This is a genomic window from Saccharothrix sp. NPDC042600, assembly GCF_040647305.1.
GTDB lineage: Bacteria > Actinomycetota > Actinomycetes > Mycobacteriales > Pseudonocardiaceae > Actinosynnema > Actinosynnema mutabilis.
The window spans coordinates 1-41,915 of record NZ_JBEZBW010000075.1 but is presented as its reverse complement, the minus strand read 5'-3'; the positions used below and the strand labels follow the sequence as shown (position 1 = coordinate 41,915).

At 72.2% G+C, this 41,915-nt stretch carries 41 protein-coding genes; 23 read left to right on the top strand and 18 right to left on the bottom strand.

Features of this window, described 5'->3' with window-relative positions; translation table 11 throughout:
- The first annotated feature begins 158 nt into the window (after positions 1-158).
- From AB0A74_RS31640 to AB0A74_RS31630, 3 genes are all read left to right on the top strand, one after another.
- A complete protein-coding gene (locus AB0A74_RS31640) occupies positions 159-932 on the top strand; it encodes a 5-oxoprolinase subunit PxpA (RefSeq protein WP_358255221.1) in 774 nt (257 codons plus the stop codon).
- 98 nt (positions 933-1,030) lie between these two features.
- A complete protein-coding gene (locus tag AB0A74_RS31635; RefSeq protein ID WP_358255214.1) occupies positions 1,031-1,543 on the top strand; it encodes a hypothetical protein in 513 nt (170 codons plus the stop codon).
- On the top strand, positions 1,477-2,016 hold the full coding sequence (locus AB0A74_RS31630) for a septum formation family protein (RefSeq protein ID WP_358255219.1): 540 nt from the start codon (positions 1,477-1,479) through the stop codon (positions 2,014-2,016). Before AB0A74_RS31635 ends, AB0A74_RS31630 begins: the two co-directional genes overlap by 67 nt.
- 41 nt (positions 2,017-2,057) lie before the next feature.
- On the opposite strand, the gene AB0A74_RS31625 is transcribed toward AB0A74_RS31630, so the two are convergent.
- Positions 2,058-2,546 carry a hypothetical protein gene (locus AB0A74_RS31625; RefSeq protein WP_358255212.1) on the bottom strand — a complete coding sequence of 163 codons (489 nt, stop codon included), beginning with the start codon at positions 2,544-2,546 and terminating at the stop codon, positions 2,058-2,060.
- 129 nt (positions 2,547-2,675) lie between these two features.
- Positions 2,676-4,487, bottom strand: a complete 1,812-nt coding sequence (locus tag AB0A74_RS31620) for a phosphoenolpyruvate carboxykinase (GTP) (protein WP_358255210.1) — start codon at positions 4,485-4,487, stop codon at positions 2,676-2,678.
- Between the two features lie 603 nt (positions 4,488-5,090).
- On the opposite strand from AB0A74_RS31620, the gene AB0A74_RS31615 reads away from it, so the two are divergent.
- Positions 5,091-5,498 (top strand): hypothetical protein, encoded by a 408-nt coding sequence (locus tag AB0A74_RS31615; protein ID WP_358255208.1) that lies wholly within the window; start codon positions 5,091-5,093, stop codon positions 5,496-5,498.
- Here the strand turns inward: AB0A74_RS31615 and AB0A74_RS31610 are convergent.
- The 4 genes from AB0A74_RS31610 to AB0A74_RS31595 all read right to left on the bottom strand — a co-directional run bounded on the left by AB0A74_RS31610 (position 5,495) and on the right by AB0A74_RS31595 (position 10,027).
- Positions 5,495-6,202: a hypothetical protein gene (locus AB0A74_RS31610; protein WP_343933890.1), complete on the bottom strand. Its 708-nt coding sequence runs from the start codon at positions 6,200-6,202 to the stop codon at positions 5,495-5,497. The genes AB0A74_RS31615 and AB0A74_RS31610 overlap by 4 nt on opposite strands.
- A 128-nt stretch (positions 6,203-6,330) precedes the next feature.
- Complete coding sequence (locus tag AB0A74_RS31605) at positions 6,331-8,148, bottom strand: dynamin family protein (RefSeq protein WP_358255206.1); 1,818 nt, start codon at positions 8,146-8,148, stop codon at positions 6,331-6,333.
- On the bottom strand, positions 8,145-8,513 hold the full coding sequence (gene grpE, locus AB0A74_RS31600) for a nucleotide exchange factor GrpE (protein ID WP_358255205.1): 369 nt from the start codon (positions 8,511-8,513) through the stop codon (positions 8,145-8,147). Before grpE ends, AB0A74_RS31605 begins: the two co-directional genes overlap by 4 nt.
- Entirely contained in the window at positions 8,510-10,027 is a 1,518-nt protein-coding gene (locus AB0A74_RS31595) for a dynamin family protein (protein WP_358255203.1), read from the bottom strand. The genes grpE and AB0A74_RS31595 overlap by 4 nt, the downstream gene beginning before the upstream one ends.
- A gap of 87 nt (positions 10,028-10,114) precedes the next feature.
- On the opposite strand from AB0A74_RS31595, the gene AB0A74_RS31590 reads away from it, so the two are divergent.
- The 3 genes from AB0A74_RS31590 to AB0A74_RS31580 all read left to right on the top strand — a co-directional run bounded on the left by AB0A74_RS31590 (position 10,115) and on the right by AB0A74_RS31580 (position 12,576).
- On the top strand, positions 10,115-10,621 hold the full coding sequence (locus tag AB0A74_RS31590; RefSeq protein ID WP_358255201.1) for a hypothetical protein: 507 nt from the start codon (positions 10,115-10,117) through the stop codon (positions 10,619-10,621).
- Positions 10,622-10,745: 124 nt separating this feature from the next.
- Positions 10,746-11,909: a sensor histidine kinase gene (locus AB0A74_RS31585; RefSeq protein WP_358255217.1), complete on the top strand. Its 1,164-nt coding sequence runs from the start codon at positions 10,746-10,748 to the stop codon at positions 11,907-11,909.
- Positions 11,910-11,919: 10 nt separating this feature from the next.
- Complete coding sequence (locus tag AB0A74_RS31580) at positions 11,920-12,576, top strand: response regulator transcription factor (RefSeq protein ID WP_343933885.1); 657 nt, start codon at positions 11,920-11,922, stop codon at positions 12,574-12,576.
- Between the two features lie 17 nt (positions 12,577-12,593).
- Here AB0A74_RS31580 and AB0A74_RS31575 read toward each other — a convergent pair whose 3' ends face one another.
- The 3 genes from AB0A74_RS31575 to AB0A74_RS31565 form a co-directional block, all read right to left on the bottom strand.
- A complete protein-coding gene (locus AB0A74_RS31575) occupies positions 12,594-13,238 on the bottom strand; it encodes a hypothetical protein (protein ID WP_358255199.1) in 645 nt (214 codons plus the stop codon).
- A 90-nt stretch (positions 13,239-13,328) separates the two neighbouring features.
- Positions 13,329-14,237, bottom strand: coding sequence for an SDR family oxidoreductase (locus AB0A74_RS31570; protein WP_358255197.1), 909 nt, complete (start codon positions 14,235-14,237; stop codon positions 13,329-13,331).
- Positions 14,238-14,807 carry a TetR/AcrR family transcriptional regulator gene (locus AB0A74_RS31565; RefSeq protein WP_358255195.1) on the bottom strand — a complete coding sequence of 190 codons (570 nt, stop codon included), beginning with the start codon at positions 14,805-14,807 and terminating at the stop codon, positions 14,238-14,240.
- A gap of 50 nt (positions 14,808-14,857) precedes the next feature.
- Between AB0A74_RS31565 and AB0A74_RS31560 the strand changes: the two genes are divergently transcribed.
- Positions 14,858-15,652 carry an HAD-IIB family hydrolase gene (locus AB0A74_RS31560; protein WP_358255194.1) on the top strand — a complete coding sequence of 265 codons (795 nt, stop codon included), beginning with the start codon at positions 14,858-14,860 and terminating at the stop codon, positions 15,650-15,652.
- A gap of 28 nt (positions 15,653-15,680) precedes the next feature.
- Here AB0A74_RS31560 and AB0A74_RS31555 read toward each other — a convergent pair whose 3' ends face one another.
- Entirely contained in the window at positions 15,681-17,132 is a 1,452-nt protein-coding gene (locus tag AB0A74_RS31555; RefSeq protein ID WP_358255192.1) for a multicopper oxidase domain-containing protein, read from the bottom strand.
- An 84-nt stretch (positions 17,133-17,216) separates the two neighbouring features.
- The gene (locus AB0A74_RS31550) at positions 17,217-18,077 is read right to left on the bottom strand and encodes a dihydrodipicolinate synthase family protein (protein ID WP_358255190.1); all 861 of its coding nucleotides are present in this window, start codon (positions 18,075-18,077) and stop codon (positions 17,217-17,219) included.
- 70 nt (positions 18,078-18,147) lie between these two features.
- Between AB0A74_RS31550 and AB0A74_RS31545 the strand changes: the two genes are divergently transcribed.
- The 7 genes from AB0A74_RS31545 (at position 18,148) to AB0A74_RS31515 (ending at position 24,634) form a co-directional block, all read left to right on the top strand.
- The gene (locus tag AB0A74_RS31545) at positions 18,148-19,047 is read left to right on the top strand and encodes a LysR family transcriptional regulator (RefSeq protein WP_358255189.1); all 900 of its coding nucleotides are present in this window, start codon (positions 18,148-18,150) and stop codon (positions 19,045-19,047) included.
- 81 nt (positions 19,048-19,128) lie between these two features.
- Entirely contained in the window at positions 19,129-19,959 is an 831-nt protein-coding gene (locus AB0A74_RS31540) for a hypothetical protein (protein WP_358255187.1), read from the top strand.
- Position 19,960: 1 nt separating this feature from the next.
- Positions 19,961-21,079 carry a histidine kinase gene (locus AB0A74_RS31535; RefSeq protein ID WP_358255185.1) on the top strand — a complete coding sequence of 373 codons (1,119 nt, stop codon included), beginning with the start codon at positions 19,961-19,963 and terminating at the stop codon, positions 21,077-21,079.
- Positions 21,076-21,723 carry a response regulator transcription factor gene (locus tag AB0A74_RS31530; RefSeq protein ID WP_358255183.1) on the top strand — a complete coding sequence of 216 codons (648 nt, stop codon included), beginning with the start codon at positions 21,076-21,078 and terminating at the stop codon, positions 21,721-21,723. Before AB0A74_RS31535 ends, AB0A74_RS31530 begins: the two co-directional genes overlap by 4 nt.
- 190 nt (positions 21,724-21,913) lie before the next feature.
- The gene (locus AB0A74_RS31525) at positions 21,914-22,828 is read left to right on the top strand and encodes an ABC transporter ATP-binding protein (RefSeq protein ID WP_343933875.1); all 915 of its coding nucleotides are present in this window, start codon (positions 21,914-21,916) and stop codon (positions 22,826-22,828) included.
- Between the two features lie 8 nt (positions 22,829-22,836).
- Complete coding sequence (locus AB0A74_RS31520) at positions 22,837-23,598, top strand: hypothetical protein (protein ID WP_343933874.1); 762 nt, start codon at positions 22,837-22,839, stop codon at positions 23,596-23,598.
- Between the two features lie 136 nt (positions 23,599-23,734).
- On the top strand, positions 23,735-24,634 hold the full coding sequence (locus AB0A74_RS31515; RefSeq protein ID WP_358255181.1) for an ABC transporter ATP-binding protein: 900 nt from the start codon (positions 23,735-23,737) through the stop codon (positions 24,632-24,634).
- A gap of 9 nt (positions 24,635-24,643) precedes the next feature.
- Here AB0A74_RS31515 and AB0A74_RS31510 read toward each other — a convergent pair whose 3' ends face one another.
- Positions 24,644-25,849 (bottom strand): S8 family serine peptidase, encoded by a 1,206-nt coding sequence (locus AB0A74_RS31510; protein ID WP_358255179.1) that lies wholly within the window; start codon positions 25,847-25,849, stop codon positions 24,644-24,646.
- Between the two features lie 236 nt (positions 25,850-26,085).
- On the opposite strand from AB0A74_RS31510, the gene AB0A74_RS31505 reads away from it, so the two are divergent.
- From AB0A74_RS31505 to AB0A74_RS31485, 5 genes are all read left to right on the top strand, one after another.
- Positions 26,086-26,667, top strand: coding sequence for a hypothetical protein (locus tag AB0A74_RS31505; protein WP_358255178.1), 582 nt, complete (start codon positions 26,086-26,088; stop codon positions 26,665-26,667).
- Positions 26,668-26,759: 92 nt separating this feature from the next.
- Positions 26,760-27,401 carry a tRNA (guanosine(46)-N7)-methyltransferase TrmB gene (gene trmB, locus AB0A74_RS31500; RefSeq protein ID WP_358255215.1) on the top strand — a complete coding sequence of 214 codons (642 nt, stop codon included), beginning with the start codon at positions 26,760-26,762 and terminating at the stop codon, positions 27,399-27,401.
- 145 nt (positions 27,402-27,546) lie between these two features.
- Positions 27,547-28,668, top strand: coding sequence for a nitric oxide synthase oxygenase (locus tag AB0A74_RS31495; protein ID WP_358255176.1), 1,122 nt, complete (start codon positions 27,547-27,549; stop codon positions 28,666-28,668).
- A gap of 272 nt (positions 28,669-28,940) precedes the next feature.
- Positions 28,941-30,113 (top strand): histidine kinase, encoded by a 1,173-nt coding sequence (locus AB0A74_RS31490; protein ID WP_358255174.1) that lies wholly within the window; start codon positions 28,941-28,943, stop codon positions 30,111-30,113.
- Between the two features lie 55 nt (positions 30,114-30,168).
- A complete protein-coding gene (locus AB0A74_RS31485) occupies positions 30,169-31,470 on the top strand; it encodes an amidohydrolase (protein ID WP_358255173.1) in 1,302 nt (433 codons plus the stop codon).
- Here AB0A74_RS31485 and AB0A74_RS31480 read toward each other — a convergent pair.
- From AB0A74_RS31480 to AB0A74_RS31465, 4 genes are all read right to left on the bottom strand, one after another.
- Positions 31,467-32,138 (bottom strand): SDR family oxidoreductase, encoded by a 672-nt coding sequence (locus AB0A74_RS31480; protein WP_358255172.1) that lies wholly within the window; start codon positions 32,136-32,138, stop codon positions 31,467-31,469. The genes AB0A74_RS31485 and AB0A74_RS31480 overlap by 4 nt on opposite strands.
- Before the next feature lie 152 nt (positions 32,139-32,290).
- On the bottom strand, positions 32,291-34,372 hold the full coding sequence (locus AB0A74_RS31475) for a PhoX family phosphatase (protein WP_358255171.1): 2,082 nt from the start codon (positions 34,370-34,372) through the stop codon (positions 32,291-32,293).
- Positions 34,373-34,509: 137 nt separating this feature from the next.
- The gene (locus AB0A74_RS31470; RefSeq protein ID WP_358255170.1) at positions 34,510-36,513 is read right to left on the bottom strand and encodes a PhoX family phosphatase; all 2,004 of its coding nucleotides are present in this window, start codon (positions 36,511-36,513) and stop codon (positions 34,510-34,512) included.
- A 60-nt stretch (positions 36,514-36,573) separates the two neighbouring features.
- Positions 36,574-37,746 carry an MFS transporter gene (locus AB0A74_RS31465; protein WP_358255169.1) on the bottom strand — a complete coding sequence of 391 codons (1,173 nt, stop codon included), beginning with the start codon at positions 37,744-37,746 and terminating at the stop codon, positions 36,574-36,576.
- Between the two features lie 64 nt (positions 37,747-37,810).
- On the opposite strand from AB0A74_RS31465, the gene AB0A74_RS31460 reads away from it, so the two are divergent.
- Positions 37,811-38,464 (top strand): HAD family phosphatase, encoded by a 654-nt coding sequence (locus tag AB0A74_RS31460; RefSeq protein ID WP_358255168.1) that lies wholly within the window; start codon positions 37,811-37,813, stop codon positions 38,462-38,464.
- 116 nt (positions 38,465-38,580) lie between these two features.
- On the top strand, positions 38,581-39,306 hold the full coding sequence (locus AB0A74_RS31455; RefSeq protein WP_358255167.1) for an SDR family oxidoreductase: 726 nt from the start codon (positions 38,581-38,583) through the stop codon (positions 39,304-39,306).
- 58 nt (positions 39,307-39,364) lie between these two features.
- Here AB0A74_RS31455 and AB0A74_RS31450 read toward each other — a convergent pair whose 3' ends face one another.
- Entirely contained in the window at positions 39,365-40,456 is a 1,092-nt protein-coding gene (locus AB0A74_RS31450) for an inositol-3-phosphate synthase (protein WP_358255165.1), read from the bottom strand.
- A gap of 29 nt (positions 40,457-40,485) precedes the next feature.
- A complete protein-coding gene (locus AB0A74_RS31445; protein ID WP_337723526.1) occupies positions 40,486-41,028 on the bottom strand; it encodes a PadR family transcriptional regulator in 543 nt (180 codons plus the stop codon).
- A gap of 166 nt (positions 41,029-41,194) precedes the next feature.
- Here AB0A74_RS31445 and AB0A74_RS31440 point away from each other — a divergent pair, with 166 nt between their 5' ends.
- Positions 41,195-41,599 carry a DUF5318 domain-containing protein gene (locus AB0A74_RS31440; RefSeq protein WP_343933858.1) on the top strand — a complete coding sequence of 135 codons (405 nt, stop codon included), beginning with the start codon at positions 41,195-41,197 and terminating at the stop codon, positions 41,597-41,599.
- The last annotated feature ends 316 nt before the right edge of the window (positions 41,600-41,915 follow it).

The following is a 41,915-nucleotide window of genomic DNA, read 5'->3' as shown; positions in this document are numbered from 1 at the left end:
CGCGGCGGTCGGGGCGGCAGGTGGCTCGGCGGCTGGGGGCGAGCGGCTCGGCGGCTGGCGGGGCGAGCGGCTCGGCAGGCAGGCGGGCGGGCGGCGGCCAGCCGGGTGGGTGGGTGGATAGGTAGCTGGGCCGCGTTGAGGTGGGAGGAGGGGTGGCGGTGGATTTGAATGCTGATCTTGGGGAGGGGTTCGGGCGGTGGGGGGTGGGGGATGATCTTCGGTTGTTGGGGGTTGTCACCAGTGCCAACGTCGCCTGTGGGTTCCACGCCGGTGATCCCGTGATCATGCGGCGGACCTGTGAGGCTGCTGCCGCTCGCGGGGTCTCGGTCGGGGCGCATGTCGGGTATCGGGATCTTGCCGGGTTCGGGCGGCGGTTCGTGGATGTCGAGCCTGCCGTTCTCACCGCCGAGGTGCTTTACCAACTCGGCGGGTTGGACGCTTGTGCTCGGGCGGCTGGTACGCGCATCTCCTACGTGAAACCGCATGGGGCGCTCTACAACACGCTTGGCACGCACGAAGCGCAGGCCGACGCGGTGGTCGATGCGGTCCGGGCGTTCGACCCCTCGCTTCCCGTGCTCGGACTGCCCGGAGCGGTGTGGTTGAAGCGGGCCGCGGTGGCGGGGCTGCCGGTTCGGTATGAAGCCTTCGCGGATCGGGCCTACACCGCGATGGGCACGCTGGTCGACCGGCGACGACCAGGGGCCGTCCTGCACTCGGCGGTGGAGATCGCTGAGCGGTGTGTGGGGATCGCCGTGGACGGGCACGTGCGGTCGATCGACGGGCACCTTGTCCGGCTGCGGGTCGACTCGATCTGCGTTCATGGCGACACGCCGGGAGCCGTGGGGATCGCTCGGGCGGTTCGGGAGGCGTTGACGGAGGCCGGGGTGGGAGTCGGCGCGATGGGCACCGACGACGCCTGGGTGAGTGCCTGAGAGTCAACGTGCCGACAGTCAACGGTCGGGGGTGGTGATGGACGGCCCGGGTTCGCCAGGATCGGTGGGTGATCAGGCGAATGCGAAGCGTGATGGCGATGGTGGTTGGCCTCGGCGTGCTGGGGCTCCCCGCGGTGGCTTCGGCGGAGGAGGCCGGCGCCTGCTTCGACACCAGTGCGCCGTTGACCGTCGAAGAGCAGCGGTTGGACGACTCGTTGGCCCCCGGCTCCCCCGCGGTCGGACCGGAACTGGTGCGGTTGGGCGGGTTCGAACCGGTCGTGCGGCGGTTCGCCGCTCGGCTGTGCGACGTGCGGACGCGGGCCGGCGCGGAGGCCCTCACCGCCGAAGCCGGGCGTGAACTGTGGCGGAGCGCGGTGGACCGCGCCAAGGGCGAGCACGAGTGGGACGCCTACGACGACCGTCCCCTCTACTGGGCACGCCTCCAGCTCACCTCGTCCGTGCGGCAGTGGCGACCTCGGTTCCCGCTCTCCACCGGCGACCGCGCCCGGCTCGTCGCAGCGCGCTCCCCGCGTGCCGCACCGCCCTGGCCGCCTACCTCGGCAGCACCGACCACGACGCGACCCGCCTCCAACCGCAGGTCCTGTGGGTGAGCCGGGACGGCTGGGCGCGCGGCGACCGCTGGCGGCTGTGCACGGTGGTCGAGATCAGCCCCGACGGGCAGCGCAAGAAGCGCACCGCCCCGCTCAAGAGCCTGCTCAAAGCCGAGGGCTTCGCCCAGGTGCAACTGTGCGCGCAGGGCTCACCGGGGGTGGACGAGCAGCTCAAGATCGTCGGCTGCGACACACAGCACCAGGCCGAGGCCGTGCCGGGCGTCCTCGACATCGGCGCGCACACCGCCCCCACCCCGTCCAAGGAGCAGGTCGACGCCAAGGCGAAGGAGCACTGCGCCGACGCCGTCACCGGGTACGTCGGCGCGCGACGCCCGGACGTCTTCGCCTCCTGGCGCACGTTCGGCAGCCAGGCCTGGTCCGAGGGGTACACCACGGTCGTCTGCTACGCCGAGGCGACGCGACCGTTCACCGGACGCCTCTGGGGCTTGGGCGACAAGCCGCTCCCCAACTGACCCACAGGCTGTGCACAGCTCCATCCACAACCTGTGGACAACTACCGCCGACGCAGCGCCACAACGAGCAGCAGGACCCCCACCGCGACCGGCGCGCCGCTCTCCAGCACCGGCCTGAGCACCGGCAACGGCGGGAAGTAGCCCAGTTCGTAGACCACCGACGCGGCCACCGCGGTCAGTCCACCGACCAGCGGCGCGCTTGGGGACAGCCGCCCCAAGGTCATCAACCCCACCAGGAGTCCCGCCAGTCCCAGGCCCACCAGACCGCGCCAGCGCACCTCGTCGAACTGGTCGATCCCGTACCCCCACGCGAACGCCCCCGCGACCACCAGCGCGGGCCCGAGGACGACCCCGAGGACGTGCCACCACCACCGCGTGCGCGGACGTTCCGGCACCGGGGACGCGCTCTCGGGCGGCGTGGTGCCCGGCGCCACCGGGTAGTAGCGCACGATGCCGGTCTGCGGCCCGACCTGCACGTCGCGAGGCCCGTCGAAGTGGAGGCCGCCGGGCAGGTCCTCCTGCTGGGTCACACTCCATTGGTACCTCCGGACCAGCCGGAAATCACCCGGAGTCACCAAAAAGAGACCCCTTCGAGGGCCTCAAAGAGAAAGACCCGGTGGACGTCGTTGTCCACCGGGTCCCACGCACCCCTGACGACCTCAGCCGAGGCGCTGCTTCAGGGCCTCCAGCTCGTCGCGCAGCGAGGTCGGGACCTTCTCGCCGATCTTCGCGAACCACTCCTCGATCATCGGGATCTCGGCGCGCCACTCGTCGGCGTTGAACTCCAGCGCCGCCTCGACGTCCTCGCGCGGCGCGTCCAGGCCGGTCAGGTCCAGCTCGTCGGCGGTCGGCACGTGGCCGATCGGCGTCTCCTGCGCGGCGGCCTTGCCCTCGATGCGCTCGATGGCCCACTTCAGCACGCGCGAGTTCTCGCCGAACCCGGGCCACAGGAAGCGCTTGTCCTCGCCCCGGCGGAACCAGTTGACGTAGAAGATCTTCGGCAGCTTGTCCGCGTCGGCCGACTTGCCGGTGTCGATCCAGTGCTGGAAGTAGTCACCGGCGTTGTAGCCGATGAACGGCAGCATCGCCATCGGGTCGCGGCGCACGACGCCGACCTGGCCGACCGCCGCCGCGGTGGTCTCGCTGGACAGCGTCGCGCCCATGAACACGCCGTGCTGCCAGTCGCGGGACTGGGTGATCAGCGGGACGGTGGTCGCGCGGCGACCGCCGAAGAAGATCGCCGAGATCGGGACGCCCTTCGGGTCCTCCCACTCGGGGGCCTTGATGTCGCACTGCGCGATCGGCGTGCAGTAGCGCGAGTTCGGGTGCGAGGACAGCTCGTCCGAGTCCGGCGTCCAGTCCTGCTTCTTCCACGAGGTCAGGTGGGCCGGCGGCTCGCCCATGCCCTCCCACCACACGTCGCCGTCGTCGGTCAGCGCCACGTTGGTGAAGAGCGAGTTGCCCTTCTCGATGGTGCGCATCGCGTTGGGGTTGGTGTGGTAGTCGGTGCCGGGCGCGACGCCGAAGAAGCCGTTCTCCGGGTTCACCGCGTACAGGCGGCCGTCCTCGCCGAAGCGCATCCAGGCGATGTCGTCGCCGAGGGTCTCGACCTTCCAGCCCGGGATGGTCGGCTCCAGCATGGCGAGGTTGGTCTTGCCGCAGGCGCTCGGGAACGCGGCGGCGATGTAGTACGCCTTGTTCTCCGGCGAGGTCAGCTTGAGGATCAGCATGTGCTCGGCGAGCCAGCCCTCGTCGCGCGCCATCACCGAGGCGATGCGCAGCGAGTAGCACTTCTTGCCGAGCAGGGCGTTGCCGCCGTAACCCGAGCCGAACGACCAGATCGTCCGCTCCTCGGGGAAGTGGGTGATGTACTTCGTCTCGTTGCACGGCCACGACACGTCGGCCTGGCCGGGCTCCAGCGGCGCGCCGATCGAGTGCAGCGCCTTGACGAACTCGGCGTCCTCGCCGAAGCGGGCCAGCGCCTTGGTGCCCATGCGGGTCATGATGTGCATCGAGACGACGACGTACTCGGAGTCGGTGATCTCGACGCCCAGCATCGGCTTCTCGGCGTCCAGCGGGCCCATGCAGAAGGGGATCACGTACATCGTGCGACCGCGCATCGAGCCGCGGTACAGCTCGGTCATGATCGCCTTCATCTCGGCCGGGTCCATCCAGTTGTTGGTGGCGCCGGCGTCGGCCTCGTCGACCGAACAGATGAAGGTGCGCTCCTCGACCCGAGCGACGTCGGTGGGGTCGGAGGCGGCCCAGAACGAGTTGGGTTTCTTCTTCAGCGGGACGAACGTCCCGGCGTCCACCAGTTTGGCGGTCAGGCGGTTCCATTCGTCCTGGGAACCGTCGGCCCAGACGACCTCGTCGGGGCAGGTCAGCTCGGCGACCTCCCGCACCCAGGACAGCAGGCGCGCGTGGTTGGTAGGTGCGTGGTCGAGACCGGGAATGGTCACTGCCGTCATCTCGTCTCGTCTCCTAGCTGAGCGCCAGCCCACGTGGACGCCGGTGTCCTGGTGGGACGTCCTCGGGAATGGCTCCGCCCGCCCGGTGGAGGGCGTGCCGTTTAAGGGGATAGACGGAGGTTAGCCGGGTTAATCCTCGGTAACGCACGTCTGACCTGTCGGCTCTCTCACAAAACCGATTCTGGAATCGATTCAGCACCCGATCATCACAAACCCCGCTGTGACCTGGGCTTTAGTTCCGGGAATGCAAGGGCACGGCGGTGCGGCGGTGACCACACGGCGGGGTTGCGACTTCGTAACGTTGTGAGAGCGCTCTCACGTTGGGGCGCAAGAATTGCACGAAGAATGTCCGACTTTCGGGCGGTCGGTTCGGCTCGTCGGTCGTGCGGTTCAGCGACGGGGAAAGTGCCGGTGCGCCGCCGGGTGGCCCACCGCGCCGCACACCCACCACACCGCACACCCACCCCGCCGCACACCCACCCCGCCGCACACCCACCCTGCCCAGCACCACGCCGCGCCCGACACCGCCTCTAGCCAGACACCGCCCCGAGCGTTGTGGCGGGCGGGGCGCAACCGGAGCACGGGCGGTGCGTCTCCTCCGGCGTGAAGAACCGCATCGCCGTCGGCGCGTTCGGCGCGCTGGTCGTGCTCGCCGCGTGGCTGCTCCTGTCCCCGCGCACGGTGGACGTGGCCGTCATCGACTCGATCTCCGCCGACGGCACCGTGGTGTGGCGGGACGCCGAGATCCGGCCGGCGGAGTCGAACAACACCGACGTGCACGCGCTCGACGGCGCGGAGCACCGGCACACCGCACGGCTCGCGGCGGACGCCGAGTTCTACCTGCCGCTGGGGTGCGGGTCGTCGCGCGGGGTGCAGGTCGCGCTGTTCAGCGGGGTCGGGACGGTCGAGTGCACGCGTGAGCAGTTCGCCGGGGCGGCCGTCCACGCGCCCCGGCTGACGTTCAACCGCGCCGGCGAGATCACGGAGATCGCCGGCCGCTACCACCCCTAGTTCGGGCTGATCCACTGCCCGGTCACGGAGTCGATGCGCACGACGCCGCTGACGGTGACCTTCCGCTCCTCCGCCGCCGCCCACACCTCGTCGCTGTCCTCGGCGAGGCCGTCGCGGCCGTCGGGCACGTATTTGCCGTTCTGGTCGATGCGGCCGTGCTCGACCTCGGTCCACTCGTCCTCGCCGGTGTGCTTGGACATCGTGACCTCGCCGTCGGCGGTGATCTCGGTGGCCAGGTCGGCCTTGCCGTCGCCGTCGGCGTCGGTGAACAGCCAGGTGTCGCCCTGCTCGTCCTTGACGACCGCGGTGTCGGCGGCGCCGTCGCCGTCGGTGTCCTCGGTGGCCGGGCCGACGTTCTGGTCCGGCCCGTCCTCGACGTCCACGACGATGGACTTGCCCGCGTTGGTGTTGGTCTGCTGGGAGTGGTCGTCGGACGGCTCGACGGCGATCCACTCGCCGGAGCCCTCGTCGAACCGGGCCTGGCCGACCAGCTCGCCGTCCTTGTCGAACGTGCTCATCAGGTCCGCGTCGCCGTCGCCGTCGGTGTCGCTGAACGCGAGGTGCCCGCCGTCGTCGGTCTCGACCACGGCGGACTCGTCGACGCCGTCGTCGTTGAGGTCGTAGGTCGCCTCGGCGGTGTACTCCTCGTCCTCGACGGTGACCTTGAGCTCGCCGTCGGAAGCGCCTGTCTCGTCGACGTACACCGGATCCCACCCTCCTGCTGCCGCACAAGTACCGGTAGGACTCACGTTATGCCTGTTCGGTTCCGGGGCGGAACCCGCGTCACCCTTTGTCGGGATACGGCTACGCAGCGCCTTGACCGGTCCAGGGTTCAGGTGCGGTCGCGCAGGGCGCGGATGCGGGAGAGCAGGTCGTCCACCTTCGCCCGGCCGGCCTTCAGCTCCGTCACCCGGCGGGTCGCCGCGGCGAGCGCCTTCGACCGTTCGCCGGCCTCCATGCGCAGCGCCTTGTCCACCTCGCGCAGCTCCGCCTCGATGGCGTCCACGCGCTTGCCCAACGCGTCGTCCAGGGCCAGCGACAGCGCCTGCTCGGCCTCGATCAGCTGCTCCGCCACCAGTTGGTCCACTGTGGACCGAGCGTCGGCGATGGCGTCGGACAGCCACTGCTTGAGGTGCTGCTTGTCCGCCGAGTGCTTGCGGGTGCGGGCCATCCACCAGCCCGCGCCCAGGCCCAGCACGATCGTGACCGGCAGGACGATCGGGTTCAGCGCGGCCACGCCGAGCCCGGCCAGCGGCAGCGCGGCCAGCCGGCCCGCGCCCAGGCCGCCGGTCACGCCCATGAACACCAGGAGCTTGTCCTCGGCCGTCGGCGCGCGCTTGTCCGGTGGGCGCAGCACGACCGGCGGTGTCGCGCCGCGGGCGAACTGGCCGCGGATCACGGCCAGCTCGTCGGGCGCGAACAGGTCGGCCAGGGCCGCGTCGGCGACCCGCTGCAACCGGTGCGCCAGGCCGGCGCTGATCCGCCCGGACACCACCTGCAGTGCCGCGTCCACCTGGTGCGGCAGCGCCGCCAGCTGCTCGCGCGACGCCGCGTCGATGGCCGACCGGAACCACGTCTGCACGTCGCGCATCTGCCGGCTGACCTCGTGGCTGCCCTCGACGCGCGCCCGCTGCACCTCGCCGCGCAGCTTGACCTGCCAGCTGCGGGTGGACGACCGGCGCTGCGAGTTCAGCTCGTCGCGCCGCTCGCGCAGCGCCTCGGCCTCCTCCTCGCCCGACGACAGCGCCCGGCGGTCCGCGTCCGCGCGCGCCACCAGCTCGTCCAGCACGGTCGCCAAGGCGCGCAACGAGTTCGCCTCGCCGAGCATCGCCGCGCGCCCGACCACCAGCTCCTGCAACGCCGCCTGCAGCTCGCCGACGCCGGACCGCTCGCGCAACATCGCCGCCGCGTCCGGGTTCGGCGCCTTGGCGGCCAGCTCGAACATCCGCGACGACACCGGGTGGAACACCGCGCCCGCGAACCGGGGCGCGTGCTCGGCCAGCAGCGCCTGGTCGGCCTCCAGCACGGTCCGCCAGCCGCGGAACTGGTCGACCTTGGTCAGCGCGAACACCACGGTCTCGACGCGCTCGCCGACCGTGCGCAGGAAGTCCAGCTCGCCGCGGGTGAACGGCGCGGACGCGTCCACCACGAACAGCAGGGCCGTCGCGGACGCCGCCGCCTCGGCCGCCAGCTCGCCGTGCACCGAGTCCAGCCCGCCGACCCCCGGAGTGTCCACAACGGACAGTCGTTCGAGCAGCGGGATCGGGGCCTCGACCTCGACGTAGCGGGGCGGGAGCATGCCCTCCGGCAGCTCGTGCGCCGCCGACACCCAGTTGACCAGCTCGGACCGCTCGAACGGCACCGGCGACATCGACCCCGCGTAACAGGCCCGCGCCGAGAACTCCGGCCCGTGCCGGAACACCAGGTACGCCGCCGTGGCCACCTCGGCGTCCACCGGCGACAGGCCCGGCGTCGCCAGCAACGCGTTGACCAGCGAGGACTTGCCGCGGTTGGTCTCGCCGACGACCACCACCGACGCGGGACCGCCGCGCCGGGTCTCCACGAACGACGCCGCCGACGGGTCGATCGAGCGCACCAGGGCGGTCAGCCGTTCGCGGGTCTGCCGGACGGTCTGCGGGAGCGTGCTCATCGGGCCGTGTAGACCGTGACGATCGGCGCGCGCAGCGTGCGCCCGCGGTCGACGAACCCGACCACCTCGGTCTCGGCGACCACGCCGTCCAGCGACGCGTCGTCGGTGGGCACGGTGCCGCCCGCCTCGTGCCGGGACGGGTCGAACCGCTCGCCGTCGGGCCGCACGGCGGTCACGCCGATGCCCGCCAGGCCCTCCTCGATCCGCTCGACCACGCCCGACGACCGGGCGCGGTCCAACGCGTACAGGCAGAGCTGCACCAGGGCGCGCCGCTCGGCCAGCGCCTGGTCGAGCAGCTCACCGGCGATGGTCGTCTCCACACCCGGGTCGGACGCCGTCGGCGCAGGTTGGGTTCCGTCCGTCATCGCCGCCCCCGGAGTTGTTGCCAGATCAGGAAGTACGCCCGGTGCACCACGTGCGCGACCCGGCTCTGCGCCGGTGTCGCGCCGAACGACGCGAAGGACCGCCACCAGCCGGCGCGTTCCAGCGCGTACGCGATGAGCTCCTGCGGCGGGCGCCCGCGCAGGCCCAACTGCTCGGCCGGGTCCGGTGACGTGCCGAAGCGCAGCACCTCGTCGGCCAGGTCCGCGGGCAGCGCCACGGCGCCGGACGCCACCAGCGTCAACGCCTCCAGCAGCCGCAACTGGTGCGCCTCGGGCTTGGCCAGCAGCACCTCGATGGCGTCGTGCACGCGCTGCCGCTCGCCGGGGTCGCCGGACGCGGCGGCCAGCGCGGTCACCGACGCCAGCGCGGCGGCGGCCTTGATCCCGTCGGCGCGCGACCGGAACACCGCGTTGAGCTTGCCGCGCACCCCTTCCAGGCCGGACGCGTCGAGCAGCTTGCGGCGCAACGCGCCCGCGGTGATCGCCGGCTCCGCGTCCAGGGCGGTCAGCGCGCAGCGGATGCCGTACAGGTCGAGCTTCTCCAGCAGCCGCGTGCGCACGCCCACCGGCACGTCGCACTCCCAGCTCACGAACAGGTCGGCCGAGATCAGCATGGTCTCGCGGGTCGCGTCGTCCAGCTCGGCCAGCTTGCGCAGCGCGTCGGCGTCGGCCGAGGTGAACCCGCCGGTCTCGGCCGACTCCGCGACCAGGCCGATCACCGGCAGCACGTCCGCCACGCGCGGCTTGAGGGTGTGCGCCTGGCGTTCGGCGAGCAGGACCGCCGCCTGCCACGTGTCGCCGTCCGCGCCCTCGACGGTCTCCGCGGCGATGGTGTCGGCCTTGTTCAGCACGGCGATGGCGTTCACCGGGCCGGCCTCGCGGCTCGCCGTGGCGGCGGTGAACGCGGCCAGCGCCTGCTGGTCGTCCTGCCGCACGCCCTGGGTCACCACGTAGAGGACGGCTTCCGCGCCGGCCACCGCGCTGCGCGACACCGGGTCCAGCTCGTTGCCCAGCAACGCCTCCGTGCGCGCGACCGACGCGGCGTCCAGCGAGCCCAGGCCCGGGGTGTCGATCACGGTCAGGTCCCGCAGCACCGCGTTGGTCAGGTACGCCTCGATGTGCGAGACCCGCTCGACGTCCACGCCGAGCTCGGCCGGGATGCCCCCGTTCGCGTCGAACGGCAGCACCTGCTTGCGCCCGTCGGTGAACACCACCTCGATGCGGTCGACCGTCCCGTACTGGAAGCGCGTGACCAGCCGCGTGCACTCGCCCACGTCCGTCGGCGCGACCCGGCGGCCGATCAGCGCGTTGACCAACGTCGACTTGCCGGACTTGATCCGCCCCGCCACCGCGACCTGCAACGGCGCGGACAACCGGCGCAGCACCTCGCGGAACCCGGCCGCGGTGGTCGGCGACACCTGCGGTTGCAGCCGCACGCACAGGTTCGCCACGGCCGCCGAGAGCGGGCCGGCGAGCTGCTGCGCCTGGGCTGTCACGACGGAGATCGTGCCACGCGGGGTCCGGGTCCGGTTTCCGAACGGGCCGCTCGGGGTATTGCCAACGGCGGAGAGGGAGGTCACGTCATGGAACAGGGTTATGCGGTCTTCCTGCTGCTCGGCGTGGTTCTGGTGCTGATCGACGGCCAGCTGATCTACCGCAGCGGCCGGGCCTACATGAACCGGGCGTACGGCGACCCGGAAGCGGCCCGGTCCATGACGGCGCTCGCCACGGTGCTGTTCCACCTCGTGGTGCTGGGTCTGCTGGCGCTGGTGTCGATCATCACCGTGGACACCGGCGACCCGGTCAAGGACGTCGTCGTCAAGCTCGGCGTCGTGCTCCTGCTGCTCGCGCTGGTGCACGCGGTGACGATGATGATCCTGGGTCGCATCCGCGACCGGCAGCTCCAGCAACAGCTGGCCGACGAGATGGCCGAGGAGCACCGGTTGTACGAGCGGGAGCACAACGTGCCGTCGCAGGCGGTGCGGGTCGAGCCGGTCCCGCCGGTGGACACCACGCGGGGCCGCCCGGTCGACACGACCCGGGTGGACCCCACGCAGATCGACCCGAGGCAGATCAAGACGACTCGCTGAGACGATCACCGGACGGCCCGTGCACGTCATCCGTCCAGAGGACTAGACCGAGGTCAGACCGTGGCGCGACGCGCTCGGTCTGACCTCTCTTTAGGCTGGTGACGTGCGGCGGCTGAGCCTGTGGATGCGTGCTCACCCGGTGTTCGGGGACTCCCTGATCGCCGGGCTGCTGTTCTTGTTCGACCTCGGCGCGATGGTGTCCTACGGCGACGTGGTGACGCCGCCCACGCTGTTCTTCGTCTCGCTGCTGCTCATCGTCCCGGTGGCCTTCCGCCGCAAGTACCCGGTCGGGTCGAGCTACACGATCCTGGGTGGCGGCGTCATCCAGCTGCTCACCCACGGCACCCTGGAGACCGGCCTCGCCGTCCGGCCGGCCGACTTCGCGCTGGCCGTCGCGCTCTACACGATGGTCGCGTTCGTCGGCCGCCGCCCGGCCCTGCTCTACGCGGGGTGGCTCGCGCTGGGCACCGTCGTGTGGGCGGTGGCGCGGGTCGGCGGGGTGCCCGAGGCCGTGTTCCTGGTCTTCCTCGTCGTCGTGATCTTCGGGTTCAGCTGGGCGCTCGGCGAGTTCGTCGGCGCGCGGCGCGCCTACCAGCGGGAACTGGAGCAGCGGCTCAAGCTGCTGGAGACCGAGCGGGACCAGCAAGCGCGGATCGCGGTGGGCGAGGAGCGGTCGCGGATCGCGCGCGAGCTGCACGACGTCGTGGCGCACGCGGTGTCGGTGATGGTGGTGCAGGCCGACGGGGCCGGGTACGCGATCAAGTCGCAGCCCGAGCTGGCCGAGGCGGCCGTGCGGACCATCGCCGAGACCGGCCGGCAGGCGTTGACCGAGCTGCGCCGGCTGCTGGGCGTGCTGCGTCAGGAGGACCAGTCGGGCACGCAGTGGGCGCCGCAGCCGGGCGCCGCCGACCTCGGCGACCTGGCGGAGAACCTGCGCGCGGCCGGGCTGCCGGTGCGGCTGGAGACCTCCGGCGACCTCGCCGACCTGCCCGCCGGCCTGGGGCTGGGGCTGTACCGGATCGTGCAGGAGGCGCTGACCAACACGCTCAAGCACGCCGGGACCGGCGCGTCGGCCGTGGTCCGGGTCGCCCGCGCGGGCGAGCACGTGGCGCTGGAGGTCGTGGACGACGGGTTCGGCACGCCGCACGACCTGGTCGCGGTATCCGGCGGCAACGGGTTGATCGGCATGCGCGAGCGGGCCGGCGTGCTGGGTGGCACGTTGGAGGCAGGTCCGAACCCCGGTGGTGGCTGGCGCGTCCGGGCCGTGCTGCCGGTGGTGCCGTCATAGGGTGGAGAGCGTGATCCGAGTACTGCTTGTGGACGACCAGGAACTGATGCGGATGGGCTTCCGCATGGTGCTCGGCGCGCAGGAGGACATCGACGTGGTGGGCGAGGCCGGCGACGGCCTCGACGCCGTGCACATGGCCGCGTCGCTCAAGCCGGACGTGGTGCTGATGGACGTGCGCATGCCGGTGCTGGACGGCGTGGAGGCGACCAAGCGGATCGCCGAGGCCGGCACGGCGAAGGTCCTGGTCATGACCACGTTCGACATGGACGAGTACGCGTTGTCGGCGCTGCGCAACGGCGCATCGGGCTTCCTGCTCAAGGACACCCCGCCCGGTGACCTGGTCTCGGCGCTGCGGGCGGTGGCCTCCGGGGACGCGGTCGTCTCGCCGTCGGTGACCAAGCGGCTGCTGAGCCGGTTCCTCGGCGAGAGCGGCGGGGAGCTGCGGGACGCGGCCGTGCTGGAGGTGCTGACCGAGCGGGAGCGCGAGGTCCTGGTGCTGATCGCCAAGGGGCTGTCCAACACCGAGATCGCGCGCAAGCTGTTCCTGTCCGAGGCGACGGTGAAGACGCACGTGGGGCGCATCCTGGCGAAGCTGGACCTGCGGGACCGGGTGCAGGCCGTGGTGCTGGCCTACGAGACCGGGCTGGTCCGGCCCGGCGACGTCTGACCGGGCCGGACGCGGGCTCACACGCGTTCGATCAGCGCCCGGCGGATGAGGAACTTGCCGGGCTCGCGGACCTGCTCGAAGGCCGCCGTGTTGAGCAGCGCGCAGCTCCCCGACGGGCCGACGACCGGGACCGTGGTGGACTTGCCGTTGTCCAGGTTGGTGATCTTGAGCTGCGTGCCCACCGGGAACTGGTCGCTGGTCGCGCCCGGCGCGCCGCCGTCGCCGGACACGGTGACAGTGTTGCCGTTGCAGACCTGCTGACCGGAAGGTCGGGCCTGGGCGGACGTCGTGGCGGCGGCCGGGGACACCACCTCGACGGTGTTGCGGCGGATCAGGTTCTTGCCGGGCTCGCGGAGCTGCTCCATCGCCGCGCTGTTCAACAGGGCGCAGCTGCCCGAGACGCCCACCACCGGCAGGGTCGCGGACTTCCCGTTGTCCAGGTTGGTGATCCGGAGCCGCGTGCCGGCGGGGAACCGGTTGCTGGTGACCCCGGGCGCGCCGCCCTCGGCGGAGAACGTCAAGGCCTGGCCCTGGCAGGCCGATCGCGCCGATCCGCCGCCCATGGCGAGGGCGGTGCCCGCGCCGGCGGCGACCACCGCGACGAGTCCCGCCGCGATGGTCCACCGCCGAGCGCGGCCCTGGTCTGGCATCCTGCGGCTCATCAGGTTCTCCCTTCGTGACCTGCTGAGCCGTACGGACCGGCGGAACGCGGTGGTTCAGCCAATAGGGGCCACCGGCACCCCCTGACTCGGTCAGCGGTACTTGGACGCGTCCACGGTGGTCGGGTCCAGCTCGGCCTTGACCACGTCCTCGTTCCAGCGGCCCCAGTCCGGCTGGGTGCCGTCGATGTCGGTGAACCCGTACTCGCGCATGAGGGTCCAGGACGCCAGCGCCTGCCCGGTGAACCGGTGCCGGTCGGGGTCGGCGGCCAGCGCGGCGATCGCGCGGCCCACGTAGTGCGGGCTCTCCGCCATGACGAAGTGCGGCGACTGCGGCACCGCGTCCCGCCAGTTCTCCTCGGTGACGCCGAAGTGCGCCAGCATCTCCTCCGACCGCAGGAACCCCGGCGTGACGGCGACCGACGTGGTGCCGTACTTGTCGACGTCCTTGGCGAGCACGCGGCCCATCCGCCGGACCGCGACCTTGACCGAGTCGTAGGCCAGCATGCCCGAGTAGTACTCGTCGTCGTCCCCGTCGGTGACCTCCACGACCAGCCCGCCCGGCTTGCGGATCACCAGCGGCACCAACCGGTGCAGCGCGACCAGGTGCGCGCGGACGCTGTTGTGCCACATGCCGAGCTGCCGCTCCAGGTCCACCTCCCAGAACGGCTTGAACTCGACCGCCTGCTCACCGCCCCAGACGTCGTCCACCAGGACGTCGAGCTGTCCGTCCACTTCGGACTCGATGCGGTCGCGGAACGCGTCCACGTCCTCGACGACGGTGAAGTCGCACCGCACGGGGATGCCGCGCCCGCCCGCCGCGGTCACCAGCTCCGCGGTCTCCTCGATCGTCTCGTCCCGCCCGATGGACGACTTCGCGGCGCGCGTCGACCGCCCGCCGACGAACACCGTCGCCCCCTTCGCCCCCAGTTCCACCGCGATGGCCCGACCCGCGCCGCGAGTGGCCCCCGTGACCGCCGCGACCTTGCCCTCCAACGACATTCATCTCCCCTTCCACGCGTCCAGCACCGCGTCCACGTCCTCCGCGAGCCGATCGGCCAGCGCGCCGCGCGGCCGGACCGACCAGTCCATCGAGACCCCGAAGACCACCACCGTGAGCACCCGCGCCGCGCGTTCCGGGTCGGGCGCGTGCGGGAGGTCCGCCGCGCGCACCAGGGCGAGCACCGTGCGCTCGGTCGCCGCGTAGTGCTCGGCCAGCAGCGCCCGCAGGTCCGGGTCGATCAGGTCCACGCCGAGCTGCGCGAGGTGGTTGCCCGCCTCGACCGGGTCGGTCATGCCCTCGAACCACGTCAGCAACGCCCGCCGCAGCCCCTCGACCGGGTCGAGCCCCTCCGCCGCCGCGCGCATCCGGCGCTCGACGTCGGCGGTGGTCTGCCTGGTCAGCGCGCGGAGGAGGCCCGCCTTCGACCCGAACCGCTGCGCGACCGTGCCCACCGACACCCCGGCCTCGCGCGCCACGTCGGCGATCGTGAAGCCCGGCCCCCTGCGGCCGATCACGGTCGCGGTGGCGGTGAGGAGCCGTTCGTCGCTGATCGACTGCGGTCGTGGCACCCAGTTATTGAACCACTATTCATTAATAGCCGTCCATTAGGGTGACGCCGGTGAGTTGGAGACCTCGCCTCATCGCCCTGGACATCGACGGCACCATCACCCGAGTCGGTCAGGAGGAGGTCGCCCCCGCGGTGCGCGCGGCGATCCACCGGGCGGTCGACCACGGCGCGCACGTGGTCCTGTCCACCGGCCGCAGCCTCATCGGGACCCGGCCGGTCGTGGACGACCTGGAGCTGCGCGGCACCACCGCGATCTGCTCGAACGGCGCGGTGTGGTGGGACACGTCGTCCCGCGAGGTGGTGCGGCAGGTCGCGTTCGACGCGCGGCCGACCGTCGAGCTGCTGCGGGACCTGTTCCCCGGCGCGGTGTTCGCCACCGAGGTGACCGGCGAGGGCAACCGGTCGCTGGGCCGGTTCCCCGAGGGCGACCTGTGGGGCGTGGTGCGCGAGGTGGACCTGGCGGAGCTGACGGCGGAACCCACGTCCCGGCTGGTCATGCGGTGGATCGGCCGCACGCCGGAGGAGGTGTCGCTGCGGCTGGCGGACGTCTCGCTGGGTGACGTGGCCTGGTGGGTGGACCACGGCGAGCCCTGGCTGACCGTCGCGCCGACGGGCGTGAGCAAGGGGTCGGCGCTGGAGCTGCTGCGCGCGGAGCTGGGGGTCGCGGAGTCCGACACCCTGGCCATCGGCGACGGGCACAACGACGTGGAGATGCTGCGCTGGGCGGCGCACGGGGTGGCGATGGGCCAGGCGCCGGCGACCGTTCAGGAGGTGGCGGACGCCGTCACCGGGACCGTGCTGGAGGACGGCGCGGCGGCCGTCCTGGACCGCTGGTTCGCGGCCTGACACCGGCCGGCGCCGGGTCCGGCCCCGATCAGCCTCCGTGGTGGGCGTGGCCCGCGCCGGTCAGGGAGAGCGTGCGCGGGGTGCTGTCCTCGGTGCCCGGTTCGACGATCACGAACTGGCCCATCATGCCCTTGTCCTCGTGTTCCAGGATGTGGCAGTGGTACATGTACGGCATGGTCGGGTCGGTGTGGTGGCCGAATTCCACCGCCAGCCGCACCTTGGTCTTGCCGGGCACGTAGACGGTGTCCTTCGGGCCGCGCAGGTGGGGCGGGGGTTCCGCACCGTCGATGTCGAGGATGCGGAACGCCACCTCGTGCACGTGGAAGTTGTGGTCGTAGGTGATGTTGTCGATCTCCCACACCTCGCGCGCGCCCGCCGGGACGACCTCGTCGATGCGGGCCGGGTCCATGTTCCGGCCGTTGATGTTCGAGCCGCCCAGCTTGAACGTCCTGGTCTTCGCGCCCGGCTCGACCGGCGGGCGGGCGGCGAGGGTCGCGGGCAGGGCCGGGCTCGGGGCGAGGGTCGCGGCGGCGCGCAGTTCGAGCAGGTCGTAGTCGCCGTCCTCGATCACCGAGTCGCCGTCGAAGCCCTTGAGCAGCACCGTCTCGCCGGGCTGGAACTCGACCACGACCTCGAACCGCTCACCCGGGCTGACCTTCACCCGGTCGACGGTCACCGGCTCGGGCAGGAGACCGGCGTCGGAGGCGATCACCTGGAACTCCCGGTTGTCGGCGAACCCGATGGTGAAGACGTGCGCGCCGGCCCCGTTGAGGATGCGGAACCGCGTCCGCGACGCCTTGACCTCGAAGAACGGGCTGTGCGTGCCGTTGACGAGGATCTGGTCGCCGAGCAGGCCCCAGGTGCCGCCGAAGTCCTCCTCCAACTGGCCGTCGGCGTCGAAGACCTTGTCCTGCACGATCAGCGGCACGTCGTCCACGCCGTAGGTGTGCGGCAGCTCGGCGGAGTGCTCGTCGTCGACGATGAACATGCCCGCCAGACCCCGGTAGACGTGCTCGGCCGTCACGCCGTGCGGGTGCGGGTGGTACCAGGTCGTGGCGGCGGGCTGGTCGACCGTCCAGGCCGGGGTCCACGTCCCGCCGGCGGCGATCATCTGGTGCGGGCCGCCGTCCATCGCGGCGGGCAGGCGCATGCCGTGCCAGTGCAGGGTGGACGCCTCGGGCAGGAGGTTCGTGACGGCCATCGCGACGCGGTCGCCGCGCCGGGCGCGCAGGGTCGGGCCGAGGTAGCCGCCGTTGATCCCCCAGGTGCGGGCGGGCTTGCCCGGCAGGAACTCGGTCTCGCCCGGCCGCAGCGCCAGCGGGTAGCGCTTCACGCCGTCCGCGCCCGGCCGCGGGTCCAGCACCGGCGGGATGCGCAGCGGGTTGGTGAACGTGAGGCGGCCGGTGTTGCCCGCCGCGCCGGTGCCGCAGCCCGCCAGGGCGGCGAGGGCCATCAGCCCGAGGAAGCCACGTCGTCTCATGCCCCGGGATGCTGCTGGTCAGCGGCCTCCGGAAGCGTCGGCCCGGGACGGTAATCCCGGGCCTGCGACCACGGCGGTACGGCGTCAGCCCAGGGCGGTAGCCCGGCGCACGGCCTCCTCGACGTGCGCGGCGCTCGCGGGCAGCAACGGCAGGCGGACCTCCGCGGTCGGGATGCGGCCCTCCGCGTGCAGGACGCCCTTGATCACGGTCGGGTTCGGCTCGGCGAACAACGCCCGCGACAACGCGCCGAGCGGGCCGGTGAGCGCGCGGACGGCCGTGAGGTCGCCCTTCTCCCACGCCTCGATCAACTCGACGAACCGGCTGGTCGCGACGTGCGCGGAGGCCAGGATGCCGCCGTGGCCGCCGAGCGCGAGCAGCGGCGAGAGGAACGCGTCCTCGCCGCCGAGCACCGCGAAGCCGGCGGGCGGGTCGGCGAGCAGGTCCACGGTGTCGTCGGTGACGCCGCCGGGCGCGTGCTTGACGCCGACGACGTTCGGCAGCGCGGCGAGCCGGCGCAGCGTCGCGGCCGAGAGGTGCTGGCCGGTGCGGTAGGGGATGTCGTAGACGACCAGGGGCACCGGGCTCTCGGCGGCGACCTTGGTGAAGTAGGCGACCACGCCCTCCTCGCCCGGCCGCAGGAACGGCGGGACCAGGGTCAGCGCGGCGGTCGCGCCCCGGCCGGCGGCGTCGCGCAGCGCCTCGGGCGAGTTCGCGCCGATCAGCAACTGCGCGCCGCGCTCGTGGCAGACCCGGGCGGTCAGGTTGAGCACCGCCCGCTGCTCGGCGGGGGTGAGCGCGCCGGGCTCGCCGGTGGTGCCGAGCGCGACCAGGCCGGTCGCCCCGTCGGCCAGCACCTGGTCGGCCAGGGCTTCCAGCGCGTCGAGGGCCACGCGGTCCTCGCGGTCGAACGGGGTGATCAGCGGGACGAACAGGCCGGTCAGCATGGTGCCAGGATGCGGTCCGGGAACGTGAAGCACCAGTTCGCGTTCCTCAACGAAAACGTAAGCTCGACTGATGCTCGACGTCCGCCGCCTGCGCCTGCTCCGCGACCTCGCCCACCTGGGCACGATCGCGGCGGTCGCTCAAGCCCATGCCTACACACCCTCGGCAGTCTCCCAGCAATTGGCGGCGCTGCAACGCGAAGCGGGCGTGCCGCTGCTGGAGCACACCGGCCGCCGGGTCACCCTCACCCCCGCCGGGACGGAGCTGGTCCGGCACACCGAGTCGATCCTCGCGACGCTGGAGGCGGCGTCGGCGACCCTGGAGGCGGCCCGCGCGGGCGTGTCCGGCACGGTCCGGATCGGCGCGTTCCCGACCGCCGTGCGCACCCTGCTGCCGGCCGCGCTGGTGGCGCTGGCCCGCGACCACCCGGCGCTGGACCTGATGGTGAGCGAGCTGGACCCGGTCGAGATGCCCGACGCGCTGCGCGACGGCCGGCTGGACGTGGCGCTGGTGCACGACTACGACATCGCGCCGGTCGCGCCGGACCCCGGCCTGGACTCCGTGCCGCTGCTGGACGAGACGGTGTTCCTGGCGGTGCCCGCCGGGTTCGAGACCGGGGACGCCCCGGTGGCGTCGGCGCGCGAGGCGGCGTGGGTGGCCGGGACGCCGGGGACGCTGTGCCACACGGTGGCGACCCGGGTGTGCGAGGCGCACGGCTTCACCCCGCGCGTGCGGCACCACGTGGACGACTTCACGGCGGTGTTGGCGCTGGTCGCGGCCGGTCAGGGGGTGGCGCTCGTGCCGGAGCTGGGTGCCGCGCAACCGTTTGCGGGTGTGCGGCTGGTGCCGCTGGACGTGTGCCGCCGGACCGCCATCGCCTACCGCCGGGGCGGGGGCGGGCACCCGGCGATCGCGGCCTGCGTCACCGCGCTGCGCCAGACCCCGCTGGACCGCGTACGACCGGGGCGGTAGGTGTCGGCCCCGGGCGGTACGCGCGTGGTGTCGGCGCCGGGCTGACGCGGCGACCGGGGGTGGCCGAGCAGGGTTCCCGGCATGAAGCGACTCGTTGTGGCGGTGTTGGCGGCGGCCGGTGTGGTGGTGGCGCCCGTGCAGGCCGTGGCCCATGGACAACAGGCCCGGGAAGGGCAGCGCGTGGACATCGCGGTCGGGGTCGGCGGGTTCGACGCCCCGAGCACGATCGGCGCGGGCGCGGTGACGTTCGCCGTGTCGAGCAGCGATCCGGCCGGCGCGTGGCTGGGCCTGGTCCGGCTCCGGGCCGGGGTCTCGCGCGAGCGGTACCTCGCCGACCTGACCCGGGCGATGGGGCCCGACCCCGTCGAGGGCGGCAGGGCCGTCGCGCGGGACGCCGAGATGCTGGGCGGCGTGGCGGTGGCCCGGACCCCGGCCGCCGTGACGATCCGGGTGTCGCCGGGCGACCACCTGCTGGTGGACTTCCGGGACGTCGGGCTGCCCGACCTCGCCGACCGCGTCCGGCCGGTGCGGGTCGTACCCGGTCACGGGGGTGGGCACGGGCCGGCGGACCAGGTCGTGGTGGTGCTGGACGGGCGGTTCGTCGCGCCCGCCGCGATCACCGGGTCGGTGCGCGTGGTCAACCTGTCGCCGCACGTCAACGAGGCGATGCTGATGCCCGTCCGGCCCGGCACGACCGACGCCGACCTCGGGGCGTTCTTCCGCGGCGCCGGCCCCGCGCCGTTCACCGGCGGGCCGACCGGCGTGGTGCCGCTGTCGCCCGGCCGGTCCGCGGTGCTCGACGCCGACCTCCCGGCCGGCCCGTACGCGCTGGTCACGTGGGTGACCGACACCCGGACGGGCAGGATGTTCGCGGCGGACGGGATGCGTGCGCTGGTGACGGTGGGGGGCTGACGTGTCGCGAGTGCCACTGGCCGACGTCGCGCTGGGCGGCGGGCTCGCCGTCCTCGTGCTCGGGACGAGCTTCCTGGAGGTGGGGCCGCCGGGACCGGCGGGTTCCACCGGCTGGGGCGCGATCGGGCTGGCGGTGGCGCTCGCCGCGGCCCTGGCGGTGCGCCGCCGGACGCCCGTGCTGACGTTGGTGGCGGCCAACGCGGTGACCGCCCTGTGGTTCGCGTTCGACTACCACGGCCGGCTGGTCACCGCGTCCGCCCTGATCGCCTGCTACACCCTCGCGGCCTACCGGGGCTGGAAGGCCGGGGTGCTCGGCGGCGTCGCCACGGCGGTGGTCACCGTCCTCACCGTCCGCTTCACCCTGGGCGGCCAGTGGTTCTCCGACCAGGTCCTCAACGCGATCCCGCTGGAGGCGGCGGCGACCGCCCTCGGCGCGGCCGTGTTCTCCCACCGCGCCTTCGCGGCCGGCGCCCGGGAGCGGGCCGAACGCGTCGCGCAGGCCAGGTCCGACCAGGCCAAGGCGCAGGCCGCCGAGGAACGCCTGGTGATCGCCCGCGAGCTGCACGACGTCTTCGGGCACACGATGGCCGCGATCAGCGTGCAGGCCGGCGTGGCCGTGCACGTCATGGAACGGCGGCCGGAGCAGGTCGTGGCGGCGTTGAACGCGATCAAGCGGATCAGCGACGACGGCTTGGCCGAGGTGCGCGTGCTGCTGGGCGTGATGCGTTCCGACGAACCCCGCACGTTGACCGCGTCGGGCGGCCTGAAGCACCTGGACAAGCTGCTGGACGTGCCGGGCGTCTCGGTGGAGCTGAAGACGCACGACCCGAGGCCCCTGCCGCTGGCCGTGGACCTGGCCGCGTTCCGGATCATCCAGGAGTCCCTCACCAACGTCCGCCGCCACGCGCGCGCCACGCGGGTCCGGCTGGAGTTGACCTATCGTGCGTCCGAGCTGGAAGTGGTGGTCCGGGACAACGGGACCGGCGCGGGCACCGGCGCAGGCCACGGCATCGAGGGCATGACCGCGCGGGCCCACGCCCTGGGCGGCGCCCTCGCCGCCGGCCCGGTCGAGGGCGGTTTCGAGGTCCGCTGCGTGCTGCCGGTGGAGGGGGACGCGTGATCAGGGTGCTCATCGCCGACGACCAGGCGCTGGTGCGGGGCGGCTTCCGGGTGCTGGTGGACAGCGAACCGGACATGACCGTGGTCGGCGAGGCGGCGGACGGCGGCACGGCGGCGGCGCTGGCCGCGGAGCTCAAGCCGGACGTGGTGCTGATGGACGTCCAGATGCCCGGCGTGGACGGCCTGGAGGGCATCCGGCGCATCGCCGCGGACCCGGCGTCGAGCGGAGTGCGGGTGCTGATCCTCACGACGTTCGACGAGGACGACTACGTGGTGGAGGGCCTCACGGCGGGAGCCAGCGGGTTCCTGCTGAAGAACACCGACCCCGCCCAACTGCTGCACGGCATCCGGGTGGTGGCCGGCGGCGAGGAACTCCTGTCACCGGGCCTGACCAAGCGCCTGCTGTCCCGCGGCGCGCCGCGGTCCGCCGTGGACCACAACGCGTTCGCCCAGCTCACGGCCCGCGAACGCGAGGTCGTGGCCCTGGCCGCGCAGGGGTTGAGCAACGAGGAGATCACCCGCGAGCTGGTGATCAGCCCGGCCACCACCAAGACCCACATCAGCCGAGCCCTGACCAAACTGGGCGCCCGCGACCGCGCCCAACTGGTGGCCCTCGCCTACCAGCACGGCCTCGTGAAGCCCTAGCCCCGAGGGTCGCCCGGGTGCCGGCTCAGGGGAGCACTCAGGGTGATCACGGATTACTACAACCGAGGTAGCGGCCACGATAAGACTGAAGTCGCACCCACGAGTCAACTACAGACCGATGTGGTCGACCCCCTGGACCGGGCAGAGTTCTCGCCGAGACCGGGGGATGTGCCGTTCCAGGGGAGAAACCATGATCGAGGCGATCGGCCTCACCAAGCGCTACGGGAACACGGTGGCGGTGGACAACCTGTCGTTCACCGTCGCGCCGGGTCGCGTCACCGGCTTCCTCGGGCCCAACGGCGCGGGCAAGTCCACCACCATGCGGATGATCCTCGGCCTCGACCGGCCGACGTCGGGCAAGGTGCTCATCGACGGCAAGCCCTACACGCAGCTCGACCGTCCCCTGCGGACCGTCGGCGCGTTGCTGGACGCCAAGTGGGTGCACCCCAACCGGTCCGCCCGCGCGCACCTGGAGTGGCTCGCCAAGTCCAACGGCCTGCCCTCGCGGCGGGTGGACGAGGTGCTGGACCTGGTCGGCCTGACCAAGGTGGCCAAGCGGCGCGCCGGCGGGTTCTCGCTGGGCATGTCGCAGCGGCTGGGCATCGCGGGCGCGCTGCTGGGCGACCCGAAGGTGCTGCTGTTCGACGAACCGGTCAACGGCCTCGACCCGGAGGGCATCCTCTGGATCCGCCAGTTCATGCAGGGCCTGGCCGCCGAGGGGCGGACCGTGCTGGTGTCCAGCCACCTGCTGTCGGAGATGGCGCTCACCGCGTCCGACCTGGTCGTGATCGGCCGGGGCAAGCTGATCTCGCAGTCGACCACCACGGAGTTCGTGGAGCGCTCGACGGAGAACACGGTGCGGGTGCGCAGCCCGCACGCCGACAAGCTCGGCGCGATGCTGCTGGACAAGGGGTTCACCGTCCGCGAGGGCGAGGACGGCGCGCTCACCGTGTCGGGTGCGACCAGTGACCAGGTGGGTGACATCGCGGCCTCCGCCGGCGTGGTGCTGCACGAGCTGAGCCCGCAGCGGGGTTCGCTGGAAGAGGCGTTCATGCAGCTCACCGGTGATTCTGTCGAGTACCACGCGGCCGAGACGGGGAAGTGACGACCGAGATGACTCTGCTCGCTGTCGAACGGATCAAGCTGTTCACCACCCGCTCGCCGTGGTGGTGCATGCTCCTGGCCCTGGGGCTGTCGATCGGCTTCACCGCGATCATCGCGGCGAACTCGACCGAGGGCGCGATGCCGGTGGTCGCCTCGGCGTTCATGTACCAGTTCGGCCTGATGGTGATCATGGTGATGGCCGCGCTGGCGATCACCACCGAGTACCGGTTCGGGACGATCAAGGCGACGTTCCAGGCGGTGCCCGACCGGGTCTCGCCGCTGGTGGCCAAGGGCGTCGTGGTGGCGCTGCTGTCCGCCGCGGTCGGCCTGCTGGTCGGGTTCGGCTCGTGGGGGCTGAGCTGGCTGATCGTGTCCGACCACTCGCAGCTCGCGCTGGAGAGCGCGAACGACTGGCGGCACGTCCTGGGCATCTCGCTGGTCTTCGCGGCCGGCTCGCTGCTCGCGCTGGGCGTCGGCACGCTGGTCCGCCAGACCGCCGGCGCGGTGTCGATCATCCTGGTGTTCGCGCTGCTGGTGGAGAACCTGGTCACGCTGATCCCCAAGATCGGCGACGACATCCAGAAGTGGCTGCCGTTCACCGTGGCCAACAAGTTCGTGCTGGGCGAGTCGGACGGCAGCGGCATCCCGGAGAACGCGGGGCCGCCGGTGCCGGGCGAGCTGTCGCCCTGGGGGTCGCTGGCCTACTTCGCGGCCATCGCGCTGGCGTTCTTCATCGTGTCCCTCGTGGTCGCGAAGCGCCGGGACGCCTAGTCGTGGTACCCCATCCGGGCGGAATCGGGGCCGGCCGGGCGGGAACGGGGGAAGGGGGAGGTCCGGGTCGCCTTTCGGGGAGGTGGCCCGGACCTCCGTCGTTTAGGTTCGCCTCACGGATCGGACAGGAGCTGTCATGATCGAAGCGACCGGACTCACCAAGCACTACGGACGCACCGTCGCGGTGGACGACCTGTCGTTCACCGTCGAGGCCGGCCGGGTCACCGGGTTCCTCGGCCCGAACGGCGCGGGCAAGTCCACGACCATGCGGATGATCCTCGGGCTCGACCGCCCGACCAGCGGCAAGGTCCTCATCGACGGCAAGACCTACCACGAGCTGCACCGCCCGCTGGGCACCGTCGGCGCCCTGCTCGACGCGAAGTGGGTGCACCCCAACAGGTCCGCGCGGGCGCACCTGCTGTGGCTCGCGAAGTCCAACGGCATCCCCGCGCGGCGCGTGGACGAGGTGCTCGAACTCGTCGGCCTCACCCAGGTGGCCAAGCGGCGCGCCGGCGGGTTCTCGCTGGGCATGTCGCAGCGGCTGGGCATCGCGGGCGCGCTGCTGGGCGACCCGAAGGTGCTGCTGTTCGACGAACCGGTCAACGGCCTGGACCCCGAGGGCATCCAGTGGATCCGGCAGTTCATGCACCGGCTGGCCGACCAGGGGCGGACCGTGTTCGTGTCCAGCCACCTGCTGTCGGAGATGGCGCAGACCGCCCAGGACCTGATCGTCATCGGGCGCGGCCGGCTGATCGCCCAGACCAGCACCGAGCAGTTCATCGAGGACGCCACCGAGGACGCCGTGCGCGTCCGCTCGCCGCACCTGGACCGGTTGCGCGAGCTGCTGCCCCGCGAGGCGCGGGTCACCGACGGGGACGGCTCGCTGGTCGTCCACGGCCTGGAGTCGGCGCACATCGGCGAGCTGGCCGCGCTCAACGGCATCACGCTGCACGAGCTGAGCCCCCAGCGCGGATCGCTGGAGGAGGCGTTCATCCAGCTGACCAAGGAATCCGTCGAGTACCACGCGCACGAGTAGCCGCCGAATTCACCACTGCGTGCGTTTCCAGAATTCTTCCGGGGGCGGTGGAATTTCCCGGTGGACCGGCGGCGGCGGCTCCGGCCGGCGCGTCCGGGACAACAGGACACCGGCGACGGCGACGCCGACGAGAATGGCCAGCAAGCCGCCGAGGACGATCCCGGCGCGGGCGCCGTCGCCCCAGGCGGGTCCGTTGACGGCGCGTTCGACGCGCGGCTGCGACGACGTCGGGACGGGCGCGGCGGTGGTGCGCGGCGGCGGGGCCAGCGGGTTGCGCTGGACGTCGGCGACGTCGGCGGTGATCGCCGCGACCGGATCGACCTGGCCGAAGCCGGTGGCCTCGTCGCGGCCCGGCACGCCGGCGTCGGTCGCCGTCGTGATCAGGCGGTTCACCACGCTGGCGGCGTTCATGTCCGGGTAGGTGGCGCGGACCAGGGCCGCCGCGCCGGACACCAGGGCGGTCGCGGCGGACGTGCCGTCCATCTCGGCGTACCCGGTGTCCACGACGGACTTCGGCACCGCGGACACGATCCCCTTCGCGGGCGCGGCCAGCACCGTCTCCGGGCCGGTGTTGGACGAGCCCCACGGCACCAGGTCGCGCTCGGTGCCGGCCACGGCCAGCACGCCGCGGATGTTGGCGGGCGCGCCGATGCGCTCGACGCCGTCGTTGCCGGTGCCCGCGACCACCACGACGTCGTGGTCGAACGCGTGGTTCACGGCCCGCAGCAGGTCGGGGGTGAGGGTGGCCTCGGAGGTCAGGGACAGGTTGACCACGTCCGCGCCCTGGTCGACGGCCCAGGTGATGCCCTCGGCGACCGCCGCGGTGGTGAACTTCGCGCCGTCCGAGCCCACCGACACCGGCAGGATCGTGGCCTCCGGCGCGACGCCCTGCGCGCCGCCGTCGACGCCGCGGCCGGCGATCAGCGCGGCCATCGCGGTGCCGTGGCCGTCGGTGTCCCGGGTGCCGCCGGTGCCGGTCGCGGAGCCGAACCCGGTGCCCGGCAGCACGGCGCCGCCGCCCAGGTCGGGGACGGTGACGTCCACGCCCGAGTCCACGACGGCCACCACGACACCCCGGCCGCGCGAGTACTCGTGCGCCTTGGGCACGGCGAGCGCGTCCAGGTGCCACTGTTGGTCGCGGATCGTCTGCGCGTGCGCCGGCGGCGGGGCGCACAGCACGATCAGGAGCGCGGCGAGCAACGCCCGGCGGAGCATCCCCGAAATTCCCCCTGTGGTCGAGGTCACAACACTATTCCATGTCTCGGATGTTTCAACGGAGTTCCACCCGGCAATCGGAGTAAGGGGTTCGTTAAGAGCCCGTGAACTCCGGCACAGCACCATGACAAGAACGTGTGGACCCGGTCAGATGGAAAGCAGGGAATCGCGAGGCGGCGATCGTCCGCACGCGAATTCCGATCCCCCCCGTCAAGGAACCCTCCGGAGGTGAACCCGTGACGGTGCTTGATCCGGACCTGAACGCCGACTCGTCGGCTACCGGGTCGACGAACCTGCCACGGCAACGCGACCACGCCCTTCGCGTCGAACCGATGATGGCACTGGAATGGTCGCACGCGATCGAACCCGCGGGCGGTGTCGGCATCGCCACGACGCCGGCGCAGACCCGCCGGGCGTGGCTGCACCGGGCCGACGAGCAGCAGGTGCTGGCGTTGTTCCGGGCCGTGGGCGCGGACGCCCCGGCACCGTGGTGGCTGCGGGCGCTGGCCCGCGGCAAGCTGCCCTCGCGGGCGGCGGGCTTCGCGGTCGAGGACGAGGTGACCGACCTGCTCGCCGACCGGCCGGGCTGGGTCTTCGTGCCGTGGGCCGCCGACGGCGAGGTCGGCTACTGGGAGTTCGTGCCCTCCGAGAGCGGCGTCTACGGGCCCGCCGAACCGACGACCGTGCAGTTCACCGACCGGCACCCCGGCTGGGTGGACCTCCTCCCGGCGCACCGGGGACCCGGCACGCGGCAGCCGATCGCGTTCACGCCGGCCGCGCTGCGTGAGCAGATCGAGGACCTGGAGAACATCGCGTAACCGGTCGCTGCTTAGGCTGTGCGCCTGTGACGTCCAGCCAGCGCCCGCCGCACCACCGTTCCGTCGTCAGCTACGTGCAACGCGGGGAGCGGATGACCGTCGGGCAGCAGCGCGCGTGGGACCGCCACTGGGAGCGCTTGGGCCGTGAGGTCAAGGCGCTCCCGGCCGGTCCCGTCGACTTCGCCGCGTGGTTCGAGCGCGACGCCCCCGTGCTGTTGGAGATCGGCTCCGGCATGGGCGAGACGACGGCGCAGCTCGTCGCGGCGGTCCCGGACGTCAACTACGTCGCCGTCGAGGTCTACAAGCCGGGCCTGGCGCAGTTGCTGATGCGCGCCGAGGCGCTCGGGGCGACCAACCTGCGGGTGCTGCGCGGCGACGCCGTGGACCTGCTCACCGACCACGTCGAGCCCGGCACGCTGAGCGGCGTGCGGATCTTCTTCCCCGACCCGTGGCCCAAGAAGAAGCACCACAAGCGCCGGCTGGTGCAGCCGGAGTTCGTGCGCCTGGTGGCCTCGCGGCTCGAACCGGGCGGCACGCTGCACCTCGCGACGGACTGGGAGCACTACGCCGAGCAGATGCTGGAGGTCTGCTCCGCCGAGCCGCTGCTGCGCAACCGGTACGACGGGTGGGCGCCGCGGCCGGAGTGGCGGCCGGTGACGAAGTTCGAGCAGCGGGCGGTCGAGGAGGACCGGGTCAGCCACGACCTGATGTTCGACCGGATCGAGACCACCTGACCGTGTCATAAAGCCACGTCATCGAGTGGTCGAGACGGCGACGGTCGGTCGTTTCGTCACCCCATCGGGTGGGCTTTGTTGATCACCCGGTGTGCCCCGTCTGGCAGTGACGGGTGACGTCGTTCCGCAACTACGGTTGCCGCCCGTGACCGTCGTAGACAACGAACCGATAACGCTCGACATCGACGCGGCGGAGGGTTTCCTCCGCATGTTCCACATCGCCCACCCCGAGGCCGGACCCGTCGGACCCCGCCTGGCGGAGGTCCGCGACGAGATCGCCGAGACCGGCACGTACCGCCACACCACCGCCGAGCTGTCCTACGGCACGCGCATCGCGCTGCGCGACAGCGGCTGGTGCACCAGCGGCGTCCCGTGGCGGCGGCTCAAGGTCCGCGACCTGCGCGGCTACCGCAACGCCGCCGCCGTCGCCGGCGAGTGCGTGGAGCACCTGCGGCTGGCCACCAACGGCGGCGAGGTCCGCCCGCTGGTCACCGTGTTCGCCCCGGACACCCCCACCGCGCCCGGCCCGTGCATCTGGAACGAGCAGCTCGTCCGGTACGCGGGGTACGCCGACGGCACCGGCGACCGGCGCTACGCCGCGTTCACCGACGCCGTGCAGGGCATGGGGTGGCGGCCACCGGAGCGGCCCGGCCGGTTCGACGTGCTGCCGCTGGTCGTGGAGACCGCGCACGAGGGGCCGAAGCTGTTCACCATCCCGCCGGACGTGGTGCACGAGGTGTGCCTGGAGCACCCCGAGCTGCCGTGGTTCGGCTCGCTGGGCCTGCGCTGGCACGCCGTCCCGCTGATCACCAACATGAAGCTGTGCATCGGCGGCGTCACCTACCCCGCCGCCCCGTTCAACACCTGGTTCGTCGGCTCCGAGGTCGGCACCCGCAGCCTCGCCGACGAGGGCGGCTACGGCGCCGCGCGGCCCGTCGCCGAGGCCCTGGGCCTGGACACCTCCGCCGAGCGCACCCTGTGGCGCGACCGCGCCGTGGTCGAGCTGAACCGGGCCGTCCTGCACTCGTTCGACCTCGCCGAGGTCACCATCACCGACCACCACGCCGAGTCGCTGCACCGCCTGTCGTGGCTGCGCTCCCGGCAGCGGGCGTCGACCAACCGCCCCGCGTTCCGCCTGGAGGCCTCCGCCGCCCGCCGGGCCCGCACCGGCGGTCCCGCGCGCTTCTCCCACGCGGCCCTGGAAACCACCCGACCGCAGTCCCCCGGGCGCCTCGCCGAACTGCTCCGCCGCCGCGCCGAGGGGTGACGGCTCACCGCTGCGAATCCACCAGCACGCCGGCGATCGCCATCAGGACCAGCACCAACAGCCCCAGCACCGCACCGGCCCACGTCGCCACAACCGTGAACATGTCGTTCCTCCGTTCCCCGACCTGCCCTTCCAGAGTCACCCCCGCGCACGTCGTCCGACATCGGCCACAGGGGTATTTCGCCACGCGTTCGGGTCAGTCCCGCGGATGACACCCCTCCCCGACCGGGGGAGGACGCGGGATCAGCCGTCAGGACATACGGTGACGTCCCGTGGAGAGCACTCACCTCGGCTGGCGCACCCTGGCCAAGCGCCAGTGGCCGCTGGCGTGCGCGCTGCTCTTCTTCGCCGGCAGCGAGACCCTGAGCGACGGGACGTCCTGGTGGCAGCTGCCCGGCACGGCCGTGGTGTGCGCGCTGGCCGTGCTGTCCCCGCGCCGGCCGTTCGACGCGGCCCTGGGCGCCGCCACGGCGCTGGTCGCGTCGTCGGTGGTGCTGGACGTGGTGGACGAGACCGCCGGACCGGCCGTGCTGGTGGCCGGCGCGACGCTGTCCGAGGGCGCGGCGACGATGGCGCTGATCGCCATCCTGGTGCGCCAGGCGCCGCTACCGCGCGTGCTCGTCGGCGTGGTGGCACTCGTCCTCGCGGTGGGGTTCACCCAGCCACTCCGCCCGTCGTACTGGGAGCGGTACTACTCGGACGTCGACTACTCGGGGCCCACGTTCTGGCAACAGGTGCTGGCGGGGACCATCCTGCTCGTGCTGTCGGTCGGCACCGGCCTGTACTTCCGGGCGCGGGACCGCGAGCGCGCGACGACCCTGCGGGCCGAGGTGGCCGCCGCTCAGCACGCCGAGCGGATGGCGCTGGCCCGCGAGCTGCACGACGTGGTGGCGCACTACGTGACCGGGATCGTCGTGCACGCCCAGGCGGCGCAAGCGGTGCCCGCCGCGGCGCAGGAGGTGCTGCCGATCATCGCGCAGAGCGGCAACGAGGCGCTGACCGCGATGCGGCGCCTGGTCGGCACGCTGCGCGGATCGGAGACGGACGCCGCGCCCGCCGCGACCAGCGACCTGGCCGACGACGTGAAGCAGGTGGTCGCCCAGTCGGGTCAGCCGGTGCGGCTGTCGCTGGACCTGCCGTCGGAGGTGCCGCCGTCGCTGGGTCGGTCGGTGCTGCGGCTGGTGCAGGAGTCGCTGACCAACACGCGCAAGCACGCCGAGGGCGTGACGGCGGTGGACGTGTCGGTGGCGGTGGACGGCGGGGTCGTGCACGTGGTGGTCGCCGACGACGGGCGCGCGCCCAAGGCCGCCCCGGTGGGCGGGTCCGGCGGGTTCGGGCTGGTGGGGATGCGGGAGCGGGTCGAGCTGCTGGGCGGCACGTTCGCGGCCGGGCAGCGGCCGGCCGGGGGCTGGGAGGTCCGGGCGGCGCTGCCCATCGCCGAGTGACCCGGGAGCCGAGGCCGCGGGTGCGGAACCGGTCGCGTGCGGCAGGATCGGGGGCATGTCGTTGCGCCTGCACGCCCCCGTGGTCCTGCCCTGCGATCCGTCCTGCGCCGTGCTGCGGGACGCGGTGGTCGACGTCGTGGACGGCCGGATCGCCCACGTCGGCCCGGCCGCCGACGCGCTGCCGTTCGACGGCGAGGTGCGCCGGCTGACCGGCATCCTCATGCCCGGCCTGGTCAACACGCACGCGCACAGCCCGATGGTGGTGCTGCGCGGCCTGGGCGGCGACCTCCCGCTGCTGCGGTGGCTGCGCGAGGCCATGTGGCCCGCCGAGGCGAAGATGTCCCCGGCCGACATCGGCGCGGGCATGCTGCTGGGCGCGGTGGAGATGCTGCGCAACGGCGTCACCACCAGCTCCGAGATGTACTTCCACGGCCCCCAGCTGACCCAGGCCGTCCTCGACGCGGGGTCCCGCGTGGTGTTCGGCGCGGCGATCATGGACCTGCCCGGCCTGCCGTGGCGACCGATGACCGACGAGATCACCCGGTGGATCGACGCCGACGGGCTCCGGTTCGGGCCGCACGAGCGGATCGAGCTGTCCTACGGGCCGCACTCGGCGTACCTGATCGCGCCCGAGGCGCTGGGCGAGATCGCCGGTCTCGCGCGGGACCGGGGCGCGTTGCTGCAGATCCACGTGGCCGAGTCGCCGGAGGAGGACGTCGACCAGCGGGCGGCGTTCGGGTCGGTGCCGAAGCTGCTGGAGCAGGCGGGCGTGCTCGGCGGGCGGGTTCTGTCGGCGCACTCGGTGCACCTCTCGCCCGAGGACGTCGCGATCTACGCCAAGCACGGCGTCGGCGTCGCGCACTGCCCGGGGTCGAACACCAAGCTGGCGTCCGGCATCGCGCCGATCCGGTCCTACCTGGACGCGGGCGTGTCGGTGGGCCTGGGCACGGACGGCCCGGCGTCCAACGACGACCTGGACCTGTTCGAGGAGGCGCGGCTGGCGGCCCTGCTGGCCCGCGTGACCACGCTCGACGCCACCGCCATGCGGGCCGCCGACGCGTTGCTGCTGGCCACCCGCGGCGGCGCGGCGGCGTTGGGGCGCGAGGACATCGGCGCGCTGGAGGCGGGGCGGTGGGGCGACCTCGTGCACGTGGACGTGGACGACCCGGCGTTCGCGACCGGGTTGGACGCGCCGGACGACCAGGTGCTGGCGAACCTGGTGTGGGCGTCGGGGACGCGGCGGGTCAAGGACGTGTGGGTCGCCGGGGAGCGGGTCGTGGCCGACGGCGAGACCACCCGCGTGGACCGGCGGGAGGCCCAGGCGGGTGTCGCGGCCGTCTCGAAGCGGTTGCGCTAGCGCGGTCGGGGGCGGACGACGATCTCGGTGACGTGGGCGTCGTCCGCCGCCGTGACCGCGGCGTGCACGGCGTCGGCGACCGACTCCGGGCGCAGGTAGAGGTCCGGCTGGTAGTCGCCGGCCTCCTGGCTGCGGACGCCGCGCTGCATGTCGGTGGCCGTGCGGCCGGGGTAGACGGTGGTGACCCGCAGGTCGGTCTCCTCGGCCCGCAGCACCTCGGCGTAGGCGTGCAGGGCGAACTTGCTCGCGGCGTAGACGCCCCAGTTCGCGTTGGCCTGCCGCCCCGCGCCGGAGTTGATCAGCACGACGTGGCCGCGGGCGGCGCGCAGGAGCGGGAGCGTGAGCCGGGTCAGCTCGGCGACGGCGACGACGTTGAGGTCGAGGGTGCGCCGCCAGGTGTCGGCGCTCGCCTCGGCCAGCGGACCGAGCTCGGCGATGCCGGCGCTGTGCACCAGCACATCGAGCCGGCCGAGCCCGGCGACGGCCCCGGCGAGCTCGTCGTGGTCGGTCAACTCGACGGGCCACGGCGTCCCGACCCCGGCCTCGGCGAGGGCTTGCTCGTCCCGGCCGCCAAGCAGCAGGTCATGTGTGTCGGCGAGGCGGCGGGCGATGGCGAGCCCGATGCCTCGGGACGCGCCGGTGATCAGGGCCAAGGGTCGATCGGTCATGCCCCGACCCTAAGCCGGACCGCGAGGCCGCGTCGGCTTGTCGGGCCGCGTTTCCCGCCGATCACGCTTTCCGATCGGCGGGAAACACGGGGCGACGAGCCGACTTCCAGGCGGCCTCGCCGCGACGCCGGAGGCGGCGCCATCCAACACAGTCAGCCGCAGATGCGGCCCTTGTCCTTCTTCCACGCCACCACCACGGACGGGCGCGGCTGGGTGGCGCCGCCGTCCGGCCAGTGGGACACCGGGTTGGCCGCCGACGCGCCGTCGATCTCGCCCGGGTGCTGCACCGACACCAGCACGAAGTCGTCCTGCACGACCGGGCCGCAGGTCTCCGCGCCCTTCGGCACGGTCAGGAACTGCTTCACCCGGCCGCGGTACCTGCCCTCCACCGGCACGGCGAAGAGGCCGTCGTTGGACTTCAGGGCGTTGCCGTCGGTGGAGATCCACAGGTTGCCCTGCGAGTCGAACGCCACGTTGTCCGGGCACGAGATCGGCGACACCTGGGTCTTGTCGTACCCGCCGAAGTACGTGTCCGCCGCGTTCGGGTCGCCGCACACCAGCAGCAGCTTCCAGGAGAAGCTGGTCGCCGTGTTGTCGCCGCGGCGCTCCTCCAGCTCCAGCACGTGGCCGTGGCGGTTGTTCAGGCGCGGGTTGGGCTCGGTGGCGCCTTCCTTGCCCGCCTTGCCGCGGTCGGTGTTGTTCGTGAGCGCGGCGTAGACGCGGCGGTTGCGCGGGTTCGGCTCGACGTCCTCCGGGCGGTCCATCTTGGTGGCGCCGGCCTTGTCCGCGGCCTGGCGGGTGAAGATGTAGACCTCCTCGGCGGTGAAGCCCTCGACGAAGGACTTGTCGCCCGACGCCAGCGGGATCCACACGCCCGAGCCGTCGAACTCGCCGTCGGCCGGGAGCTTGCCGGTGCCGTCGATCTCGGCGGCCGGGCTGTCGCCGGTGAACTTCGCGACGTACAGCGTGCCCTTGTCCAGCAGCTTCTTGTTGTGCTCGCGGGCGTGGCGGCTGTTGCCCGGCTTGTACCGCTCGTCGGAGACGAACTTGTACATGTAGTCGAACCGCTCGTCGTCGCCCATGTACGCGACCACGCGGCCGTCGCGGGCCACGATCACGTTCGCGCCCTCGTGCTTGAACCGGCCCAGCGCGGTGTGCTTGACCGGGGTGGAGGTCGGGTCGAGCGGGTCCACCTCGACGACCCAGCCGAAGCGGTTGGGCTCGTTGGGCTCCTGCGCCACGTCGAACCGCTTGTCGAACCGCTCCCACTTGCGGGTCGTCGCGCCGCCGGACAGGCCGTAGCGCGCGAGCCGCGCCTTCTGCACCGGGTCGGTGACGGTGCCCGCGTTGGCGAAGTACTGGTTGAAGTTCTCCTCGCCGGACAGGATCGTGCCCCACGGCGTCACGCCGCCGGCGCAGTTGTTCAGCGTGCCGAACACCTTGGTGCCGGTCGGGTCGGCGGAGGTCTTCAGGTACTGGGAACCGGCGGCCGGACCGGTCAGCTCGAACTCGGACTTCACCGTGATGCGGCGGTTGAAGTGCTTGTCCACCTTGGGCACCAGCTTGCCGCTGCGGTGGTCGCGCTCGACCACGACGACCGACAGGCCGTGCGCGGCCCACGCGATCTCGGTCTGCTCCCTGGTCGGGTTGTTCGAGTCCCAGTTCTTGAACAGGAACTCCTCGGACGTGTACTCGTGGTTGGACACCATGAGCCAGCGGTTCCAGTGGTTCAGCGGGACCAGGCCGCAGAAGTCGTTGTTGAAGCCGAACTGCTTGGCCTGCGCGGCGGCGGTCTGGTGGTCGAAGTCGAACGCGGGCGCGCCCGGCAGCACCGGGTCGCCCCAGCGGATCACGACGGCCGACTCGTAGCCCTCGGGCGTGACGACGCGGTCCTCGGTGTTCGGCGCGACCGGCTCGAAGTTCAGCCCGTCCCGGCCCCACCGGCGGCCCTGGGCCTCCACGTCGGCGGCCTCGGGCTCGGCGGCGGCCGTGCCCGCGCCGGCCAGCCCGACGCCCGCGCCCGCGACGGCGAGCACCGCGCCGGCCTTGAGCAGGCCGCGGCGGCGGACGACGTCGCCGACCACGTCGCCGAAGTAGGCGTTGTCGGACGTGTTGGGCGCCTCGTGCGCGCAGGCGTCGCCGCAGCGGTACTTGCAGGTGATCGCCGACCGCCCGAGGGGGTGGTTGGGCAGCAGGGGCAGCAGGCGCCGGCCCCGATCGGTGGACGAGGACACGCGGACCTCCGAGATCGCTTCAGGTGGGAACCTGGGCGAACGTAGGTTCACAAGTCCTCGTCCAGGCGGCGTGGAGGTGAACGCGAGGCGAACACCTCAAGCCCTTGCCGACCGGAACCGGCTGGTCACCGCGCGTGTCAGTCGCCGATGAACCCGTCGCGCCACACCGCTACGACGGATGGGCGCGGCTGCGAGTCCCCGCCGTCGGGCCAGTGCGACACCGGGTTGTCCGCCGACGCCCCGTCCACCTCGCCCGGGTGCTGCACGCACACCGTGATCACGCGGTCCCCGATCACCGGTCCGCACGTCTCGGCCCCGCGCGGCACGGTCAGGAACGCCTTGAGGTGACCGCGTTCCGGGCCGTGCAGCGGCATCGCGTACAGGCCGTCGTTGAGCCCGTTCAGCGCGCCCGCCGAGTCCGTGGAGATCCACAGGTTGCCGTGCCGGTCGAACGCCACGTTGTCGGGGCTGGAGAGCGGCGACACCTTGGACTTGTCGTAGCCCGCGAAGTACGTGCTCGGGTCGGCGGGGTCGCCGCACACCAGCACCAGGTTCCACGAGAAGTGCGGGGACAGCGCGTCCCCGCCGCGTTCGCGCAGCTCCAAGACCTGGCCGTGCTTGTTGAACGTGCGCGGGTTCGGCTCGGTCGCGCCTTCCTTGCCGGGCTTGCCGCGGTCGACGTTGTTGCTCAGCGCGCAGTAGACCGTGCCGGTGTGCGGGTGGGTCTGGATGTCCTCGGGGCGGTCCATCTTCGTGGCGCCGACCTTGTCCGCCGCCAGCCTCGTGAAGACGTAGACCTCTTCCGCGGTCATGCCGTCCACGTAGGACTTGTCGCCGCGGGCCAGCGGGATCCACTCGCCGCGCCCGTCGAACCTGCCGTCCGCGGGCAGCGCGCCGGAGCCGTCGATCTCCGCCGGGTCGCTGTCGCCCTTGAACCGCGCGACGTAGAGGGTGCCGTCGTCGAGCAGGGTCATGTTGTGGCGGCGCGCGGATTTGCTGTTGCCCGACCGCACCTTGCCGGTGGAGACGAACTTGTAGATGTACTCGAACCGCTCGTCGTCGCCGGAGTAGGCGACCACGCGGCCGTCGCGGGCGATGCGGACGTTGGCGCACTCGTGCTTGAAGCGGCCCAGCGCCGTGTGCTTGACCGGCGTGGAGTCCGGGTCGTTCGGGTCGAGTTCCACGACCCAGCCGAACCGGTTGACCTCGTTGGGTTCCTGCGCGAGGTCGAACCGCTTGTCGAACCGCTCCCACTTGCGGGTCGTCGCGCCGGCGGGGATGCCGTAGCGGGTGCGGCGCGGGTCGGTGCCGCCGTTGGCGAAGTACTGGTTGAAGTTCTCCTCGCCGGACAGGATCGTGCCCCACGGCGTCACGCCGCCGGCGCAGTTGTTCAGCGTGCCGAACACCTTGGTGCCGGTCGGGTCGGCGGAGGTCTTGAGCAGGTCAGACCCCGCCGCCGGGCCGCGCAGCTCGAACGGCGTCGTCATGGTGACGCGGCGGTTGTAGCGGGAGAACGCGGGCGTCAGGCGGCCACCGCGCTGCTCGACCTGGACCACGGACAGGCCGTGCGCGGCCCACGCGATCTCGACCTGTTCCCGGGTGGGGTTCGCGGGGTCGTAGCCGCGGAACATGAAGCTCTCGCTGGTGTACTCGTGGTTGGTGACCAGGAGGTTCGTGCGGGCCAGGGCGTCCAGCGGGAGGAGGGCGGCGAAGTCGCAGTTGAACCCGAACTGGCGGGCCTGGGCGGCGGCGGTCTGGTGGTCGAAGTCGAACGCGGGCGCGTCGGGGAACAGCGGGTCGCCCCAGCGGATGACGACGGCCTGGCGGTAGCCCTCGGGGACCACGACCTCGTCACGCGTGTTCGGCCGCACCGGGGTGAAGTTCAGGCCGCGGGTGTGCCGGGTGCCCGCGGCGGTCTCGGTCTCGGTCCCGGACTCGGCGGACGCGACGACCGGGACGCCGGCCAGCGCGGTCGCCACGACGCCCGCCTTGATCGCCGCACGCCGGCTGATCAGGTCGCCGAAGTACGGGTTCGCGGAGGTGTTGGGGGCGTCGTGGAAGCACGCGTCGCCGCAGCGGTAGCGGCAGGTCACCGCCGCACGGCCCGGGGAGTGGTTGGGCAGCAGGGGAAGGTGTCGCACGGTCTGCGCTCCTACGGGTCAGGTCGGGTCCACTGACCGTAGGCCGGCGTTCACCGGTTGTTAACCCACCACTTCTTCACCGATCAGCGCGTCCTCGGCTGTGATCGGGCGGTCCGGCGACCGGCCGAGGCTGAGCAGCCCGGCGGCCAACACGCACGCCAGGGCCGCGACCACGAACGGGTGCGCCAGGTGTCCGACGAACGTCGCCGCTAGCGCGCCGCCGAGCCAGCGCAGGAAGTTGTACCCGGCGCTGGCGACCGGGCGCGGCGCCGGGCTGATGCTCATCGCGGTGCCGGTGAACAGGGTGTTGAGCAGCCCGCTGACCAGGCCGCTGACGATGACGGCGACCACCAGCAGCGGCTTGTTCGGCACGGCCATGACCAGCATGAGCGCGCCGAACGCGAGGACGGCGGCGATGGTGGCGCGGCGTTCCCCGAACCGGTCGGCGAGCCGGGGCGCCAGCCAGACGCTGGACACGGCGACGCACACGCCCCAGCCGAAGAAGATCAGCCCGATCGCGACCGCGCTGTAGTGCAGCACGAACGGCGACCAGGCCAGGACGGCGAAGAACGCGCCGGTGTAGAGGGCCGAGCCGAGCGCGGTGCGCAGCAGACCGGGGTGCCGCAACGCCTTGAGCGGGTCGAGCAGGCCGATCCGGTGGGTGGGCTCGTCCTTGGCGAGGAAGGTCGCGCAGAGCACGAACGCGACGGCCATCAACACGGCCGTGCCGACGAACGGTCCGCGCCACGAGATGCTGCCGAGCAGCGCCCCCAGCAGCGGCCCGACGGACAGGCCGAGCCCGAGCGCGGCCTCGTAGAGCAGGATCGCGCCCTTCTGACCGCCGGACGCCGCGCCGACGATGACGCTCAAGGCGGTGGCGATGAAGAAGGCGTTGCCGAGCCCCCAGACCGCGCGCAGGGCCACCAGTTGGGTGATGTCGGCGGCGAGCGCGCACAGCAGCGTGGCGACGACGATCAGGGCGAGGCCGGCGACCAGCGTGCGCTTGGCCCCGAAGCGGGCGGACGCGGCGCCGGTGAACAGCATGGCGAGGACTTGGACGCCGAGGTAGGAGGAGAAGAGGAGGGTGACCTGCGACGGCGTGGCGTGCAGGCCTTCGGCGATGGACAGCAGGATCGGGTCGACCAGGCCGATGCCCATGAAGGCGATGACGGCGGCGAACGCCGTGACCCAGACCTGGCGGGGCTGTCCCCGGAAGAGGGCGGAAAATTTCACTTCGCCATACTAAAATTTTTTGCTTAGGGTAGCTAAGTAAGTGTGCTCACCGTACGGTGGGCACGTGGATGCGGTGGTGTTCGACCTCGACGGCGTGCTCGTGGACTCGGAAACGGTCTGGGACGAGGTGCGCCGCGCGTTCGCGGCCCGGCACGGCGGCACGTGGCTGCCCACCTCGACCCGCGACATGCAGGGCATGAGCACCCCCGAGTGGGCCGCCTACCTGGTCGAGGCGGTCGGCGTGCACCTGACCCCGGACGAGGCGGCCCGCGGCGTCGTCGCCGAGATGGCCGCCCGCTACGAGGCCGGACCACCGGTGCTGCCGGGCGCGGTCGAGGTGGTCCGGGAGGTGGCGTCGCGGTACCCGGTGGCCATCGCGAGCTCCTCGCCACCGGTGCTGATCAGGTCGTTCCTGGAAGCCACGGACCTGGCCGACGTGGTCCCGGTGGCCCTGTCGAGTGAAGAGGCCGGCGCCGGCAAACCCGCCCCCGACGTCTACCTCCTGGCGACGTCGAAGCTGGGCGTGCCCCCGAGCCGCAGCGCCGCCGTGGAGGACTCCACCAACGGCCTGCGCGCCGCCCTGGCCGCCGGCATGACGGTCTACGCCGTCCCCAACCCGCACTTCCCGCCGGACCCGGGCGTGCTGGCGGAGGTCACGGTGCTGCGGGCGCTGTCCGACCTGCCGAGCGCGCTGGCTTCGGCACGTCCGAGCGAGTGATCCTCGAACGCCCGGACGCGCCAGGGCGCCGGAGGGCGTGCGCGCTGCTGGTGCTCAGCGCGAGTTCCGGAGCGCGGGGCTCGCCCGTCCGGTCCCCACCGACCTAGCCTCGCCTCATGGATCAACCGGTTGCGGTGGTGAGCGGGGCTGCTCAGGGGATCGGGGCTCGGGTGGCCGAGGTGTTGCGGGAGGACGGGTTCCGGGTTGTCGGGTTCGACCTCCGGGAGACGCCCGGCGGGGTTGTGGGGGACGTCTCCTCCGAACAGGACGTCGAGCGGCTGGCGGACGGGCTCGAACGGGTCGACGTGCTGGTCAACAACGCCGGCATCGCCGGCATCCGGGCGTTCGAGGACACCTCGACCGAGCAGTGGCAGCGGATGCTCGCGGTCAACCTCACCGGGCCGTTCCTGCTGACCCGGGCGTTGGGGCGGAAGATGCTCGACCGGGGCTCCGGGTCCGTGGTGAACATCGCCTCCGTCGCCGGGTTGCGGGGCGTGGCCGACCGGGCCGCCTACAACACCACCAAGCACGGCCTGATCGGCATGACCCGCACCCTCGCCGTCGAGTGGGGCGCCCGGGGTGTCCGGGTCAACGCCGTCTGCCCGGGGTGGGTGAAGACGGAGATGGACGTCGAGTCCCAGGCCGGCGGGCACTACGGGGACACCGACATCACCGACCACGTGCCGCTCGGCCGGTTCGCCCACCCGGACGACATCGCGCAGGCCGTGTCGTTCCTGGCCGACGCGAAGCGCAGCTCCTTCATCAACGGGGTGGCGCTGCCGGTGGACGGTGGCTGGACCGCCGACGGCTCCTGGCAGTCGCTGCGCCTCTCCAAGCGCTGACCAGCGAAAACGCCCCTGCGCCCGACAAGGGCACAGGGGCGTTTGTCGACAAGGCGATCTAACGCTCCACGTCGCCGCGGATGAACGCCTCGACCGCGTCGCGCGCCTCGGAGTCCGAGTACTGCACCGGCGGGGACTTCATGAAGTACGACGACGCCGACAGGATCGGGCCGCCGACACCGCGGTCGAGGGCGATCTTCGCCGCGCGCACCGCGTCGATGATGATGCCCGCCGAGTTCGGCGAGTCCCACACCTCCAGCTTGTACTCCAGGTTCAGCGGCACGTCGCCGAACGCCCGGCCCTCCAGCCGCACGTACGCCCACTTGCGGTCGTCCAGCCACGCCACGTAGTCCGACGGGCCGATGTGCACGTTCCGCTTGCCCAGCTCGCGGTCCACCTGCGAGGTCACCGCCTGCGTCTTGGAGACCTTCTTGGACTCCAGCCGCTCCAGCTCCTTCATGTTCAGGAAGTCCATGTTGCCGCCCACGTTGAGCTGCATGGTGCGGTCGAGCTGGACGCCGCGGTCCTCGAACAGCTTGGCCAGCACGCGGTGCGTGATGGTGGCGCCGACCTGGGACTTGATGTCGTCGCCGACGATCGGGACGCCGGCCTCCTCGAACTTGCGCGCCCACTCGGGGTCGGAGGCGATGAACACCGGCAGGGCGTTGACGAACGCCACCTTCGCGTCGATCGCGGCCTGCGCGTAGAAGCGGTCCGCCTCCTCCGAGCCGACCGGCAGGTAGGACACGAGGACGTCGACCTCGGCGTCGCGGAGGGCCTGGACGACGTCCACCGGCTCCTCGTCGGACTCCTCGATGGTCTCCCGGTAGAACTTCCCGAGGCCGTCGAGGGTGGGTCCGCGCTGCACGGTGACGCCCAGCGGCGGCACGTCCGCGATCTTGATCGTGTTGTTCTCGCTGGCCACGATCGCCTCGGACAGGTCGACGCCGACCTTCTTGGCGTCCACGTCGAACGCGGCGACGAACTCGACGTCGCGGACGTGGTACTCGCCGAACTGGACGTGCATCAGGCCGGGCACGCGGGTGTTCGGGTCCGCGTCGCGGTAGTACTGGACGCCCTGCACCAGCGACGCCGCGCAGTTGCCGACCCCGACGATGGCCACTCGAACGGTGCGGCGGTTGTCGCCCATGCCGAGTCCTCCTTTGTGTTCTACGTCTGTCATTCGTCCCGCTCGCGCTGTTCGGCCTGCTCGTGCGCGATCAGCTCGTTGAGCCACCGCACCTCGCGTTCGGTGCTCTCCAACCCCATGCGGTGCAGCTCGCGCGTGTAGCGGTCGATCCGCTCGCTCGCGCCCGATAAAGCCGTCCGCAGCCCTTCCCGCCGCTCCTCGACCCGGCGCCGCCGGCCTTCGAGGATCCGCATCCTGATCTCCGCGGGGGTCCGGGAGAAGAACGCCAGGTGGACGCCGAACGAGTCGTCGTCCCACGTCTGGGGGCCCGCGTTGGACAGCAGGTCGGCGAACCGCTCCTTGCCCTCCGCGGTGAGCTTGTAGACCTTGCGCGCACGACGACCCCAGGTGCGGGCCTCCTCCGGCGCCTCCTCGACGATCCACCCGGCGCGTTGCAAGCGGCGCAGCGTGGGGTACAGCGTTCCGTAGGAGAACGCTCGGAACGCCCCCAGCAGTTCGTGCAAGCGCTTGCGCAGCTCGTACCCGTGCATGGGCGCTTCGTGCAGCAGCCCGAGGATGGCGAACTCCAGCACTTGTCACCTCCCGCACCAAGCTGCCCGATGGGTGCACTCAGTATATCGGTGCGATACATCCGTCCGCGCGTTGAGATGTGGCGAGGGGCACAAGGTCACAAAGTGATCGCGACCACTGCCCTGAACGGCCCATCGAAGGGGTTTTGCCGCCACGTACTCTGGTCCCGTGCTGACCCAACGGCAGGTGGTGGACTACGCCTTGCAGCGACGCGCGCTGCTGGCGGAGGTCTACGCGGGCCGGGTGGGCACGATGGAGGTCTGCGACGCCAGCCCGTACCTGCTGCGAGCTGCGAAGTTCCACGGCCGGCCGAGCGATGTGACGTGCCCGGTCTGCCGCAAGGAACCGCTGACCCTCGTGTCCTGGGTCTACGGCGACGAGCTCAAGCACGCGGCCGGGTCCGCGCGCACCGTCGAGGAACTCACCCGCATGGCGAACCTCTTCGAGGAGTTCACCGTGTACGTGGTGGAGGTCTGCCGCACATGTAGTTGGAACCACCTGGTGCAGTCATACGTCCTGGGAACGCGCGGTGTGAACTCCCGCAAACCGCGCAGGAGGACCGCGGCGGAGTGAAAGTGCTGCTCCGGCCACGGGCGTCGCTGCCGATGGCGACGGCGTACGACCACCGAACCGCGTGCGACGGCACGCCGGTCTTGGAGGCCATTTCGTGAACGACCAGCATGACGACAGGCACCGTGGCGCGGAGCCGCAGTGGCCGACGGGTGAGGACCCGGACGCCCGCCTGGCACCCCGCCGCGGCGCAGGGGATCAGCCGGACCGTCCGAACACGCCACCGGGCGGTTTCGAGCGCCAGCCGCGCCACGCCGCTCGGCCAACGGCTCAACCAACCGCTCAACCAACGGCTCGATCGCGCCCAACACGTCCGTCA

Bases quoted from the DNA above. Each gene is read 5' to 3' on its own strand.
- AB0A74_RS31635 (WP_358255214.1), top strand. From the start codon at position 1,031: ATGGTGGTTGGCCTCGGCGTGCTGGGGCTCCCCGCGGTGGCTTCGGCG.
- AB0A74_RS31620 (WP_358255210.1), bottom strand. From the start codon at position 4,487: ATGACGGCAGTGACCATTCCCGGTCTCGACCACGCACCTACCAACCAC.
- AB0A74_RS31605 (WP_358255206.1), bottom strand. From the start codon at position 8,148: ATGAGCACGCTCCCGCAGACCGTCCGGCAGACCCGCGAACGGCTGACC.
- grpE (WP_358255205.1), bottom strand. From the start codon at position 8,513: ATGACGGACGGAACCCAACCTGCGCCGACGGCGTCCGACCCGGGTGTG.
- AB0A74_RS31590 (WP_358255201.1), top strand. From the start codon at position 10,115: ATGGAACAGGGTTATGCGGTCTTCCTGCTGCTCGGCGTGGTTCTGGTG.
- AB0A74_RS31585 (WP_358255217.1), top strand. From the start codon at position 10,746: ATGCGTGCTCACCCGGTGTTCGGGGACTCCCTGATCGCCGGGCTGCTG.
- AB0A74_RS31575 (WP_358255199.1), bottom strand. From the start codon at position 13,238: ATGAGCCGCAGGATGCCAGACCAGGGCCGCGCTCGGCGGTGGACCATC.
- AB0A74_RS31570 (WP_358255197.1), bottom strand. From the start codon at position 14,237: ATGTCGTTGGAGGGCAAGGTCGCGGCGGTCACGGGGGCCACTCGCGGC.
- AB0A74_RS31555 (WP_358255192.1), bottom strand. From the start codon at position 17,132: ATGAGACGACGTGGCTTCCTCGGGCTGATGGCCCTCGCCGCCCTGGCG.
- AB0A74_RS31550 (WP_358255190.1), bottom strand. From the start codon at position 18,077: ATGCTGACCGGCCTGTTCGTCCCGCTGATCACCCCGTTCGACCGCGAG.
- AB0A74_RS31545 (WP_358255189.1), top strand. From the start codon at position 18,148: ATGCTCGACGTCCGCCGCCTGCGCCTGCTCCGCGACCTCGCCCACCTG.
- AB0A74_RS31540 (WP_358255187.1), top strand. From the start codon at position 19,129: ATGAAGCGACTCGTTGTGGCGGTGTTGGCGGCGGCCGGTGTGGTGGTG.
- AB0A74_RS31525 (WP_343933875.1), top strand. From the start codon at position 21,914: ATGATCGAGGCGATCGGCCTCACCAAGCGCTACGGGAACACGGTGGCG.
- AB0A74_RS31520 (WP_343933874.1), top strand. From the start codon at position 22,837: ATGACTCTGCTCGCTGTCGAACGGATCAAGCTGTTCACCACCCGCTCG.
- AB0A74_RS31515 (WP_358255181.1), top strand. From the start codon at position 23,735: ATGATCGAAGCGACCGGACTCACCAAGCACTACGGACGCACCGTCGCG.
- AB0A74_RS31510 (WP_358255179.1), bottom strand. From the start codon at position 25,849: ATGCTCCGCCGGGCGTTGCTCGCCGCGCTCCTGATCGTGCTGTGCGCC.
- trmB (WP_358255215.1), top strand. From the start codon at position 26,760: ATGACCGTCGGGCAGCAGCGCGCGTGGGACCGCCACTGGGAGCGCTTG.
- AB0A74_RS31485 (WP_358255173.1), top strand. From the start codon at position 30,169: ATGTCGTTGCGCCTGCACGCCCCCGTGGTCCTGCCCTGCGATCCGTCC.
- AB0A74_RS31480 (WP_358255172.1), bottom strand. From the start codon at position 32,138: ATGACCGATCGACCCTTGGCCCTGATCACCGGCGCGTCCCGAGGCATC.
- AB0A74_RS31455 (WP_358255167.1), top strand. From the start codon at position 38,581: ATGGATCAACCGGTTGCGGTGGTGAGCGGGGCTGCTCAGGGGATCGGG.
- AB0A74_RS31450 (WP_358255165.1), bottom strand. From the start codon at position 40,456: ATGGGCGACAACCGCCGCACCGTTCGAGTGGCCATCGTCGGGGTCGGC.